Origin of the sequence: uncultured Candidatus Kuenenia sp., assembly GCF_900696675.1 — a bacterium.
In the GTDB taxonomy this organism is placed as follows: domain Bacteria; phylum Planctomycetota; class Brocadiia; order Brocadiales; family Brocadiaceae; genus Kuenenia; species Kuenenia stuttgartiensis_A.
In genome coordinates this window covers 1-49,821 of sequence record NZ_CAADGZ010000014.1, presented here as the reverse complement: position 1 = coordinate 49,821, position 49,821 = coordinate 1, and the positions used below count along the sequence as shown (strand labels likewise).

General features: G+C 42.7%; 46 protein-coding genes and 1 pseudogene. 22 read left to right on the top strand and 25 right to left on the bottom strand.

Annotated features, from left to right (window positions below):
- Positions 1-528: 528 nt before the first annotated feature.
- The 10 genes and pseudogenes from QZT26_RS04195 (at position 529) to rseP (ending at position 9,629) form a co-directional block, all read left to right on the top strand.
- Positions 529-2,268, top strand: coding sequence for an ATP-binding protein (locus tag QZT26_RS04195; protein ID WP_169703894.1), 1,740 nt, complete (start codon positions 529-531; stop codon positions 2,266-2,268).
- 327 nt (positions 2,269-2,595) lie between these two features.
- Positions 2,596-2,868 (top strand): annotated as a pseudogene (locus QZT26_RS04190) (BrnT family toxin).
- Positions 2,855-3,082: a hypothetical protein gene (locus QZT26_RS04185; protein ID WP_099324618.1), complete on the top strand. Its 228-nt coding sequence runs from the start codon at positions 2,855-2,857 to the stop codon at positions 3,080-3,082. The pseudogene QZT26_RS04190 and the gene QZT26_RS04185 overlap by 14 nt, the downstream one beginning before the upstream one ends.
- Before the next feature lie 201 nt (positions 3,083-3,283).
- The gene (locus tag QZT26_RS04180) at positions 3,284-3,640 is read left to right on the top strand and encodes a shikimate kinase (protein WP_157820428.1); all 357 of its coding nucleotides are present in this window, start codon (positions 3,284-3,286) and stop codon (positions 3,638-3,640) included.
- 11 nt (positions 3,641-3,651) lie between these two features.
- Positions 3,652-3,837 (top strand): hypothetical protein, encoded by a 186-nt coding sequence (locus tag QZT26_RS04175; RefSeq protein WP_099324620.1) that lies wholly within the window; start codon positions 3,652-3,654, stop codon positions 3,835-3,837.
- Positions 3,838-4,063: 226 nt separating this feature from the next.
- Positions 4,064-4,366, top strand: a complete 303-nt coding sequence (locus tag QZT26_RS04170; protein WP_099326999.1) for a nucleotidyltransferase domain-containing protein — start codon at positions 4,064-4,066, stop codon at positions 4,364-4,366.
- A complete protein-coding gene (locus QZT26_RS04165) occupies positions 4,356-4,694 on the top strand; it encodes a HepT-like ribonuclease domain-containing protein (RefSeq protein WP_164994529.1) in 339 nt (112 codons plus the stop codon). The genes QZT26_RS04170 and QZT26_RS04165 overlap by 11 nt, the downstream gene beginning before the upstream one ends.
- Positions 4,695-5,635: 941 nt before the next feature.
- Entirely contained in the window at positions 5,636-6,685 is a 1,050-nt protein-coding gene (gene ispG, locus QZT26_RS04160) for a flavodoxin-dependent (E)-4-hydroxy-3-methylbut-2-enyl-diphosphate synthase (RefSeq protein ID WP_164994528.1), read from the top strand.
- A 2-nt stretch (positions 6,686-6,687) separates the two neighbouring features.
- Positions 6,688-7,830, top strand: a complete 1,143-nt coding sequence (locus tag QZT26_RS04155; protein ID WP_099324623.1) for a 1-deoxy-D-xylulose-5-phosphate reductoisomerase — start codon at positions 6,688-6,690, stop codon at positions 7,828-7,830.
- Entirely contained in the window at positions 7,818-9,629 is a 1,812-nt protein-coding gene (rseP, locus tag QZT26_RS04150) for an RIP metalloprotease RseP (RefSeq protein ID WP_295100863.1), read from the top strand. The genes QZT26_RS04155 and rseP overlap by 13 nt, the downstream gene beginning before the upstream one ends.
- Before the next feature lie 407 nt (positions 9,630-10,036).
- Here the strand turns inward: rseP and QZT26_RS04145 are convergent, their stop codons facing one another.
- From QZT26_RS04145 to hutU, 20 genes are all read right to left on the bottom strand, one after another.
- Positions 10,037-11,083, bottom strand: a complete 1,047-nt coding sequence (locus QZT26_RS04145) for a 2-hydroxyacyl-CoA dehydratase family protein (RefSeq protein ID WP_099327000.1) — start codon at positions 11,081-11,083, stop codon at positions 10,037-10,039.
- A 136-nt stretch (positions 11,084-11,219) separates the two neighbouring features.
- On the bottom strand, positions 11,220-13,082 hold the full coding sequence (gene ftsH, locus QZT26_RS04140; protein WP_099324625.1) for an ATP-dependent zinc metalloprotease FtsH: 1,863 nt from the start codon (positions 13,080-13,082) through the stop codon (positions 11,220-11,222).
- Positions 13,083-14,013: 931 nt separating this feature from the next.
- Positions 14,014-14,736 carry an ABC transporter ATP-binding protein gene (locus QZT26_RS04135; RefSeq protein WP_099324626.1) on the bottom strand — a complete coding sequence of 241 codons (723 nt, stop codon included), beginning with the start codon at positions 14,734-14,736 and terminating at the stop codon, positions 14,014-14,016.
- A gap of 118 nt (positions 14,737-14,854) precedes the next feature.
- Complete coding sequence (locus QZT26_RS04130) at positions 14,855-16,060, bottom strand: efflux RND transporter periplasmic adaptor subunit (RefSeq protein WP_099324627.1); 1,206 nt, start codon at positions 16,058-16,060, stop codon at positions 14,855-14,857.
- 228 nt (positions 16,061-16,288) lie between these two features.
- Positions 16,289-18,349 carry an ATP-dependent DNA helicase RecG gene (recG, locus tag QZT26_RS04125; RefSeq protein WP_295100856.1) on the bottom strand — a complete coding sequence of 687 codons (2,061 nt, stop codon included), beginning with the start codon at positions 18,347-18,349 and terminating at the stop codon, positions 16,289-16,291.
- Between the two features lie 2 nt (positions 18,350-18,351).
- Entirely contained in the window at positions 18,352-18,678 is a 327-nt protein-coding gene (locus QZT26_RS04120; RefSeq protein WP_099324629.1) for a 4a-hydroxytetrahydrobiopterin dehydratase, read from the bottom strand.
- Positions 18,679-18,718: 40 nt separating this feature from the next.
- Positions 18,719-18,922, bottom strand: a complete 204-nt coding sequence (locus tag QZT26_RS04115) for a hypothetical protein (RefSeq protein ID WP_099324630.1) — start codon at positions 18,920-18,922, stop codon at positions 18,719-18,721.
- Positions 18,919-19,269, bottom strand: a complete 351-nt coding sequence (locus tag QZT26_RS04110) for a DUF86 domain-containing protein (protein WP_099324631.1) — start codon at positions 19,267-19,269, stop codon at positions 18,919-18,921. The genes QZT26_RS04115 and QZT26_RS04110 overlap by 4 nt, the downstream gene beginning before the upstream one ends.
- Complete coding sequence (locus tag QZT26_RS04105; RefSeq protein ID WP_099324632.1) at positions 19,259-19,564, bottom strand: nucleotidyltransferase family protein; 306 nt, start codon at positions 19,562-19,564, stop codon at positions 19,259-19,261. The genes QZT26_RS04110 and QZT26_RS04105 overlap by 11 nt, the downstream gene beginning before the upstream one ends.
- Before the next feature lie 213 nt (positions 19,565-19,777).
- Positions 19,778-20,080: a hypothetical protein gene (locus QZT26_RS04100; protein WP_099324633.1), complete on the bottom strand. Its 303-nt coding sequence runs from the start codon at positions 20,078-20,080 to the stop codon at positions 19,778-19,780.
- 73 nt (positions 20,081-20,153) lie between these two features.
- Entirely contained in the window at positions 20,154-21,767 is a 1,614-nt protein-coding gene (locus QZT26_RS04095; RefSeq protein ID WP_295100848.1) for an AAA family ATPase, read from the bottom strand.
- 247 nt (positions 21,768-22,014) lie between these two features.
- On the bottom strand, positions 22,015-22,386 hold the full coding sequence (locus QZT26_RS04090; RefSeq protein WP_295100846.1) for a DUF86 domain-containing protein: 372 nt from the start codon (positions 22,384-22,386) through the stop codon (positions 22,015-22,017).
- Positions 22,379-22,669: a nucleotidyltransferase domain-containing protein gene (locus tag QZT26_RS04085; RefSeq protein ID WP_099324636.1), complete on the bottom strand. Its 291-nt coding sequence runs from the start codon at positions 22,667-22,669 to the stop codon at positions 22,379-22,381. Before QZT26_RS04085 ends, QZT26_RS04090 begins: the two co-directional genes overlap by 8 nt.
- A gap of 102 nt (positions 22,670-22,771) precedes the next feature.
- Positions 22,772-23,395, bottom strand: a complete 624-nt coding sequence (locus QZT26_RS04080; RefSeq protein ID WP_099324637.1) for a hypothetical protein — start codon at positions 23,393-23,395, stop codon at positions 22,772-22,774.
- Positions 23,395-23,742 (bottom strand): STAS-like domain-containing protein, encoded by a 348-nt coding sequence (locus QZT26_RS04075; protein ID WP_099324638.1) that lies wholly within the window; start codon positions 23,740-23,742, stop codon positions 23,395-23,397. The genes QZT26_RS04080 and QZT26_RS04075 overlap by 1 nt, the downstream gene beginning before the upstream one ends.
- Positions 23,743-23,883: 141 nt before the next feature.
- Complete coding sequence (locus tag QZT26_RS04070; protein ID WP_197705369.1) at positions 23,884-24,645, bottom strand: ATP-binding protein; 762 nt, start codon at positions 24,643-24,645, stop codon at positions 23,884-23,886.
- Complete coding sequence (locus tag QZT26_RS04065) at positions 24,642-24,806, bottom strand: hypothetical protein (RefSeq protein WP_157820430.1); 165 nt, start codon at positions 24,804-24,806, stop codon at positions 24,642-24,644. Before QZT26_RS04065 ends, QZT26_RS04070 begins: the two co-directional genes overlap by 4 nt.
- 666 nt (positions 24,807-25,472) lie before the next feature.
- A complete protein-coding gene (locus QZT26_RS04060) occupies positions 25,473-26,030 on the bottom strand; it encodes a hypothetical protein (RefSeq protein ID WP_295100839.1) in 558 nt (185 codons plus the stop codon).
- A gap of 215 nt (positions 26,031-26,245) precedes the next feature.
- Positions 26,246-26,416 carry a hypothetical protein gene (locus QZT26_RS04055; protein WP_295100836.1) on the bottom strand — a complete coding sequence of 57 codons (171 nt, stop codon included), beginning with the start codon at positions 26,414-26,416 and terminating at the stop codon, positions 26,246-26,248.
- 71 nt (positions 26,417-26,487) lie between these two features.
- A complete protein-coding gene (hutU, locus tag QZT26_RS04050; RefSeq protein WP_295100833.1) occupies positions 26,488-28,173 on the bottom strand; it encodes a urocanate hydratase in 1,686 nt (561 codons plus the stop codon).
- A gap of 407 nt (positions 28,174-28,580) precedes the next feature.
- Here hutU and QZT26_RS04045 point away from each other — a divergent pair, with 407 nt between their 5' ends.
- The 5 genes from QZT26_RS04045 (at position 28,581) to QZT26_RS04025 (ending at position 34,526) form a co-directional block, all read left to right on the top strand.
- Positions 28,581-29,390 carry a DNA glycosylase gene (locus tag QZT26_RS04045; RefSeq protein WP_295100831.1) on the top strand — a complete coding sequence of 270 codons (810 nt, stop codon included), beginning with the start codon at positions 28,581-28,583 and terminating at the stop codon, positions 29,388-29,390.
- Between the two features lie 128 nt (positions 29,391-29,518).
- Positions 29,519-29,719, top strand: coding sequence for a DUF542 domain-containing protein (locus QZT26_RS04040; protein WP_099324643.1), 201 nt, complete (start codon positions 29,519-29,521; stop codon positions 29,717-29,719).
- Positions 29,720-30,111: 392 nt separating this feature from the next.
- Positions 30,112-31,644, top strand: coding sequence for a YifB family Mg chelatase-like AAA ATPase (locus QZT26_RS04035; protein ID WP_099324644.1), 1,533 nt, complete (start codon positions 30,112-30,114; stop codon positions 31,642-31,644).
- A complete protein-coding gene (locus QZT26_RS04030; RefSeq protein WP_099324645.1) occupies positions 31,641-33,131 on the top strand; it encodes a radical SAM protein in 1,491 nt (496 codons plus the stop codon). The genes QZT26_RS04035 and QZT26_RS04030 overlap by 4 nt, the downstream gene beginning before the upstream one ends.
- Before the next feature lie 12 nt (positions 33,132-33,143).
- On the top strand, positions 33,144-34,526 hold the full coding sequence (locus QZT26_RS04025) for a sugar transferase (protein ID WP_099324646.1): 1,383 nt from the start codon (positions 33,144-33,146) through the stop codon (positions 34,524-34,526).
- 103 nt (positions 34,527-34,629) lie between these two features.
- On the opposite strand, the gene QZT26_RS04020 is transcribed toward QZT26_RS04025, so the two are convergent.
- Positions 34,630-35,127, bottom strand: coding sequence for a PH domain-containing protein (locus QZT26_RS04020; protein ID WP_099324647.1), 498 nt, complete (start codon positions 35,125-35,127; stop codon positions 34,630-34,632).
- 333 nt (positions 35,128-35,460) lie between these two features.
- Between QZT26_RS04020 and gmd the strand changes: the two genes are divergently transcribed.
- Positions 35,461-36,591: a GDP-mannose 4,6-dehydratase gene (gmd, locus tag QZT26_RS04015; protein WP_295100824.1), complete on the top strand. Its 1,131-nt coding sequence runs from the start codon at positions 35,461-35,463 to the stop codon at positions 36,589-36,591.
- Between the two features lie 333 nt (positions 36,592-36,924).
- Here gmd and QZT26_RS04010 read toward each other — a convergent pair whose 3' ends face one another.
- Both QZT26_RS04010 and QZT26_RS04005 read right to left on the bottom strand, forming a co-directional pair.
- Positions 36,925-39,576, bottom strand: a complete 2,652-nt coding sequence (locus QZT26_RS04010) for a U32 family peptidase (protein ID WP_295100823.1) — start codon at positions 39,574-39,576, stop codon at positions 36,925-36,927.
- A 137-nt stretch (positions 39,577-39,713) separates the two neighbouring features.
- Complete coding sequence (locus QZT26_RS04005) at positions 39,714-40,070, bottom strand: HNH endonuclease (RefSeq protein WP_099324651.1); 357 nt, start codon at positions 40,068-40,070, stop codon at positions 39,714-39,716.
- 302 nt (positions 40,071-40,372) lie between these two features.
- Between QZT26_RS04005 and rfbA the strand changes: the two genes are divergently transcribed.
- From rfbA to QZT26_RS03990, 3 genes are all read left to right on the top strand, one after another.
- The gene (gene rfbA / locus QZT26_RS04000; RefSeq protein WP_099324653.1) at positions 40,373-41,263 is read left to right on the top strand and encodes a glucose-1-phosphate thymidylyltransferase RfbA; all 891 of its coding nucleotides are present in this window, start codon (positions 40,373-40,375) and stop codon (positions 41,261-41,263) included.
- Positions 41,253-41,816 carry a dTDP-4-dehydrorhamnose 3,5-epimerase gene (rfbC, locus tag QZT26_RS03995; protein WP_099324654.1) on the top strand — a complete coding sequence of 188 codons (564 nt, stop codon included), beginning with the start codon at positions 41,253-41,255 and terminating at the stop codon, positions 41,814-41,816. The genes rfbA and rfbC overlap by 11 nt, the downstream gene beginning before the upstream one ends.
- Positions 41,817-42,031: 215 nt before the next feature.
- Positions 42,032-42,988, top strand: coding sequence for a calcium/sodium antiporter (locus QZT26_RS03990; RefSeq protein ID WP_099324655.1), 957 nt, complete (start codon positions 42,032-42,034; stop codon positions 42,986-42,988).
- 98 nt (positions 42,989-43,086) lie between these two features.
- Here QZT26_RS03990 and waaF read toward each other — a convergent pair whose 3' ends face one another.
- Positions 43,087-44,160, bottom strand: a complete 1,074-nt coding sequence (waaF, locus tag QZT26_RS03985; protein WP_295100816.1) for a lipopolysaccharide heptosyltransferase II — start codon at positions 44,158-44,160, stop codon at positions 43,087-43,089.
- A gap of 479 nt (positions 44,161-44,639) precedes the next feature.
- Here waaF and QZT26_RS03980 point away from each other — a divergent pair, with 479 nt between their 5' ends.
- Complete coding sequence (locus QZT26_RS03980) at positions 44,640-46,766, top strand: ATP-binding protein (protein ID WP_157820433.1); 2,127 nt, start codon at positions 44,640-44,642, stop codon at positions 46,764-46,766.
- 178 nt (positions 46,767-46,944) lie between these two features.
- Positions 46,945-48,357, top strand: coding sequence for a sigma-54 dependent transcriptional regulator (locus QZT26_RS03975; RefSeq protein ID WP_295100813.1), 1,413 nt, complete (start codon positions 46,945-46,947; stop codon positions 48,355-48,357).
- 61 nt (positions 48,358-48,418) lie between these two features.
- Here QZT26_RS03975 and QZT26_RS03970 read toward each other — a convergent pair whose 3' ends face one another.
- The gene (locus tag QZT26_RS03970; protein WP_157820434.1) at positions 48,419-49,045 is read right to left on the bottom strand and encodes a hypothetical protein; all 627 of its coding nucleotides are present in this window, start codon (positions 49,043-49,045) and stop codon (positions 48,419-48,421) included.
- Positions 49,046-49,520: 475 nt separating this feature from the next.
- On the opposite strand from QZT26_RS03970, the gene QZT26_RS03965 reads away from it, so the two are divergent.
- Positions 49,521-49,688 (top strand): hypothetical protein, encoded by a 168-nt coding sequence (locus QZT26_RS03965; protein ID WP_157820435.1) that lies wholly within the window; start codon positions 49,521-49,523, stop codon positions 49,686-49,688.
- Positions 49,689-49,821: the final 133 nt, after the last annotated feature.

Sequence of the window (49,821 nt, the reverse complement as noted above, 5' to 3'; positions counted from 1 at the left end):
CCTCGCTTCCCTTATTCTACGCCCTAAGTTTAACATCTACTCACTATACTTTCAACCCTTCATGCAGATACTTTCAACCTCCTTTACCACGTATTTCAAGGCTTACAGCGTTTTCGTTCAGACACTATTTACCTTATTGAATTTTATTGCGCTACAAACAGACCGCCCCTAACAGGGCTACATGGTATTTTTTCTATCCCGGGAATTTTTCAAAAGACTAAAGTGTTACTATAGTAACACTTTAGTCTTTTGATACTGTAAATTATCATTTGTAGTGCGACGAACCTCGTCGCACTACATGAATTTAGTTGGCTTAGATATTCAAATGAGGAACGAACAGCAACGGGAGCATTCCCGCTTTATTGCAAAAAGCAATTATTAGGGGGGGTAATAGTAACATAGAGACAGGATTTCAAACTTGTCTCTACCGTTGAAAATGAAGGTATTAACCCTGTCAGGGTTAATACTCTGCCGGTTTATAACCATTTTATTTTTTGTCGTACCAACATTTCATAAAGGATGGCAAAAATGGGAAAAAAGCCTCCCGAAAATAAAACAGACGCCGAACTCCGCAGAAAAGCATTAGAAAAGCTCAACCCCTATACAATACCAGTCGAGAACCTTTCGGAAGCGGAAGTCCGTAAACTTGCCCATGAATTACAGATTCATCAGATCGAGCTTGAAATGCAGGCGGAAGAACTTCGCAAATCCCAAACCCTGCTTGAAGAATCCAGGCAAAAGTATTTAAACCTTTACGACCTTGCCCCTGTAGGATATTTTACCCTTGATGAAAAAGGCTTCATCCATGAGGTAAACTTTGCAGGTGCTTTTATGTTGGGGGCGGAGCGGCATTCGCTGATAAACAAACCCCTGTCTAAATACATCGTAAGAGAGGATGCCGATCTCTTTTACCTGCATCGTAAAAGGGTGTCTGAAACGGGAAACAAAGAAACCTGTGAACTGAGGATGCTTAAAGGAGATCAACCGTTTCATGCGCAGCTTGAAAGCCGTGCTATTCCGGATTCCAAAAATAACATTAACCAGTATCTTATCATCATAACCGACATTTCAGCACGTATAGAGGCACAGATAAAACTGAAGGAAATAAATGAGACGCTTGAGTATCAAATAAAAGTACGTACAAAAGAACTCCTGCAGTCAAAGAAATTAGAATCAATGGGCATTATGACAACAGGCGTCGCGCACGGGTTTAACAATATCCTTGCAATCATAGACGGAAAGATACAGATGTTGATGCGGGAAAATAAAGGCAGAGAGAAGTTACTGGAAGAGTTGCGTTTGATACGCAGCTCTGTCAAGGATGGCGCTGAAATTGTTCGCCGTATGAATAAATTTACCAAAGTAAAGGAAGATCGTGACTGGTTTGTAGCAATTGACTTATGTGAAGAGATAAAAAGCACGATTGATTCTACACATCCGGGATGGAAGGAGTGTGCAGAGAGAGAAGGAATCGCCTATACCATAAATTTGGATGGTGTTAAACACGTTTCATGCATAATGGGCAATCCTTTGGAATTGCGGGAAGTATTGATTAATATCATCAAGAATGCCTTTGACGCCATGCCGGGGGGAGGAACGCTTTCATTTTCTACAAGGGAAGAAAACGGAAGCGTTGTTTTGGAGATTTCAGATACAGGCATTGGCATGGACGAAGAAACGCAGACAAAAATCTTTGACCCCTTTTTTACCACCAAGGAACGTGGCACTGGATTGGGAATGAGTATTGTTTATGGGACTGTCAAACGGCATGGTGGCAAAATAGCGGCGCAAAGTCAAAAGGAAAGAGGCAGTACCCTTATCCTAAGCTTTCCCGCAGCGAAGGAGTCGCCGGGTATTACAAAGAGTGATCATGAACCTGGCAAAGTGACGCCAGAGAAAAGGGGACTGAGAAACGGCATCCTTATCGTAGATGATGAAGCAACTATTGGAAAAGTATTGAGCAGCTTCCTTACGGGAGAAGGCTATAACGTTGTTTTTATCGATAATGGCGCCGGGGCGTTGGATCTTCTAAAAAAGGATGAATTTGATCTCGTGCTGTGCGACCTGGGCATGCCTGATATATCAGGGTGGGATATTATGAATGTAATAGCTGATATGGCTAAGAAACCAAAGATCGGCATAATAACAGGATTCCTGAACGCTTCGGATGACTTTCCGGGCAATAAGATAAAAGCGGATTTTGTTATCAACAAGCCATTCGAATTAGATAATCTGCTACACTCAATTAATGATTCATTAAGAGATTGATATTGCAATCCCTGCATAAATGATATCGTCGGGTAAGAAACGCGCCCTGAATATACGTTTAGAAATTTCAAGGTTTGTATCATAACATGCCAGACAATGCCCGAAAGCCCACTTTCCTCTCGTTCACAAGTGCCGGCTTCGAATCAAACCCTGACAGGGTTTTGAACCCTGTCAGGGTTGTGCTTGCTCGAATAGGAAAAAAGAATGGATGCGCCAATGCTATGGATTTTGGTTTGACAACGAATATGGCAAACCATAAAATGCCGACATTAATAGAGCAAAGAGAAAAATAAATTTTAGACCAAAAAATAAATGATAAAATAGCACATGGAATTCGATTGGGACCCCGGCAAATCAGATGCTAACTTCAAAAAGCATGGCATAACTTTTCATGTGGCAGCAACAGTATTTGGTGATCCATTGGCAATTACTTTTAGCGATCCCGACAATTCAATATGAGAGCACAGATTCTTAACTTTTGGCTATTCCAGAGAGAGTCAATTGCTGGTTGTCGTTCATACGGAACGGCATGGAAAAATAAGAATAATAAGCGTAAGGAGTGCAACAAGACACGAAAGGAAAATATATGAAGAGGGTTAAACCTGAAGAAATGCGTAAGGAGTACAAACGGAAAGATTTGGGCAAGGGAATAAGGGGCAAATATTTCGATGAATACAAAAAAGGGACCAATCTTATTCTTCTAAGCCCTGATGTGGCAGAAGTATTTCCCGATGACGCTTCGGTCAATGAATCCCTGCGTAGTTTGATGAAAATAGCACGTCAATCGACAGGTCTTACAAAGCGCTCCACCTGACCGCTATTCCGCTGCGTTCCTACACTGCGATTATTGGAATTTTTCAAAAAACTAAAGTGTTACTATGTTTTGGATTTGTTTTGAATTTTATGCTTTGTTAATTCGGATTTGTTTCGTATTTCGTATTTCGTATTTCGTATTTTTTATTTCTTGATCTCAGACGTTTGTACAACGGAAAATCCACAATGGGGGGAAATACCAGTGCGAGTTTTTTTAACAGGCGTGGGTTGTGTAGGCAAGACGACGACCGGCAGGGCGTTGGCAGATCTTCTGTGTGTAAAGTTTTTTGATGTAGATGATGAAATCGAGACCTTCTTTGAGATAAGTATCGAGCGACTACAGGCAAGATTCCTTACTGTCCACTCCTTTCGAAATGAGGCTGCAAAGGCACTGATTCATCTGCTGAATCGTCCGGACAGCCGCAACAGCGTAATCGCCCTGCCACCGAGTGGACTGATGGGAGGGTATCTGCGGGCTGTTAAGAAGTCCGATGGCTTATCATTGTACTACACGACACGCCGGAGAATATCCTGGAGAGAATCAGGTTCTACGACATAGACTCGAAACCGATGGAGAAACACGTAACCACTGAAGAGAAACGCCTGTACCAGAAAGAGATCAAAAAGTACATCACATTTTTCCGCAAGAGTTACGAACGTGCTCATTTGCAGATTGATATATCGGGTCTTAGTGTTAAGCAAGCAGCCGCCAGGATAAAAGAGGCCTTGGAAATGTTCGACAATAAGGTACGGTGAAAAGCCATTGTTGGATTTCGCTGACCAATCCAACGTAACTGCCCCTACTGGATGAAAGGCGTTAGTACCTTATCGGTAATTTTTTCGCATTTTTTGGCAAAATATTTAACAGTCCCTTCTGCCGTCGGCAATCGGCAAATTGCAGATTGAGGACTGAGGACTGTTTTCGCGCTTGTTTGGTTCTGGCTATACCAACTTAGGCGTTAAGAAACATTGGATAATAATTATGATTAATCTTCTACAACTAAAACCTAAAATTGAAAGCATTTGTCGGGTATTGCCCATAAAACGACTGGATCTTTTCGGCTCTGTTTTGACTCAAAACTTTGCACCAGGCAGCGACGTAGACGTTTTGGTGCTTTTTGATTCGGATGAAAACATTGATCTTTTTGATAAATACTTTGAATTAAAAGAACAACTGGAAAAAATATTTAAACGGAAAGTAGATCTTGTTGTAGACAAACCATTTAGAAATCCTATTTTCAGGAAATCAGTTGACAAGACAAGGATTGCCATATATGAACGATGAAATACTTAAAAATCTCATCGACGTCCTCCATGCAGCAGAAGAGATACAGAGATTTACCCATGAAATGGATTTCAAGGCATATAAAAACAGTCCCGTTACACAAAGAGCGGTTGAGAGAGATTTTGAGATTATTGGGGAAGCCCTTAATAGAATCCGGAAAATTGATGCGGAGTTTATCGAAAGAATTTCTGAACATTACCGTATTATTGGTTTCAGAAACATATTAATACATGGTTATGACATAGTAGATGAAATGATTGTTTGGAAGGCTGTTAAGAACCATTTACCAATTTTGATCAAAGAAGTACGTGAAATAGTAAATGCCTAAGCTGACAACGCCAGAACCAAACAAGCACGAAAACAGTCCTCAGTCCTCAGTCCTCAATCGGCAATTTGCAATTTGCCGACAGTAGACTGTCGACGGGAGCATTCCCGATTTTTTGTAAAAATGTCATTAGCAGGGGGGGGAAGAATAGTAACTCAAGCTTCCAGCTTGAGGGTAAAATACCACAAGCAGGATGCTTGTGTTACAATGTACAATTAGTTAACCAAAAATCGGGAATGCTCCTGTTCAAACTATATCCCCCGGCGGGGGTGCAGGGGGTGGACCGGATTTCTCCCTCGATTCAACTACCCCTTTATTATGAAAACAAATTTAAACCTCTTTCCCACGCTCCGCAGACAATTCCACCCCCTTAATCCCCCGCCAGCGGGGGACAGGCTTGCCACATCCCTTGCAGCTTTCATGCACTTGTGGTGTTGATCCGGGTGCATTCCCGGTTTTTTGTGACTTCTGCCATGTTTTTAATGAAACGTACAGTAGTATTAACCCCTGGCAGCGTTGTTTTGCCCCAATCACACAAACGGTTACAAAAAATCGGGAATGCTCCTCTGCCGACTGCAGAAGAGAGCATTAAATATTTTGCCAAAAAATGCGAAAAAATTACTGATAAGGCACTAACATTCCCCTCCGCCCGACCCGTGCCAACAATGTCACCTGGCTTTTCAGCATCCCTCTTATCATGTTTCTTATGAAAAAAGACCTCTTGAAGTATAATTTAATATTTGACAAAATCGGCATATACCTACTATAATTTCTTCTTTGTTTTATATTAAGTCACGTATTTACTGAAACTTACAAAATTGACACGTACCTTCATTGTCCCCGGTTTTTCAAATATCCTGCATTCCTAAAAATTTCGTGAACTTTTTCTGTAACGTTGAGACCATATCATTGTTCATTTTTATTTTCTTAGATTCACTATATTTATGATTAAAAGACGCAATACGCGAACGGTCAATGTTGGCGGAGTATTGATGGGGGGGAACAGCCCGATTTCCGTGCAAACAATGACGAAGACCCACACGGAGGATATTGACGCGACAGTTAAACAGATTAAAGCGCTGGAAGCTGCCGGTTGCAATATCGTACGTGTTGCCGTTCCCACAATTGTTACCGCAAAATGTCTTGGCGCTATTAAACGGCAGATAAACATACCCCTTGTTGCAGATATACACTTTGGACATCATCTTGCCCTTGAAGCCATTTCACAGGGAGTTGACAAGATACGGATCAACCCCGGCAATATGAAAGACCGGAAAAAACTGGAAGAAATAATAAAAGCCGCAAAGGAGAAGGGTATCCCTATCCGTATAGGCGTTAATTCCGGTTCAATACGGGACGTAGGGATACATGAGGAGCTGACGGCTTTAATGGTCAAAACCGTTTTGCAGTATTGCGAGCATTTTGAATCGATTGGTTTCAGGGATATTGTATTGTCATTAAAGGCGTCTGACGTGCCTTCAACCCTGGAAGCATACCGTTCAATTGCAACACAATGCGATTATCCATTACATCTGGGCGTTACCGCGGCAGGCCCTCCAAGTCTGGCAACCATTAAATCCGCAATCGGTATCGGCGGATTACTTTCAGAAGGCATTGGCGATACGTTACGGGTTTCCTATACCGGCGCATCGGAACTTGAAGTAGAGGCAGGCTTTGACATCCTCGAAGCGCTCGGGCTTTACAAGCGGCGGCGTGCGGATCTTATTTCCTGTCCAACGTGCGGCAGGTGCGAAATCGACCTTGTTAAAATTGTTGAACAGGTAAGACACCGTCTGCCAAACGACAAAAAACATCTTCAGATAGCCATTATGGGGTGTATAGTAAATGGGCCTGGAGAGGCAAGGGAGGTCGATATCGGTATTGCCGGAGGCAAGGGATTTGGGTTTCTTTTCAAAAAGGGAGAAAAGGTAAGGAAAATACCGGAAGATCGGATGGTGGATGAGCTTTTGGAAGAAATTTCCCTTATGAAATAATAATGAAAAACGTTGCTATCCTTGGCTCTACAGGTTCTATCGGAAAAAATGCATTACACGTTGTGCGTAACTTAAAAGACTCCTTCAGGGTAACCGGGCTTTCCAGTCATTCGCAGTGGGAATTCCTTGCCCGGCAGGCGGAAGAATTTAATCCATCGCACATAGCGCTGAGCGACCTCCAATTAGCCGGAAAACTGAAACAACACCTTTCGGGCAAGCAGATAGAAGTAATCAGCGGAAATAATTGCCTCAAAGAGATTGTTTTAAAGAGCGAGGCGGATATTGTGGTTTCAGCGGTAGTTGGCGCAATCGGATTATCCGCCGCTATAGCAACTGTACAAGCGGGGAAAATCCTTGCCCTTGCCAACAAAGAAGCCCTTGTTATGGCAGGGAATATTGTCATTCCGTTGGCAAAAAAGAATCAGATACTGCCGGTGGATAGTGAACACAGCGCAATATTTCAAGCCCTCCAGTCCGGCAGGCAGAACGAAATCAGGCGTATTATCATTACCGCTTCGGGAGGCCCTTTTTATGATTTTCCCGCCGATACACTTGCAGATGTAACACCTGCTCAGGCGCTTAAACATCCGACATGGCGCATGGGGCAGAAAATCACCATCGATTCTGCGACGTTAATGAACAAGGCCCTTGAAATTATTGAGGCAAAGTGGCTGTTTAATCTGGAGGCTGACCAAATTGATGTGGTAGTACATCCGCAATCGATCATTCATTCTATGGTGGAATTTTGTGATGGCTCAGTCATTGCCCAAATGGGCATGCCGGATATGAAGGTCCCGATTCAATACGCCTTAACGTTCCCTGAAAGGGCGTGTCTTAATGCTGAACCGCTGGACTTGCCGCGCATAGAAAATCTTACCTTTAAAAAGCCGGATAGGGAAAAATTTCCCGCTTTAAAGCTCGGCTATCTTGCGGTCAGAGAGGGCGGCACTATTGGCGCTACGCTAAACGCCGCAAACGAAGTCGCCGTGCAGGCCTTTCTTGAAAAGAAAATTCGTTTCACCGAAATAGCCTCCTTTGTGGAAAAGGTTATAAATCATCACCATTTTATTAAAGACCCTTGCCTGGAAGAGATTCTGGCGGCAGATGCATGGGCAAGACAGGAGATTAAAAAATGCCTTACTTAAATGTTTCAACAAACGTAATTCTCGTTATTGCAGGCATCGGACTGCTTATTTTTATCCATGAGCTGGGCCATTTTCTCATGGCAAAAAAAATTGGCGCCCGTGTCCTGGCCTTTTCACTGGGATTTGGCCCTGCCATATTGAAAAAACAATGGGGTGAAACCGAGTATCGGTTGTCCCTTTTTCCGCTTGGCGGATACGTAAAACTGGCAGGAGAAAACCCTGACGAGGAGAAAACCGGCGCTTCCTATGAATTTTCCTCCAAAAGTATAGGGCAACGTGCATCGGTATTGGTCGCCGGCGTTGCGTTAAACGCTCTTTTGGCATTCGTTGCCTTTATTGTCGCATTTCAGATAGGGGTGCCTTTTATTACTTCCGAAGTAGGAGATGTTATCCCAGGCCAGCCCGCCTGGCAGGCAGGGATACAGAAAGGCGATAAAATTACAGAAATCGGGGGCATTGATGACCCTGATTTTGAAGACATTTTTACTGTCGTCGCGTTGAGCAACACCACTACCGGCATACCCATCAAGGTGAAGAGAGGCAACGATATTTTCCGTACAGAGGTAATACCGATGTATGACCAGGAGCATGGCCTTCAACGCATCGGAATAATGCCCGCGACCAGCCTGGAGATTGATAAAATATTTGCCTTTGAAAATAATGAGTCGCCTGCAAGGGACGCCGGAATACAGGTAAAAGACCTTGTCGTGGCAGTAAACGGCAAAAGGATAACCTCTGAATCGGAATTTCGTGAAGTAGAATCACAGAGCGCAGGCAAAGAAATAACCCTTACTCTGTTGCGAAACGGCGAAGAAATAAAGGTAAAAGTAACTCCATCTAAAATATCACGGTGGATGCTTGGTTTGTCCGGCGCTTCTTCCATTATAGACGGCGTGAAATATAAAAGTATTGCCAGTAAAGCAGGATTGATGAAGGGTGATGAAATAATTGAGGTTAATTCCAATCCCATTATTGGCTTTACCGGTTTTAAGAACACATTCATGGCGTACGAAGATAAAACATGCATCCTGACCGTAAAGAGAAACAACAAGATTATATTAGTTTCTGTGCCGTTAGAAGATGCTGGCGCAAAAGAAGAATTTTTAAAAAGTATTACTCCCTTTTACGGACTGACAATCGATTCCGTTGTCCCGGGATTTCCTGCGGAAAAGATAGGATTGCAACCCGGCGATAAAATTATTTCCCTGAATGAAAAAGAACTGCATCACTGGAACGAACTCCTTCTGGCGGTAGTATCGGGACAGGGAAAACCCATCACCATTGGGTGGATGCGGGGGACTGAAAAATTAACCTCTGCCATAGCACCGCAAAAAAATGGTGAAACAGCGGCAGGAAGCATTGGCGTGAAATTCAGAGAAAAAACAGAATTTAAAAAATATGGGCTTATTGGGTCATGCGTAGTAGGCTTTAAAAAGGCTGTTATCAATGTACAAAGACTGTATCTTACGTTAAGAGGGTTCTTTTCCCAAAGACTTTCAACCAAAAACGTCGGTGGATTCATCCTTATTGCCCAGGCATCATACGAATCCGCAAAAGTAGGCATGGGGAAATTGGTATATTTTTTAGGGATTTTAAGCCTTCAGCTTGCGCTTTTAAATATCTTACCGGTGCCAGTGCTGGATGGCGGACATTTATTATTCTTGTTAATTGAAAAAATCAAGGGTTCTCCGGTCAGCCAGAAAACGCTATCAATTGCCCAGTATATTGGTTTCGCCATGATTATTTCACTGGTTATTTACGCCACACGCAATGATATTATGCGGCTGTTTACGTTGTAGGAAATACGTACGAAGTACGGTTTACGATTGTAACGGGAGCATTCCTGATTTTTTGTAACAGTTTAGATTTTTGGAAAAACAAAAATGCTCGTTCCCAAGCTCCGGCTTGGGAACGTAATTGCGTTGGAAGCTCTAGCTTCCATTTAGCCGGCAAGCGAAGCTTCGTGTATTATTCGATTCAAAAGAGGTTTCCAAATATCTTGGGTAACATACTGAAAAGCCTCCAAACTGACATCATGGGTTCATTCCCTTTTCCATTCGAAGCTGGAGCTTCTCAAACAAATCCGTTCCCAAGCCGGAGCTTGGGAACGAGCGGTTTTTTTCAATATATTACGCTGAATAGTTACTTACGATTTTAGCTTTGGGATTTGGGGTTTTAAATCGTAAATCGTACTTCGTACCACCAACTAAAGAATACTACAACTTTTTATCATTTCAATAAACGCCTCAATACGGGTTTTCATTGACCCATCCAATGGGCCTGGACGATCGCAATCGAGGGTAAGGATCGGCAGTCGTATATTTTTCCTAATAATCTTGTCCTGAATATGCCTATGGCAAAAACTTTGCACATAATGAATGATGCCATGGATTCTTCTTTGCCTCACCGCATCTTGAATATCCTCTAAACGCGAAAAAATATCGTATGGATAGGTATAGCGGCTGTACTGTTCCACAAGGGTATCTGACTGGTATGGCATACTGAACTGACGCTGAATTTCGTTAAATACTACCTGTACGCCAAGGGAGGAAAGAAAGTGGTACAAATCTTCACAAATGGGGGGTATTCCGACAACTCCGAGCCTTATTGCATGTTTGATTGGCTCCCGTCCGGATACCGATTTAAGAAATTTCCCTGCAAGTTCCCCAAATGTCTCAAAATCTCCCATGAAGTCGCTCGTCGATACTGTCCACAGGTGGTTTTCATCGCCTGTGACAACATTCTCCACCCATGTAAGCCGGTCAATTTCGTGTACTATGCTTCTCACCGAATCCAGACGCTTCTTTGTTTCTTCCGCTCTCCAGTAAGAAACTCCCAGGTTTGCGGCAAGCGACTCCATTTGATCACGCAGAAAGGATGTATCCGCTTTACTATGGGGATATGCGAAAGGAATGGTTTTTATGCCCTCCGACAAAAAAACCTCCATAAGCGCCTGATTATTACTGCAATCACCCTGAATCACGCTGATAATCTTTCGGATTGAGTATTTTTTCACAGCGGAATACATGCCCTTGATCCATGCGCATGTGTTTCTGGGCAAACCAGCCAGCTCCGCATCCTCTATCATTTTATTTGGCGCAATATCGCAAATGAATATATTGTTAAGATCGATAGGCACATATCCTGCGGCAAAGACGATCTCTATGGGGATGGTGGACGTAATCCCTATGATTTTGTCCGCTGGAAATTTCCCGGGATCGGGAAGATAAGGAAGTAAATTGTCGTTAGACATAAGATGCATGTTTTATAAAATGCTGCCGTTTTAGATTTACGATGTACGAGGCACGATTTTTAAATCGTACTTCGCACATCGTAAATCGTACATCATACTGGCGCATGCCTCTAAAGCGGGCAGCAGGGATGTATCATTATTCTTTTTCCGTTGGAGTCTTTTCTCCGGTAGGTTTATTGAGTTCTTCTAAGAATTTTTTCAGGTCATCACCTTCTATTACCTCTTCTTCGATGAGTTTTTTTGCCATTCTCTGCAAAATCATCTTTTTTTCAAGCAGTATTGTTTCGACCCGCTGGGACGATTCGTCCATTATTCTTTTGATTTCTAAATCTATTTCCCGCGCCGTTTCTTCGCTGTATTCTTTTTCAAAGGAGAGTCCGTAAAGCGATTGCCTGTCGCCTTGATCAAAAGCAACCTGTCCCATTTTTTCGCTCATGCCGTATTCCTTAATCATCATTCGGGCGATTTCTGTCGCTTTTTTCAGGTCGTTCTGGGCGCCGGTTGATATTTCATTAAAAATAATCTTTTCCGCAGATCTGCCTCCCAGCAATATTGCTATTCTGTCGAGAAGTTCTGACCTTGTCATCAAATAGCGGTCTTCCGTAGGTTTCTGCAAGGTATAACCAAGGGCGCCGATACCCCTTGGGATCATCGATATTTTCCGGACAGGGTCAGCATTTGGAATCATGCACGCTACAAGGGCATGGCCGGATTCATGGTAAGCGACGATTTCCTTCTCTTTCAGGTTCATAAGACGCTTCTTCTTTTCTAACCCTGCCATAAGCCTATCAATTGCCTCTTCAAATTCAGGCATGCCTGCGGCTTTCTTGTTTCTTCTTGCGGCAAGCAATGCGGCTTCATTGATAAGGTTTGCAAGGTCTGCGCCGACAAATCCCGGCGTCATTGCGGCAACAGCATGTAAGTCCACTTCTTTTTCCATCTTTACGTCTGCGGAATGTACCTTGAGTATTGCTTCGCGTCCGTGCAAATCCGGCCTGTCAACTACCACTTGCCGGTCGAATCTGCCTGGCCTTAAAAGGGCTGAATCCAATATTTCAGGACGATTTGTAGCCCCCATGATAATTACGCCTTTATTGGAATCAAAACCATCCATTTCCACCAGCAACTGATTTAATGTTTGCTCACGTTCGTCATGCCCCCCCATGGGGTTTTGCCCCCTGGCCTTGCCAAGGGCGTCAAGTTCGTCAATAAAAATAATGCATGGCGCTTTTTGGTCTGCCTGATTAAACAAATCTCTCACCCTTGCGGCGCCCACGCCAACAAACATTTCTACGAATTCAGAGCCGCTCATGTTGAAAAAAGGGACACCAGCTTCCCCTGCCACGGCTTTTGCCAACAGGGTCTTTCCTGTTCCCGGAGCACCGACAAGCAGTACTCCTTTTGGTATCTTGCCGCCTATGGCACGAAATTTTTCAGGGGTTTTCAGGAATTCTATAATTTCCTGCAATTCCTCTTTTGCCTCATCTATGCCTGCTACATCGTCAAATGTAACATTTAAGTCTTCCTGGACGTAAAGGCGTCCCCTGCTCTTGCCGAAAGTCATGATGCTGCTGGCAGGCCCGAATCTTTTAAATACAAAGCGCCAGATCAAAAACAGTATTAATAAGGGGACTATCCATGAAAAGAAAAATGTTTTCAACCAGGGGCTTTCGTACTGTCCTTCGTATTTCACCCCCATTTTTTCTAATTCGCTTACCAGTTCAGGGTCATCTATCCGCGCCGTAATAAAGATTGCGTATTTGTTAGTGCCGCGTTCATATTCCTTTAATTTGCCTTGAATAGCCGCATGGGATATATGACATTCCAGTATCATATCTTCGCGCAATAATTTCTTAAATTCGCTGTACGAGATATTCCTTACCCCGGGGTTCATTAAATACATTTGGATAAGTATGAGAAACCCAAAAGCCATAATAATGTGCCAAATAGAAAACTTTTTCGGCCTTTTAAACTTCATTTTTTTTAAGTCTTTGAACATTTACACTCCTATGGTTGATTATTCAAAAGAACATGCTATAAACAGATAAAGAATTTATGGTCAGACGACATCTTTGTTACGTCTCTCCGTTCAGCCGGTTTGAAATGTATGCGGAATACAACTTGGTAGAGACGCACGGCCGTGTGTCTAATTCTACCAGAAAGCGCTGTATCACTCAAAAAAACTTTATGATATTTGTAAAATGGTAATTGTCTGTCACTGTGAGTGCAGAAGGAATCCGCATTGAAGAACGGACATAATCGGAGCATTTGCAAGAGAGGAGCAGCAATTAGTACTTTATCAGTAATTTCTTTGCATTTTTTGGCAAAATATTTAATGGTGAAAACGAAATGCTATATTTCAATCCTCCCACCTCCAAAGGGTGACAACCATTCCCTGCACCCCCAGCGGGGAGACATTCTCCCACTTTGGAGGGGATAAGGGGGGGAGAGTTTTGAAATTTGTTTCGTATTTCGTATCATATTTTCGTAAGGTGCATTCCCGATTTTTTGTAAAAAAGCTTATTATTTATGCAGGATGGACTACTCGGCGCTGACCTATCAATAAACTACACCGGAAAAAATGAATATCGAAGGATAAGAAAACTTCGTAATTCGAAATTCCTTGTTCTGCGGTTCGATATTCTCTTTTCATCCTACTAAAATGACTGGTTACAAAAAATCTGGAATACACCCTTTGCTATAAACGGTTGCTGGTCTTTCCTCACTTGAAATATCTAAGCCCACTAAATTCATGTAGTGTGACGAGATTCGTCGCACCAAAAAAAGTTGTGAGATCAAGGAATAGGGTCTACCCAAAACAATGCGACGAATCTCGTCGCACTACAAATGATTATTTCCGGTTTCAAAATACTAAAGTGTTACAATTTTTATGTATTATAAGGGCTTATACACCATACTCAAACCCTTAGTTACATAGAGGTCATGGACGAAACGGACAAGACAGGGTGCGTCTCTGAATCTCTCAATACCTTGCCGTCTTTCAGCATTATCATTCTGCGTGTGTATCCTGCGATATCTTCTTCATGTGTTACGAGTACAATGGTAAGATTCATTTCACTGTTCAGTTTGCAAAGGACGTTCATTACCTCTTTGCTGGTAGCGCTATCAAGATTGCCGGTAGGCTCATCCGCGAGAAGCAGGGAAGGGCTGTTGATAATTGCCCTTGCAATCGCGACACGTTGCTGCTGGCCGCCGGAAAGCTGGCTGGGATAATTTTTATGGAGTCCTTCAAGGCCCAGTATCCGGATTGTTTCGTAGATTTTATGTTCGGAGCTTTTCGTTAGTTTTTTCGCGTAAATAAGCGGGAGTTCTATATTTTCCAAGACAGTTGTTCTTCCAAGAAGGTTGAAACTCTGAAATACAAAACCGAGTTTTTTGTTCCGGATCTCCGCCAGTTCATTCTTTGAAAAACGTGAAACATCTACCCCTTCAAAAAAGTATCTCCCTTTCGTAGGGAGGTCCAGACATCCGAGTATATTCATTAATGTGGATTTTCCAGAACCAGAAGCCCCCATAATGGAAACAAACTCTCCCTTTTTAATGGAGAGAGAAACATTGTTTAAAGCCGTAAAGGCAATCTCCCCCATTTCGTATATTTTATAAATGGAATCTAATTGTATTATATCCTGCATATATCATAAGCTGGCATAGCCAGCGCCAAACAATAATGAAATAAAAAATACGAAACAAATTTCGGGTTTCACCATTAAATATTTTGCCAAAAAATGTAAAAAAATTACCGATAAGGCACTAGCGCCGGCCTCCCCCCATTCTGGTCCAGGGAATCTGTTGGGAACTTTTCGCGGCGGATTTATCGGTTATCTCCGCAACGACAACTTCATCCCCTTCTTTTACTTCTCCCCCAACAATCTCCGTAAAATCGTAATCGCTTATTCCGGTTTTTATCATCACCATTACCGGTTTTCCGTGTTTCAGTATCCAGAGAGGGGAATATTTCTCTCCATCATATTCGCCTCCTTCCGGTTTACCGGTTTTATCTCTTATGGTTTTTGATGGAGTGAAACGTAACGCGGTATTTGGGATGCTTAATACGTTTTTTGCTTCTGCCACTAAAATGGAAGTATTTGCAGTCATTCCCGGCTTGAGTTTTAGGGAAGAGTTGTCTATGCTGACAATGGTATCGTAGGTTACGACGTTTTGAAAAATAACCGGCGACATACGAATTTCTGTTACCTTGCCATCAAAAACGTCTTCAGGGAAGGCGTCAACATTAAATCTTGCACTTTGCCCCACTTCAACCATGCCGATATCCGCCTCATCAACGTTTGTATTCACCTGCATACTGACAAGGTCTTTGGCTATTGTAAATAATGTGGGCGTCTGAAAACTGGAGGCCACCGTCTGGCCAACGTCCACTTCCCTTGAAATCACTATGCCGTCAAGAGGAGAAACAATTACCGTGTACCCCAGATCGGTTTTTGCTATTGCAAGGGACGCCTCTGCCTGCATTATTTCAGCTTTCGCAAGTTCAGCGTCTGCAAGGCTTGTCTCGTAAACGGTTCGGGACTCATCAAATTCATCAATGGAAATGACCTGTGTTGAGAATAATTTTTTCGCGCGATGATATTTCCTCTTGCTGTTTCTTAAGACAGCATTCGATCTTTTTAGTTTTGCAAGCGCTGTTGCAAGGGCTGCTTCCGCCTTCCGTACCTGATGCTCGAAGGGCGTTGGGTCTATCTGCGCCACGATCTGACCCGTTTTCACCTCGGAATTAAAATCTGCGTACAGCTTTGAAATAAGGCCTGAGACCTGACTGCCGATGATCACTGTTCTTACAGGATTTATTGTGCCTGTGGCAACCACATATTTCTGAATATCGCCCTTAACAATTTTAGCCGTCTCAAACCTGACGGTTTCTTCTTTTTTAAGCAGGTAAATTACGGTTACTATGATTACCAATACGCATGGTATGCCAATATAAATGTACTTTTTCATATCTGCTAGAAGATAATAAATATTGATACGTATGGCAATTATAATTTTACCCTGCGTTCCCGAAGGGAATGGATTTGACAGTCTGAGGCCGGAGGCCGGAGGCCGGAAGTCATAGGTCAGAGGTCAGAGGTCAGAGGTCAGCGAGAACAATCCTCAGTCCTCAGTCCTCAGTCCTCAGTCCTCAGTCCTCAATCTGCCGACTGACAACTGTAGACTGTAGACAAGGTACTAAAGTAAATAATCTAACCGGTCTTTAAACATTTCCACGACCTTCGTCTTTATTTTTTGATGTTCTTCCGCAGAAAGAGAAGGGTCACGGCAAACAATTTCAAACGCATCTTTCCGGGCTTTTTGTAGTAGGGAGAAATCATGAAAGATATTGCTTATCTTTAATTCCGGCAAACCATGCTGCCGCGTGCCAAAAAACTCTCCGGGGCCTCTCAGCCTGAAATCCATTTCCGCTATTTTAAACCCGTCAGACGTATTTACCATTGTTCTAAGCCGGTCACGCGACATGGCTGTTTTTGGCGTACCAAAAAGCAGGCAATATGATTGTTTACCGCCTCTTCCTATTCTTCCGCGCAATTGATGCAATTGCGCCAGGCCGAACCGTTCCGCATGTTCAATAACCATTATAGTGGCATTAGGGACGTCAATGCCCACCTCAATAATTATCGTGGAAACTAAAATATCATACCGCCTTTCTTTGAAATCGGCCATTGCCTGCTCTTTTTCCGCAGATTTCATCTTGCCGTGAAGTAGTCCTACTTTGCATTCGGGAAATATTTCGTTCCGCAGCCTCTCTGCTTCAGTGATGGCTGATTTTAAATCCAGTTTTTCCGAGTGTTCCACAAGTGGATAGACGACAAATACCTGCTTTCCTTTTGATATTTCACCCCGGATGAAATCGTAAGCGGCTTTTTCTTTATTTTTTGAAACCCAAAATGTCTTTACCGGAATACGGCCCGGAGGCATTTCGTCCAGCATTGAAATATCCATATCGCCAAACAGCGTAAGCGACAACGTACGGGGGATTGGCGTCGCCGTCATAATAAGCACATCAGGGCTTGCTCCCTTTTTCCGCAGTTTAAGGCGCTGCAAAACGCCAAATTTGTGCTGCTCGTCGATCACCACCAGTCCCAGTTTTTTAAACGAGACGGATTCTTCTATGATTGCATGCGTCCCGACAATTAAATCTATCCCGCCATCGCTCACCTGGGCAATGACATTTTTTTTATGTGTTGCATTGCCGCTGCCGGTTAATAAACAGACCCTGACCTGCGATCCTGATAAGAATTTTTGCAGCGTGCGAAAATGCTGTTGTGCCAGTAGTTCCGTGGGTGCCATAAAGGTCGCCTGATATCCGTTTGCTACCGCAATTAAGGCTGCATATAAAGCAACCACCGTTTTACCGGAACCAACATCCCCCTGAAGCAATCTGTTCATGGGCTTGTCACTTTTCATATCTTCCCTGATTTCATAAATTACCCTTTCCTGCGCTTTCGTGAGGGTAAAGGGGATAATATTCCGAATGTGGGCGTCCACATTCGCCCCTGCTTTAAAGGGGATTCTAGTCTCTCCTTTAATACGGTAACGCCTGAGTGCCATTGCCATCTCAAGGCAAAACAGTTCCTCATAAACCAGCCGGTTTTTGGCGCGGTTTAAAAGCTCCATTGAAGGAGGGGAATGAATATGTCTTATAGCGTCCGCTACGGGAAGAAAATTGTATTTTTTTATGAGGGGCAGAGGCAAGGCGTCCTCAAGCAAATCCACATATTCCTGTATTGCAGCGTGGATAATTTTTCGTAATTGGGACTGGCTTATGTGTTCGGTAAGAGGGTAAACGGGAATAATACCCCATCCACTCCCGCCTGCCTGCCTATCGCTAATAATCTCATATTCCGGACTGAGCAATTGGAGATATTTATACGAATTGACCTTTCCGTGCAAAAACAGGCGATCTCCGATGCGAAATTTATTTACCAGAAACGGTTGATTAAACCATGTGGCGGCTATTACGCCTGTTTCATCGCTCACGAAAACTTCCAGAATGGTCTTCCCCATTCGGGCAACCCTGTTTTGTATGCCGTTAATAGTGCCTTGAATGGTAATGCTGTCGCCTGTCTTCGCTTCAGCAATCTTCTGTATTTTAGAAAAATCATTGTAGTCGCGGGGGAAGTAATAGAGTAAATCATGGACCGTTTGTATGCCTAATCGTCCGATAATTTTGCTTCGTTTAGGCCCTATGCCGTTAAGATATTGGACTGGTTGGAGTAATGAGTGACTCAAGGTTATCCTATGGCATCTATCTTTGCGGCAAGGATAAAATCGCTTTCAGTAAGTCCCTGTATCTTATGTGTATAAACCTTGATTTCCACCTTCCCCCACGTCAGGCATATTTGGGGATGATGCCCCTGTTCTTCAGCAATTTCCCCCACTTTGTTTGTAAAGGTAAGCGCAGTTTTGAAATCAGGAAATTTAAACGTCTTGTATAAATGATGCTCTTCAATAACGTCCCACCCACGCAGGTGTTTCTGCAATTCCTTAAGTGCGCTGCCCTTTAAAGGCAGCACCCCTACCTGACAGGGTACACACTTTTTTGATGCGAGTTCTGACATTTTAATATCCTCCTAAAAAAAGTAAAAAAAACGTAACTTCTCAGTAAGTTGAGGTTTTTATAATAATTTCTACCTTGAAAAGTCCCGGATCGTCAAATCCTTGTGCTCGTAGTGTAGCAACAACATATCCTGCTGGCCTGCGGCCTTCCTGTAAGACAAGTTCCCGTGTATCACGTATGTATTCACAATACTGAAGCAGTTCTTCGTACGGAGAATTGATGATGAGTTTATTAATATTTTTCATGGATTGTTTTTAAGGAAAGGTATTTCTTCAAGTTTGATTATGAGAGACGGAAGGTCTTTAGTAACCGTCTGCCAGACAATATCCAGATTTATATCAAAATAGGCGTGAATCAGCCGGTTTCTCATGTTAATTATGCTTTTCCATGGGATATGAGAAAACCTCTCACGACAATCCTTTGAAACATTAGCGGCAGCCTCTCCTATAATCTCAACATCCTTAACCAGGGAAAGCACCAGCATACGGTTTTTGTCGAGTGACTTTCTGGCCTGCCCTTGAGCAAAAGAAACGGCCTCTTTCGCGGCATCGAGTATATGATGCATCCGTACAATATCTTCTTTACTGCACATATTGCACCTCTGCCGACTCGACTACCTCCTTGCGGAAATAGCGGCTTAAATCTTCCGGTGTCCGCAAGTCCACGTTGCGCCCGATGATTTCGCTTAATTCGATCTCCATGCCAGATAAGGTTATGAGACCCGGAATATGCTCCGGCTCAAACTCAACGAGAAGGTCTATATCGCTTTCTGGTCCAAAATCGCCATGCAGGCAGGAACCGAACAAAGACAGCTTGCGTATATGATGCCGCTTACAGAATTCGGCGATCTTGTCTTTTGGCAGTACTATATGGTTTTTTCTTTCCATCAGCTATTTCTCCCTTCCCATGCGATTATTGTGACCTGATATCTATAGTAAACGTCATAAACAAGTTTACATAAAAACGTGTCATTGCGAGCGGAGCGAAGCAATCTTTCCCAGAGATTGCTTCGGGCTATCGCCCGCGCAATGACAACTTACTTTTAGCATCCACTATATGTTTATTCTTGCGGTAGAAATTCAGAGTATTTGGTTCTAAACTCATTCTACCTGATAATCTTCAAACTCTCTATCCATAGGATTTAGCGCTCTACCTCCAAATCCCTCCCTGTGCAAACGGATATCCTTAATTATCTCTGCCGCCGAGCGCTCATCATTCCAAATGCCGTAGAGACCGCTCCCTTTGGTTTCGCGCTTCTTGTGACGCACTTTCACAGAAAGCACACCTTCCTTTAACGAGTGAATGATCTTCACAACCTTTGGAAGCACCTCGCCAGGCATTTCCCGAACTTCCCTAAGAATAATCTTTTCATATTCAGCCCTTGTCCCCATAATTTCCTCCATTATCCTCTTTTTGAAAAACTCATAGCGCCAAGTTTTTTGTTGAAACTCATCTTACCTGATAATCTTCAGACTCTCAATGCCTTGTATGTACTACAAAGGCGTCATAGGTATTTCCTAAGCGGATTTTCTTCTTGTCACCATCGTGAAAATCTGTAAAAACGGCAATGTGAAGTTTGTTGCAGCCGAAAAGAGTAATAAAGCTGCCTATCTTGTCTATTCCTCCGGCCGGAGCAATGACCCATTTTGAATCCAAGCCTTCTTTGCATTGTGATTTGAGTTCCTGAGAGAACCACTTGAGGTATAGCAGGTCGGACGGTCCCTCGACAAGCAACGTGTGCTTCCCGATGAATAGAGTCTGAGTGATCTCATAACCAAGGGCTGCTTGTAATGGGAACAGAGTGTCGGAATCCGTGCTTAGAACTTTGTCGCCTATCTTAGTTCCTAATGGTTGCTTATTCTTTACGACATCTTCAACCGTCCTGACACCCATGATGTTGTCGGGATCCACCATAAAAGGGGAATGGGTACTGTAGATAACTTGAAAGTGCGGTTTTAGCTTTTCGTTTATGTATCTGAGCAAATCTCCCTGTGCTTTGGCGTGCAAGCTGAGACCGGGTTCGTCCAGAAGTAGAAAGAGATTCGTACCATAGGTCTTCCGTACTTGTGAGAACCACGCCAAGAAAGAAAAAAACCAAACGAAGCCTGTGCTGCGGTCTTCGAAGCTTACAGATACTTGATGTCGGGTGTTCTCTATACGAGTCATAAAGACATATCCACTATTGAACGGCGGCGGATCCTCTGCCAGTGCATTTTCGAAGCGGAAGCTGACCCTTAAGTATTCATTCTGACTCCAATATTCAAATATCTCTCGGGTCAGCTTATTGGAAACACCCTCAAGCTTTGCTATTAAATGTTCAAGTTTACCTAACTCTTGAATTTCTTTTGGTGTAGTGCCGGCTAAATCAAGCAAGGCAAGGAAAATCTTCTCTGAGAATAAAAGTTTCTTAGAACTTATGTTCTGGCTTAGCGCATTGAAGGAAACTCGCCCAGCCATTTTCTGGTAGTCAGCGAAATAGAGAAAAGTTGGAAGCCGTGTAGCCAATGCATTATTGACCACTTGGCTTAGTTCCCCATTTGGGATATTCTTCTTAATCTTAGCAAGAACCTCTGCCTGTTCTGCTGAGGGTGTCTTGATGTTCTCAAGTTGTGTGATTATATCTGCAACAGAGAGAACCTTGGTCCCTTCTGTAATCTCTCCCTTCTCGGAACGAAGTTGCTTGAGATAATACTTTACAACTTTCGCTTCGTCAACCTCAGTATTCCAACAGAGTTTGTTTCCATAGCCTTTGGTTACTGTGACCAGCTTACTCCTGATCGGGTTCACCCAGAATGTATCCTGCAAGACCTTTTCGTCTCTTTGGTCGAGTTCCCATACAGTCGTGAGTACATTAGCTGGTTTCTCATCCTTGATTACCTCGTAATCTGTTAAACCCTTCCTTGGATACTCCTCAAGGTCATCGAAGTCAGCTTGATCGTGTTCCACTGGCTTAAGTTTGTAGAGAGCCTGCAAGACTGCACTCTTTCCAGACTCATTTTTCCCGACTAGACAAGTAATAGGCGCTAGTGAAAATTCTTCTGAATCGTCAATGCACTTGTAATTATGAATTCTTACGGTTTTGAGTCTCATCTACACCTCCTATTTGTTCTAATTACTCAGAGAAACTGGACTTTATTTCCTTCATCTCTTGCAATTCCAGCCCTTCTATCTTCCTTTTGTACTCTTCCATCACAATTAAAAGATATGTGTTGTGTCCGTTGCGCTTGACCCAGCCGCACTTTTATCAAAGAAACGCCACACCCGCTTCTTTAAAATGTTTGTTGATCTTTACACTGGCCTTGGGGGCTTCTTTATTAAGACATATTCTATAGTGCCATTACCGTAAATCTTCTATCATCCTTTTAATAGTAATGGATAATGGTGACACTTCATGTGCACATATCCAAAATACCTCTTCCGCATCAATATCAAAATAGTGATGTGCGATAATATCCCGGAAACCCATGGCGCCTTTCCAGTCGGTTTCAGAGTATTTCGAAAGAAGGCTGCCGCCTGTTATTTTGTCTATATTTTTCAAGGCTTCTCCGATGGAGATGAACAGCATGCAGATACCATCCAGCTTTTCCATACCGGCCGGCGAATCGGTAAAATCGTCTGCGCTATGAATTTGTTCCGAACGACTTTTGCTTTTTCCAAGGGCTTCATCAATCTGATGGAGTATTGACAGAACAAGGTCCTTATCAAACATAGACGCCCTCTTTCTCTATGCGTTCTTTAAGAAAAGGGTTCATCTTTTCCCGCATCCTGACAATATCAACCTGTTTCCGCACCCGGCTTTCAATCTCTTCCTTTATGTGCACCATTGCAAACGGGTTGGGAGTCTTTGTTTTTATACAGACGTCAACATCACTGTCCTCCCTCGCTTCATCCCGAGCAATCGAACCGAAGATTCCGATTTCAAGTATGCCGTATTTATCCGCAAAGTTCTGTTTGAAGTCGCGCAAAATGGCTAGTATATCATCTCTTCCCATTATCTGCCTCCTACTGCATTTATTGCCAATATCTTCTTTCCATAACTACACCTCAATGACCTTGAGACCTTCAAACCGCAAAGGGAATAAAGGCTAGGATCATTACCGTTTCATCAACTTTCCCTGGCTTTGAGCAGTTTTGATGACAGGATGATTAGCCGTAAAGATTTGTATCCCCGGCACTGTGACAAAGTCGCCATCATCGGTAATGACCTTTAGCACACCTGCCTTTGAAATAGCTTCAAGGATAAACAGATCGTAGCCGTCGAGAGGCTGACTCGAAAGCCTTGAGAGAGCAGCATTAGTAACCTGTTCATCTATTTGAAGGTCAAGCGTTTGAGCCATTGTGTTAACCTGGCTCCAGGCGGTTTGAACTTCTGCTACGACATTGGCCCGTTCTGTTGAATGGTTATGGCGGTATTCTTTACTACCCAAGGCCCCATTAGAGCGGCTGTAAATCTCCCGCTCCGTCCTTTCGATCAGGTGTGCTAATTCTGCCAGAGAAAGTCCGCATCTGTGGAGTTGGCTTTTCGCTGAAATGGTCTTGCTGATGTATGATGGATAGTCGTTTGTTTGATAAGGTTTGGGACGCGTATCCGCCAGATCTGCCCTGGAATAAGTAACCCAGTACCATACATTGGTATCCACAAGAAAGATATCGTCTTGCCCCGGTGTGTCATTGCGAATATCGATTACTTCGGCATGGACTGTATAATTGATTGCCATTATAAAGCCTCGGACTGTTCAAGCAGGACTTCGTCAACGGCCTTACGAACGTTAGGGTTGGAATAATACTCTTTAGAGTTCTCAATAACTCTTTTGAGAACCGCTAAACCTGTAGGGACAATGTTTGTAATTTTGAGGAGGCGGTTAAGGTCGTCAGGTTTAATATCTTTGAGTAGCCGACCAATGGCGGCATTAAAGAACGGTGATGCAAATATTTTCACATCCTTAAAATCAAGGGCAACGATATTGCCGCCTGATAATTCAGGGTGTATCAAGTTGAAAATTTTCTGACCGTCCTCCAGTGTAATGCAGTTTTCACCAACCAGATCAAATACGTTTATCTTCATTTTAAAACCTCCATTGATTAAAAAAGCGGCTCTTCAACAACTTCTGACGCCAAGTGGTAATATGATTCATCACAAATAAAAGTTATATTTATAAGAGTTCCTTCAAAAAATGTAGACCTGTTCAAGAACTCTTCCCGCTTGCTATCTATGTATAGCATAACCCTCATGGCTAAATACCTCAAGTTTTCCCTTATTGATTTTTACGAACTCTTTAAGCAGATCAAGCCCCAGACCTCTATTATTTGGCTTCGTGGTTGTCCCGCGCTGAAATGCCCATTTCAGGCAGCTTGCGGCGTTCAAGGAGTGCGCCCGCGGATCATGTTTGAAAAACATTCTTACATTTGACGGTATCCCAACGCCAAAATCCACAACTGAAAGTTTAAGTTCATGTTTATTCGGGTAATGTTGACCGCAGCTAAAGATACCAATGGGCGACTGGCCATGCTCAAAGGCATTGGCGTAAATCTCCCAGACCCTGCCAACAATGGCATCCTTCAGCATTTCACTCACAGGAACCCATCCTCGCCCCAGCCAATTCGTTTTCAAGTAGTCAACCAGAACAACTTTATCTTGGCAAAAATCCTCACGATACGGGATTGAATTACCAGACCATGGAGCGCCGCCAAATCCTAATGTTGAAAAAAACCCATTCTGTTCCAAGTTTACTTTTATTTTTGGGTGAATCGTATCCAAATCAAATCGAACAATCCCGCCTCTGGCTTGAATTAACCGAGTAAGCCCACCCAGAAAGGCAACGGCATTATGGCGTAAAAACCTACAACGGTTAAATTCAAATGTCACATCCAGATTGTCGTTATTTACCTGATTCCAGAGGTTAAACAAGACATCAAAATCTGCGGTAGTGTAGTCATTGATTGTAGGTATAGAGAGCGTTATCTTCACAACTCCCCTCTAAAGGCCTTTGCCAGTAAGGCTGGAGTAAAGACTGCCAGTTCTGCCTCTGTCTCGGATTGCAATTGTTTAAGTTCTTCCGATTTCCTTTGAAGACCGTTGAGATATTCAACAATACTGCGCTGTTCTGCTTTATCATTAGGGAATCTCATAGAAAGCGGACCAACTCCGTTTTGGTTTTTGTATAGCCCTGTTTCCTGGAAAAACATGATTAATGTAACACTTTAGTTTTTTGGAAAAACAGGGACGAAGCATTTGCCCGTTTGGGCAAGAATGCATTTATGGCAATTTACAGCAAATGCTTCGCCCCTACACTGATTAATAGATACATGCATCCATCGCTTTTCAGACGCAGTGTTTTCACAAATTCTGGTTTTGAGTGTCCAGACACATAGACTTTGAAAAAATAGCCACCCCCTGTAAACGCAATGGTATGGTGCTCCTCTTGTATCCCCTTATTTCCAGCAAGTCAATATTATTTTCCAGTCTCTACAGGTATCATCACACTTATTTCTTTCAGTGTTACAAGCCTGGAAGTATCGGGTATTTCAATTTCAAGAGTGGTAAGCCCTGCTTGTCAAGATGAAGAATTACACCCTCCTTCAAATCTATTGAGTCACCAAGCGTACCATCTCTAAGCTCTATCAGAACAATATCAGCTTCCTTTGAATATTTTATCTTCAGATGTACCACCTCCTTTATAATAACGTTCTCTATAAGGGAAATCCACTGTGAGCAATATTGGTATAGATGATAGGAAATTGCTTTTCCCCATTAGGCGGTCAGATTAGCAAAAACATGGAAATTTGCAAAATTTTTTATTTTATCGGCTTTATTGAATATTTATCTTTCACTTTTTCCCACATCGTCTCGGCAGCCTGCACCGAAGGTTTGCCCGCTTCTAAATGAACGAGTTTGCCGTCACGATCGTAGACCAGGACAACCGTCTTTTTCTTAGGCACTTTCAGGGCTCGGCGGATCTCGCCGCCGTTGTCGATCAGTAGAAGCGGCTCCTTGCCGAACTGGTAATCCTTCTTCATTCCCTTAATGGCCGCGCCCTTAAATAAGCTAGGTTGCATGTCTTCCAGGAAAGCCAATTTGGCTTTGGAACCCGCTTTGGCTTTTAAGAGATACTTATTCCACTTTTTCTGGGCGGATTTATTCTTCAAAATAGGCGCCGTCACCACCAGCACTATGCCATCTTTGGAAATGCTCTCCTTCGTAAACGTATTTCCATTCGGGTCATTCAGAGAAAAGTCGGGAAGTGTTTGAGCGAAGGACGACGAGCCTGGGACTCCGGGTGTGTGTATTTTCTCTGTACAGGACACACCCGTCAACACAATGGTTAAAGCAATAAACAGAAGCCAGTTTTTCATAAGTTCATCTTTTTCAAAGCACCCGGCGGCCCTGAATGATCCGAACGAGGACCACAACCACGGCGATTACCCACAACATACGCTCATCCTTTCCTTCCTCTTATCTGATCCCGCTTACACTTCACTTGATCATGATTCAGGTTAATAGATATGTGAATGTGCGCCACAGAGATTTCGCGATTACGCAGCTTATAATGTTGTTGTGTTGGCGTAGGCTACAAAGATTGAGCAGCCACGCCGCCATTCAGATAGTACGATACATTCTGACTCCTGACTCCTGACTCCTGACTCCTGACTCCTGACTTCTGTTTTTCTACCTTCGTTGCAGCTCCGTATTTCAAAATGGATGCTTTGTTGACAATGGCGTGCGAGTTTAACAAGGACAAACGGGGTTTGTCCGTGCCACCCTTATAAAAAAACTAACATTTTGCGGGCATTTTGAGTATAGCAAAAGAAACTACTCCGGTATTTTTATGCCCTTTTCCTTTGCAACAATAATTGCATCTTCGTATCCGGCGTCGGCATGCCGGGCGATTCCTATGCCTGGGTCTGCGGTTAAAACCCTTTCAAGTCTCTTGTCTTTCTCTGCGGTTCCGTCAGCAACGATTACCATTCCCGCATGGAGAGAGTTTCCTATCCCCACGCCGCCGCCATGTTGAAAACTTACCCAGCTTGCGCCATTCACTGCGTTCAGGGCAAAATTCAACAACGGCCAATCGGCAATGGCATCGCTGCCGTCTTTCATGTTTTCCGTTTCCCTGTAAGGAGAAGCAACAGAACCGCAGTCAAGATGGTCTCTTCCGATAACCACAGGCGCTTTCACCACACCCCTTCTTACCATATCATTAATAATGAGTCCCATCTTTGCGCGTTCGCCATATCCCATCCAGCAAATCCTTGCGGGAAGCCCTGCTTGTGGTACCTTTTGCCTTGCAAGGTTTATCCATCGAACGAGAGCCGTATCATCAGGAAAATTTTCAATAATCGCCTGGTCTATCTTATCGATGTCCGCCGTATCCCCCGATAACGCAGCCCAGCGAAACGGGCCTTTCCCCTGGCAAAACAACGGCCTGATAAATGCGGAGACAAAGCCGGGATACCAGTAGTTCCCGTGTGAATCACGCATGGAAACACCGGCAAACTCCGCCTGTGAACGCAGATTGTTGCCGTAGTCAAAGCATATTGCCCCGTTTCTCTGCATCTGTAAAATCGCCTTTACGTGTTCGATAATGGCGTCAAAGACCTTTTCCTTATAGACCCGTTTATTTTTCTCCCGCACGTTATCCAATTCTTTTAAATCGCCCACCGGCACGTAGGACATTAAATCATGCGCCGGGGTTTGATCCGTTACGATATCCGGGGTTATTCCGCGTTTTACCAGTTCCGGATGAATAACAGCGGCATTCCCAACCAGTCCCACTGAAAGGGGTATTTGCCGGGATTTTGCATCAGATATCCACGACAATGCCTCATCAAGGCTCTCTGTGATTTTGTCACAATATCCCTCTCTTACCCTTTTTTCTATACGGTCCTTTCGCACTTCCACACAAAGGACTACCCCGTCATTCATTGTTACCGCAAGGGGCTGTGCGCCGCTCATGCCACCCATACCCGCGGTAAGCACGAATTTCCCCTTTAAAGAATCGGTATTCAGTACTTTTTTCGCCAATGCCGCGAAGGTTTCGTAGGTACCCTGCAAAATTCCCTGAGCGCCAATATAAATCCAGCTTCCTGCCGTCATCTGTCCATACATAGTAAGGCCGAGGGCGTCGTAATTATCAAATATATCCTGGTTTGCCCATCCGGGGACAAGGTTGGCGTTTGCGAGGATGACCCTTGGCGCCCATTCATGCGTTTTTGCCACGTACACCGGCTTCCCCGACTGTACACAGAGCGTTTCGTCTTTTTTTAATGTTTTTAATGCGGCAACAATCCTTTGATATTCCTTCCAGTTCCTTACGGCGCGTCCATTCCCGCCATATACAATAAGTTCTTCCGGCTGAACGGCGATATCAGGGTCAAGATTATTCATCAACATGCGCAACGCCGCCTCGCTATCCCAGTTGTCGCAGTTGAGGGTAGTTCCTGTGGGCGCCTTAATCGGGCCTTCCGGTCTGAATTCATAAAACATCGGTCGGGTCATAAGTATCAATTCCTTAAAAATCTTTAGAGGTAATTTATTTTCACAAATGTGTCCTGTTTTAGGGGATATTACCTAAAAAAGGGGACAAGGGGGTTGTAATTTTGCATGTATTTCGAGTAAGCTGAACTGTTGGAAAAAGAGTTTATATTTATTTGAAGAAAAAAGCAATTTTAAAAATGATGCACACAACTCCTAAACTGGCATGGTTATAATCAAACAAACACGAAACGTGAAATACGAAAGGGGAACCTCGGATTAAAAGAAATCTCCAGTCTCCAATTACTAATGACTAATGACCAAATAAGGTACTGATTGCGTTCTTAAGCCGGAGCTTTTGAACGAGTTTTTTCAATTTTTCAAAAAACTAAATTGTTACAATGAATTTGTAATGTGGGATTCATAATACCTTGCCAAAACTAGCGGTAAAAGATTTTAATCTCAGCCACACACTCTTATGCGGCCAATTGTTCCGGGTGAAAAAAATAGACGATTGGTTCTACGTTGCAGCAAAAAACCGAATATTCAAAATCCGGCAGTTATCAGAGCATGTGGAATATTATGGCGTCGGCAAAAAATTCTTAACGAATTTTTTTGCGCTTGATGAACCGTATGGCGATATACTATCGCAAATAAATAAGGATTCACACATGAACAGTGCGATAGGGAAGTTTTACGGATTGCGTATCGTGCGGCAGGATTCCTGGGAGTGTTTGATATCGTTTATGTGTTCTTCCGCCGCAAACATTCCAAAGATACAGTTAAACCTTGAAAATCTCTCAGAGTATTTTGGCGAGAAAGTGCGGCTGCATGATTTCGAATGGCACACCTTTCCCCGTCCGGGTAAACTGGACGATTACCAGCAGATTTTAATGGCAAAGACAGGATTCCGTGCAGTACATATTAAAAAGGCAAACGATACCATCAACGATGCTTTTTTAACTGCATTAAACAAACTCCCCTATCCGGAGGCTAAAAAAGCCCTGCTGCAGATTCCAGGCGTCGGAAACAAGATTGCAGACTGCGTTCTCTTGTTTTCCCTTGGGTTTTCAGAGGCGTTTCCTATTGATACATGGATAAAAAAAATCCTCCAGCGGCTTTATTTTAAAGATGAAACCGTATCAAATAATGAATTGCACACGTTTGGGGTGCATTATTTTGGGAAATACGCAGGATACGCCCAGCAATTCCTCTATATGCTTGCAAGAGAAAATAAATAACCCGCGTTTTTGTTAACAAACGATGGATGAAGTGCTGCCAAAAATGCGTGGATTTTAAAAAATATTTGCGTTAAGATGAGAGTTTAATTGTTTATTTGATTATTTAAATAAGAGGGAGAATATGTAAAATGGGTGAAAATAAAGTAATTACCAAGGATATGATTATTAATGATGTGATACAAAAATATTCTAAGACAATTGGTATTTTTAAGGATTTTGGCGTAGATTCCTGCTGCGGCGGTGGGTTCAGCATCGAAAAAACAGCGGCAATGAGCGGGGGAGATATGGAAAAACTGCTTGAGAAACTGAATAAGGCGATCGACGAATAACAACGGCAGACAGGTGGCGAGGCTGCATAAGCACTAAGTTAAAATGACTGATTAATTTAAACGAGCAAGGCAAGATGTCCGTGTTTTTCGAGGGCATCCCCGACCTCCGAATGAATAACGAAAGTCGAACAAGGAATTCCGAATCATGAAGTAGGAGTGTATGCAATACGCCACCACACCATGCTGCAAAACATCGCTATTATTGGAGTTTTTCAAAAGACTAAAGTGTTACAAAGTGACATTATCAATGGCTTTAGCCCTCAGGTAAAGTTAACCCAATACGTTCCACTGCCCAGGAAATAAAGGTTAATCAACATGGTCATATGTTAATTTAAATCTCGGGTTTAATAGTGTAATTTAAACCTGACTTTATCCCGCTGCGACCCGATTATATGCTGGCAAATGTAAAAAGCGTTTCTGTTTATGGTATTGAAGGATATCTGGTGGAAGTAGAGATATGTATCGTAAAGGGAGAGATGCCTTCTACGATTATTGTGGGGCTGCCGGATACTGCGGTAAAGGAGAGCCGGGACAGAGTAAAGGCTGCGCTGAATAACAGCGGTTACCGGTTCCCCAGTAATGTCATAATAAACCTTGCGCCTGCGGACAGAAAAAAGGAAGGGCCTGTTTTTGAACTGCCGATTGCGGTAGGGATCCTTGCCGCTACAGGCCAGTTAGAAATATCTGATCTGCACGAATATGCCATTGTGGGTGAATTATCATTAGATGGAAAGGTGCGCCCGGTAAAAGGCTGCCTGCCGATGGCATTGAAATGTCGTGAACTGGGAATAAGGAAGCTAATCCTCCCTTCCGTGAATGCGCCTGAGGCAGCGGTAGTGGAAGGGATCGACATTCTGCCGGTTGAAACGTTTGAGCAAACGGCAGGAATCCTTTCAAAGGCAATCGTCCCTGAAAAATTCCGGATCGATCCCGACAAGATGTTCGGGAATCATACGGGATATGATGTTGATTTTGCAGAGATAAAGGGCCAGGAGCATGCAAAGCGGGCGTTAACCGTCGCGGTGGCGGGCAATCATAATGTACTGCTGGTTGGGCCGCCGGGGGCGGGGAAAACAATGCTTGTGCAGCGTATCCCTACGATCATGCCGCAGCTTACCCTTGAAGAGGCTCTCGAAACCACAAAAATATACAGCGTGCTGGGGCTTCTGGATGCAAAGAAATATTTAATTGCAACAAGGCCGTTCAGGGCGCCCCACCATACCATCAGCACTGCAGGATTGATTGGCGGCGGGTCTGCCCCAAGGGCGGGAGAAATCAGCCTTTCACATAACGGGGTATTATTCATGGACGAACTTCCCGAGTTCGACAGAAAAACGCTGGAAGTGCTTCGCCAGCCGCTGGAGACGGGCGATGTTACAATATCGCGGGCTATGAATTCGGTGACGTACCCTGCCAGTTTTATGCTGGTGTGCGCAATGAACCCTTGCCCGTGCGGATACTATACCGACAGGAAAAAGGAATGCCGCTGCACTTCATATCAGATACAAAAATACTCTTCCAAGGTATCAGGGCCTCTGATGGACAGGATTGATATCCATCTGGAGATACCGGCGGTAAGTTACAGGGAGCTTTTATCGGACGCAGAAGGACATTCCTCTGAATCGTTAAGAGAAAAGACAGTTCGTGCGAGAGAGATACAGAGAGAACGCTTTCATGGACAAAAAATAAAGGTAAATGCACATATGACTTCAAAACAGCTAAAAAAATATTGCGTGCTGGACAAGCAGGCAGAATCGTTGCTGCATCAGGCAATGGTAGCGCTGGGCATCTCCGCCCGCGGACACAGCAAAATACTAAAGGTTGCCCGCACCATTGCTGATCTGGACGGGAGCGATGCAATAAAAGAGGAACATATTTCTGAAGCGACACAGTACAGAAGCCTGGACAGAGGGCTGCAGAAATGAATATCCTTTTGATAGATCCACCGTTTTACCGGTTCTTCCAATATTACAACCGGTATTTCCCCCTGGGTTTGAGCTATCTGGCGTCCATACTGAAAAAAGCAGGGCACAATGTGACGATTTATGACGCTGACTGCAATAAAGACTCCAAAGGAATGGACTATACCAGATTGCCGGAGATGTATGCCGCTTATTTAAAAGAGCTGAGAAATCCGGAAAATCACATCATAAAAGAACTATCGGAAACACTGAAAACCTGCCGGCCGGACATTGTAGGAATTACCGTAATGACCCCAAAAGCGGCATCTGCTTTTACCGTAGCGTCATTGGTGAAAAAATACGATAAAAAATGCCACGTGGTTTTTGGGGGCCCTCACGCAACATTAAAACCTGAGGAAGTATTAACGATCTCCGGAGATGTTGACTTTGTTATCAGCGGGGAAGGCGAAGGCGCTTTTCCGGAACTGGTACACTTGCTGGAGAAAAAAGAAGGGGGATTTGAGAAAATAGCAGGCCTCTCCTATTACAGGGACGGCAGGAAAGCAAGCAGCGGTTCGGGAAAATTTATTGATAATCTGGACACGCTGCCCTTCCCCGACAGGGAATCTTTGTTGGGGGCAGATACCTACACATCTGAGGACATGGGGCTGATAATGGGGAGCAGGGGCTGTCCGTTTAACTGCTCTTATTGCGCCACACAAATCTGGACAAGGAAAGTAAGGTATCGTTCAATACCAAATATCATTGAAGAAATAAAATACGTTAACGAAAGATATGGCACACACCAGTTTACCTTCAAAGACGACTCTTTTACCGTTAGCAAAAAAAGGGTTGCGGAGTTTTGTGATGCATTGTTAAAAGTAGGGCTGAAGGTAAAATGGGACTGCAACACAAGGGCTGACCTGGTAGACCTTCCCCTACTTAAAACGATGAAAAAAGCAGGCTGCAACAGTATTAAGGTAGGCGTTGAGTCCGGCAGTGAAAGAATCCTGAAGATTATGGACAAAGGAGTGTCATTGGAGCAGGTAAAGGAATCCGCAAAACTTTTCCGGAAGGCGGGGATACACTGGACGGCATATTTCATGATGGGTGTGCCTACGGAGACAAAGGAAGATGTAAAAGAGACCGTAAAGCTGCTGTATGAAATCAAACCAAGCTTTGCATCGGTGGGGGTGTATGAACCGTTTCCCGGCACAAAATTGTTCGATATCGGCGTTGAAAGGGGGCTGGTGAAAAGGGATATGGCGTATGAAGAATATTTTCTGCGGATACCCAGCGACTATTATCTAAAGGATGTGAAAAAAAGAAGCGATACGATGGATGAGGAAGAATTCACTGCCCTTGAAAGGGAAGTAAAAGAAACGTTTCATGATTATAACAAAAATATCACCCGCATATATGAAAGGGCAAAGGCAAGAAGCTCGGTCTATGTGCGCAATCCTAAGATTTTTTTGAGCGATATTGAAAAATTTCTCGGGTGGATGAGATAAAGAGATAGAACAATGAAAATTCATTATCCGGTTTCCCGAAGAAAAATAGTACTGGTGTTGGGAGATATCTGCATCGTAAACCTTGCAATATTGTTATCTGCAATCGTTCGTCTGGGCGTTGAGGGCGGGCTAAGTTACGTAAGAGGAAATCCCTTGTCGTTTGCGGTTTACGGCATTGTTCTTATAACAATATTCTCCTTTGCGGATCTATACGATACCCGTAAGGACTATAAATCTATCGGCACTGCCCTCTCTATCATTTTCGCAACTGCAGTAGCCTTTGTTATAACGACGTTTATATTTTACATAAATGGATCATTGAAGATAGGAAGGGGCGTTTTCTTCATCAATGGAGCGCTCATTATTGTCTTTATTACGGGCTGGAGAATGCTCTACAGTTATATAATAGAGCAGCCGCTTTTTAACAGGAGGGCGCTTATTATAGGCGCCGGTTGGGCAGGAAGAACCATTTTAGGGGAGATTCGCAAGGCAAAAAAAGCGGGAATAAAAGTGACGGGGTTTATTGACGATGATCCGGAAAAGTTAAACACGCAAATATGCGGAGCGCCCGTCCTGGGAGACCGGTCTGTTATAAACAAGGCCATCCGGCAGCAGAATATCGACACTGTTATCTCTGCCATAACTCATGAAAAACATGCGGATCTGATTAAAACGTTGATCCATTGCTCATGGAACGGCGTGGACGTAATCGATATGCCTACAATATACGAACAACTAACCGGCAAGATACCGTTTAAACATATTAATGACATGTGGATGCTGCATGTAGTTATAAGCAAGCCAAAATTATACGGCAAATTTATTAAACCTGTTTTAGAGACCATTATTTCCCTACTATTATTCATCATATTAATGCCTGTAATGGCGATAACTGCCGTTTTGATTAAAATTACGTCGAGGGGAGGTATTTTTTATACGCAGGAACGGATGGGAAAAGACGCCGGGAGGTTTACCATTATTAAATTCCGGACGATGGTAGCCGATGCAGAATCACAGACAGGGGCTGTTTATGCAGCGGACAATGATCACAGGATTACGAAGGTGGGAAGGCTTCTGAGAAAATGGAGGCTGGACGAGGTTCCGCAATTATTGAATGTGATTAAGGGCGATATGAGTCTGGTTGGCCCGCGTCCGGAGAGGGAAATATTCATAAAAGAATTTGAAAAGAATATACCGTTTTATTCCCAGCGGCTTGCCGTGAAACCAGGATTAAGCGGATGGGCACAGGTGAAATATCCCTATGCATCTACCATTGAACAAACAGAAGAAAAACTACAATACGATTTGTACTACATAAAAAATATGTCCTTCCTGCTGGACACTGTCGTATTATTAAAAACGGTGAGGGTGATGCTGTTTGGGAAGGGTAAATAAAAAAAACAGGAAATACTAAAGGGGAACCACAGATTTCACATATTGCACAGATTAAGAAAAACCAGAATATTGTAACACTTTAGTTTTTAATGGTAACCTTACCTTACGAAAGGATGTTTTTCATCAAAGAGCGCCTTTCGTTATAGGAAACCCTTTCCCGGGTAATAAGTTCCCGTATTTGGTGGGGGTTTTTAATGCCTTTAAGCGTATACGTAATGGTATTTGTGAAAATTTTGAGAGTGCCGACCCGGAGGCGTTTTTGAATAGCACCCTGGTGTATGAGTATTTTGTTAATGTCGTTATAGTCTATTTTCTTAAGACGGGTCGAAAAAGGCCCTTCTATAAGGAATAACCCGTTTTGGGCAATATAATATTTTGAAATGCAAATGGTGAGCACTCCATAACAAAAAAGAATACTGCCAAATGATAACAGACAAAGTCCAAAGGGAGAGTGGATTCCGTGCCACCGGAGGCTTAAAAAAAAAGAAAGCACGGAGATAAAAAACAGCAGCCAATACTGTTCTATACGTGGTTTTAGTATTGTTTGCGGCGTATTTTTTGCAAAAACAGGCAGTGAATTCGGAGCGTTTAGTTCATCCATTTTTTTTAAATGAGAGTATCTGTTCCGGAATTAACGGCAAAAAACAGCATGTCATTAAAAATATTTATACGGGTTCTCTTTACCAATGAGTCACATTTTATGTATAGGAATTTCAATATTTTTAGTTAAGCAATGAATAAAAATAAATGTCGTTGGATTTTTTTCTTTTAAAAACCCAACCTGATTTAATAGTACGTAGCTAATTCATTGCGGTCGCATAAGAGGAGTAAATTATAAGTAAGGGCTTCTTGCAAGTCAAGGCAATACAAATGGCATTATCTCAACCTTAACCGTAATCTTAAATTTTTACTATTTAAAATATCTGAGAATATTATGAAAAAAGCTTTAATAACCGGAATTACCGGACAAGACGGCTCCTATCTTGCAGAATTTCTCCTTTCCATGGGCTATGAAACTCACGGCCTTATTCGCAGATCCAGTACCTTTAACACCGGCAGGATTGATCACCTCTACCGGGACCCCCATGACCCCGATGCACGGCTTTTTTTGCATTACGGAGACCTTTCCGATTCGGGACAAATAACAAACCTCATCTATAATATTCAGCCTGATGAAGTATATCACCTGGCAGCGCAAAGCCATGTACGCGTTAGCTTTGATATGCCTGAATCCACTGGGGATATTAGTGGCCTGGGCACAACAAGGTTGTTAGAGGCAGTAAGGAGAAGCGGCATTAAAACCAAAGTGTATCAGGCAAGTAGTAGCGAGATGTTCGGAGATGCCCTTCCTCCTCAAAATGAGGAAACACATTTCAGGCCAAGAAGCCCCTATGCTGCAGCCAAAGTCTATGCCTACTGGATGACAGTTAACTATCGGGAGGGGTACAATATGTTTGCCTGTAATGGAATCCTCTTTAATCACGAATCACCCAGAAGAGGCGAGACTTTTGTAACAAGAAAGATAACGAGGGCGGTGGCAAACATCGTTGCCGGAAAGCAAAAGAAATTGTATTTGGGTAATTTGGCGGCCAGAAGGGACTGGGGTTTTGCCCCGGAATATGTAGTGTGCCAATGGTTAATACTTCAACAGGAAAGACCGGATGATTATGCGATAGGAACCGGCGAAAGCCATTCGGTAAGAGAATTTGTCGAAATTGCCTTCAAACTTGTTGGGGTTGATTTGGAATGGAAGGGAAAAGGCGCCGAAGAAAAAGGCGTCGTTCGCTCCTTAACCTCCGCCTTATCCTCAACCTCCGCACTTAAAACCGGCGACGTCCTTGTTGAAATCGATCCCAGATACTTCAGGCCTACAGAAGTAGACTTTTTATGTGCCGACATAACGAAGGCACAAAAAAAATTAAACTGGGCGCCGAGGGTTACATTTCACGAGCTTGTCCAAATTATGGTTGACTCTGATATGGAATTGGCCGGTTTAAAATCATCGGGCGACGGCGTCAGGATTCTGAGACAGAAGGGGATTGGCTGGATAGAGGAAATACCATAGGACTGAAGGGCAGAAAGCATATAGCCATGGGTGAAACCCAATAAGCGCTATAGAAATTCCTAAGCTGGTATAGCCAGAACCAAACAAGCGAGAAATTAAAAATACGAAACCCGAAGTACGAAACAAATTTGAAGAACAATGCATAAAATTCAAAACAAATCCAAAACATACAACAAGTATGAAGCACGAAACGCGAGATACAAAAGAAGCGCTTGTTTAGAATTTCAAATCATTTTGTCATTAGAATTTGTTTCGGATTTCGTGTTTCTTATTTCGTATTTCACCTTTAAATATTTTGCCAAGAAGTCGGGGGCCGGCCTGGCAACCTGAACTCTACAGTAGCCCCCTTTCAAAATTCCCCATCACGGAATTATTGACCTTACTCATGGTTTGAATTTTTGAAAATATATCCTGCACCATTTCAGGTGTATAATCCTTATAACATAAGTCAACCCTGAAGTCCCTTTGACCGCCATCAATCAGTTTTGGAATGTACTGAATAAGGGAAAATGGCTTTTGTCCAATCACTACTGTCCTGCAATCCTCATTTATGGCTGTAAAGCGGTCGCCATATTCATTTTCCAGTGTCATTTGACTGAAACCGCACCAATTCTTTCCAGGACACTCCCTTTTCATGTTTGCCCAAATGCAGGTCTCTGAGGTAAAGAGCGGGGTATCCTGATAAATAATCAACTCAGCATGGGGAGAAAACAGCTTTTCCAGATTCTCTTTGTCATCTTCCGGAGAGAGCGTATATCTGCAGAATCCCAACTCGCGCAGTTTAATCGCAGAAAGCGGATTCAGACAATAGAAAGGGTAATCGGCATACAATTGTACCTCTGCGTCTTCAAATAACTCAATTGCACCGGGGTTGGAGATATGGAATTGCCGAAACCTCTGTGAGAGCAACTCCTGTACGGCCTTCTTACAATACCCGTAGGTCATGCATCCTATCCCTGTATCCCTCATGATGGCGGGTAATGAGAAAACGATCTTGTCTCTTCCATTTGATGGAGAGATATTTTCATTATTTTCTCCGCAAGTGTATAACAACGCACTTAATCCCCTTTTGTTAAAGGATGTTTGATTATGGCTTTGCAGTGCCAGGAGATCCCCAATCGTTTCCTCGGTAAGGACTATATATATCTTGTGAACCGTTTCCAGTGGGATGTGGTTTAAATAGTCCGGTTTATCTACCTTCAGAGATAGCCTTATTCCTCCGGCAGAAACATCCCTATGTACTGGATGAGTAAATTCAATCCACTCCCCCTTAACCCACTTCTTTATGCTTTCACACCTGCGATCCCTGTCCTTGTGCCATTCTTCATAAAATATCCGGAAATACTCCCTTCGGATTTCATTTAACACGCTGAGCGGAACAAATAATTCATCGGAAATTTCTGTATGAATATCTTTCAGCTCAAAGGACGTCTCGCCCAGGCGGGAAAAGCACTCTTTTACCTGTTCTCTTTCTGTTGTCCTGTGAATGCTCTTTTCCAGTTTCACCGAAAAATTCATGGGAAACGAGAAATACCTTGCCGTGCCCTTTATGTCTATGCCGTCAGGCATTATTTTGATTTCCAAATCCACGGGCATCCTGGAAGCCTCTGATTTTTTCGGTACTTTTGGCGTAAAATATTCTTTGATCTTTTGCGAAGAGAGCAAGTACAACCTTGCCCCTACCCCAGGTTGATATTGCCGTTCTGTGTCGATCATGGCAATATCACCTGCCTTTATACCAAACACCCTCTTCCCATTGACCCTGATATTCCTTACGGGTAACAAGGCGGGTTCCTTTGCGCCATTCTCAAAAAACTGTAATAAATCCCTTACACCGATTTCAGCATCTGCCCGAACGGTAATGCAGCCCTTTCCCTGTTTTGTTACCTCACCCGCATAAGCGCCTATATTTGCAGGATAGAATGGATTGATCGCGTCTGAGGCCTTGACTTGTTTATTATTGGAGAATCGTTCTATATCCTGTACGAATTTTGGGGATTTTACAACTGCCCCGCCTTGCGAAGGATGAGACAAGAAAGGGGCATTTTCCGGGCGTGGCGCATATTTGTTATTGCTGTTTTTTTTACCTTGTTGATACGTTTCTTCAAACAGGTATGAGTAAGTTGTTTCCCGGCTAAATACGGTATTCATGAGATGAATGGCGTTGTCCATATCTTCAAGCGTGCCATCAATTGCCTGGCGATAGACATGTGTCGCTGCGGCAACGTATTCAGCCGATTTCATACGGCCTTCAATCTTAAAGGAGTGAATCCCTGCCGCCATTAACCTGTTTACATGGGTTAAAGTACGGAGGTCTTTCATAGAAAACAGATATCCGCCTTCACCCTGCGGTGATTTATAATACATCCTGCATGGCTGTGCGCAGCGGCCCCGGTTCCCGCTACGTCCGCCCATTACACTGCTAAAGAAACATAACCCTGAATAGGAATAACACAATGCCCCGTGGACAAATACCTCAATCTCCATGTTGGAATTTAGTGCAATATTTTTAATCTCATCCACCGACAACTCTCTGGACAAGACGACTCGTTTAAACCCCATCCTTTCCATCTGTTTTACCCCGGCAAGATTATGAATAGTCATTTGCGTACTGGCGTGAAGGGTAAATTGAGGGAATTGAGATTGTATCAGGAAAAGAAGCCCCAAATCCTGAATAATCAAAGCATCTGGCCGTAATTCATCAAGTGCGATGAGATATTCCACGACCTTTTCCAATTCGTCGGTTTTAATCAGGGTATTAATGGCGACGTAGACCCTGACGGACATTTTGCGGGCATAGGCAATGGCCTTGCGGACGTCGTCGATGGAAAAATTACACGCACTTGCACGTGCGCTGAAATCTTTTAAGCCAACATAAATAGCGTCAGCGCCATTTTCAACGGCAGCAAAAAAACATTCCATATCGCCGGCGGGAGAGAGCAATTCCGGTTTTTTTTGTTGGGAGTAAACGTTTGGCATCTCCATACGACAATATACGTAATAAAGTAGGTTTTCGAAAATTCTCAATAAACAGAAAGCCTTGCAACGTTGTAAAGTTCAGGCATGAAGGTACATTGGAGACTCTGTATCAGTCGACAAATTTCAAATTGCAGATTGAGGACTCAGGATTGCAGACTGTCTTCTTGTTTGTTTTCTGGCTGTACCATATCCCCTTGCGGTGAGGCATTCTGTTGTTTCAATTTATTCAATACAATTTCAGCCGGTGTTAAGTACTTTTTCTTATTGTTACATTCCTTACAACACGGGACGATATTCCCCTTTGTGCTTCTACCACCCCTTGAAAGCGGTACTACATGGTCCATAGTAAGCTTATCGGGGGAGAATGTTTTCTGGCAATAATGACATATTCCCCGCGATATTTTGTTTAACCACCATTGCGTTTTTCGCATCTCCTGCGCCTTCAATTTTTCCCTGGCTATATGTTTTGGATCTTTCTCGATATGAATCCAGTCAGACATGTTCAATCTCTTTTTTTAAAGGTATTATGTTCATGCGATAATAAATTATTGTTCTTATTATTATAGGTTTTTTTGGCTTACAAGGAAAGAGGGAACAAAAAACACATTGATCATCAAATTAAATGACCTGCCCGCAGATAAAAATGCTTGAAGAATCATTGAATCCCCTGTTACAATTCGGACACCACATTTGCCTGAAGGGCGACATCCTTCTTTTCGCTTTTTGAAAAATCTCAATAAAATAAACATATAGCGTAACCATGCGCCCATTAGATTCATTATTTACCAAAGATTAAAATACCATGAAAGGCATAATCCTCGCCGGAGGCTCCGGCACACGGCTTTATCCCATTACAAGGGTGGTAAGCAAACAGCTTTTACCCGTTTTCGATAAACCGTTGATTTATTATCCCTTGTCGGCATTATTGCTGGCGGGAATAAGGGAAATACTCATCATCTCTACCCCAAGAGATCTGCCGCAATTTAAAGAATTGCTCGGCGACGGTTCATCATTAAACATTTCGATTTGTTATGCAGAGCAACCCGCCCCGGAAGGTTTGGCGCAAGCCTTCATTATCGGGAAACCCTTTATCGGCAAGGACTCTGTCGCCCTTATCCTGGGGGACAACATTTTCTATGGTCACGGGCTTCGTGAAATATTTAAAAACGCCACCCAAATCAAAAAAGGGGGATTAATCTTCGGGTATCACGTTCATGACCCTGAACGATACGGCGTTGTAGAATTCGACCAGAACGGAAAAGTCATCAGTATCGAAGAAAAACCCAAAAAACCTAAATCAAAATACGCTATCCCCGGCATATACTTCTACGACAACGATGTAATCAAGATTGCTGAAAATCTTAAACCTTCCGCCAGGGGAGAACTGGAGATCACGGATGTGAATGTAACCTATTTAAAAAGAGGCGATCTTTGTGTAGAACTTTTAGGGAGGGGGTTCGCATGGCTTGACACCGGAACGCATGAATCACTCCAGCAGGCGTCCAGCTATGTCCAGGCAATACAGGAACGACAGGGAATAAAAATCGCCTGTATCGAAGAACTCGCATACCGGTTGGGATACATTGACCGGGCGCAATTAAAAGCGCTTGCCCTTGATATGTTAAAAAATGATTATGGACGTTATATCATGGCAGTCATTGAAGAAGAGGAGATAAAAGAATATGCCCTGTGAATTTGCAAAGACCGCCTTGCCGGAGGTTGTGCTCATCAAGCCGCAGGTTTTCAGAGACGATAGAGGGTTTTTCCTGGAAACCTTTCACAAAAATAAATACGCGGAAGTGGGAATTTCTGGCAATTTTGTACAGGATAATCACTCTTACTCTAAAAAAAATACGCTAAGAGGCCTGCACTACCAACTCTTGCATCCGCAGGGAAAACTTGTCTATGTTATCTCCGGAGAAATTTTTGACGTCGCGGTGGACATCCGGAGGGGATCTCCCTCTTTTGGAAAATGGACAGGCGTCCATTTATCCGCTGAAAACAAATACCAATTGTATATCCCCGAAGGATTCGCACATGGTTTTCTGGTCCTGAGCGAAACGGCAGACGTATTATACAAGTGTACGGAAATTTACACGCCCGACGATGATTATGGTATCCTCTGGTCGGACCCAGCGATAAACATAACGTGGCAATCCTCTTCGCCAATCCTCTCAAAAAAAGACCAGGAATACCAAACATTAAAGAACATACCGGAAACGCTTTTGCCGTTATACAAAAAATAAGATGCCATCGGAGGCTTCAGCTTTCTCGATAAAAAAAGATTGAAACCACAGATTGCATAAATTTCACAGAGTATTTTTATGGTACACGGCAATAGGAGGAATTTAACGGTGAAATGTTTCCATGATGATACAACAACCATATTTTAATGCTATTAACCCTATAAAACTTACGCTCTCGTTCATAAGTAGCGTTTTTTAAAGAGGTGGATTAACCTATGATTCTCTTACAATCTCTCTTATTTTGTGCCGGCATTGCCGCTCTTTATTTTGGCGCCGAATGGCTTGTCAAAGGGGCGTCGCGATTCGCGTATTTTCTTAATATTAAACCTATTATCATCGGTCTTACCATTATTGCCTTTGGCACATCTGCTCCTGAACTCGTTACAGGAATTATTTCCGGGATAAGAAATTTAAATGACATCGCAATAGGGAACGTCATTGGAAGCAATATCGCCAACGTTGGACTGGTACTTGGGGTAACCGCAATAATCCTTCCACTGAAAGTGGAAATGAACCTCCTCCGCAGGGAAATCCCAATTATTATAGGCATTTCAGGCCTTTTGTATCTGATGTGCAGAAACGGCATTCTTAGCCGTTGGGAAGGCGGCCTGCTGGTGGTGGGGATTGTAGTCTATACCTGCTATATTTCCCGGAGTGCCAAAAAAGAATCAAAGGTAATCGAGGAGGAATTTGCAGATTTTATTAGCAAAAAAAACACACTTTCTCTCGATATTTTGTTCATGTTTATCGGCCTTACAACGCTTATCGGGGGCGCACACCTGCTGGTGAATTCTGCAATTTATCTGGCGCGCAACTTTGGCATAAGCGAACTCGTTGTTGGTCTTTCCGTTGTTGCGGTAGGTACTTCTCTTCCGGAATTGGCAATATCAACCGTTGCTGCTTTTCGGAAAGAATCGGATATCTGCGTAGGCAACGTGCTGGGAAGCAATATTTATAATATTCTCGCGGTGCTTGGAATCACCGCTATTATACACCCGCTGCAGATTAATACCTCTTCTTTGCAATTTGATATGCCGGTTATGATCGTCTTCAGCCTTCTGCTTATTCCCATGATTATGAGAAAGTTTATACTTACCAGGTGGGAAGGTGTTTTTTTACTGGTTGGATATATTTTTTATATGATAGCTATTTACAAAAAATGTATCTTTTAAATCCCTAAGCTGGCAAACATTCGGGAGTACTCAATCTGCCATTTGCCGACTACCGACAGAAGAAAGGTACTACTGTTCACCTGTAATTGTCATTTCTTCTAAAGGTAGTGGCGAAGCACTTCCAGGCTTACCCCTGCAACCCTTTCCGGTTTTATTTGGGTCATGCATCTGTGGTCTTTCGGACAAACCTTTAATTGACATGCAAGGCAATCCACCTCCGCACGTATCACCTCTCCTGTTTCTTCAGGAGAATATGTGTATCTCGGGTCATTTGGCCCCATTAGCGTAATAACGGGTTTTTTAAAAGCCACTGCTATGTGCCTTGGTCCGGAATCAACGGAGATTAACAAATCACATCTTTGAATAATTGATTTTAAAATTTCCAGGTCAAGTGCTCTGTCTGCTAAATTTATTATCTTTGATTTTGCTTTCTCTTTGATATCTTCGCCTAATTTCACCTCATGAGGGGCGCACACAACAGCAATATTGCTTCTAATTTTTGACTGGATAATATCAGCAGTTCGGGCAAATCCTTCTACCGTCCAACATTTTGAAGACCCATAGGCTGCGCCTGGATTTAAGAGAATAAGTGGTCTTCCATTGTTAAAGCCATATTCATCAAACATTTCCGCAGTACATTTCTGCCCCCGTTCGGTTACAAACAACTCCAGCTTCTTTGAGCGTACAGCGCATCCGATTTCAGAACATAACCGTAAGTAATACTCTGCCATATATGTCGGCAAAAACCTTCCATTTTCCCTTAACCGGTTGACCCCGTCGGTTAACAGGAAGCCGCGGGCATCTCTTTTATAACCAATACGGCGCTTTACACCCGCCAGCCGGAATAGTAACGCAGAACTGAATGAATTGGGGAATAAAAACCCCAGGTCATACCGGTTCCTTCGTATTTGCATAATGAGAGAAATATATCCCACGTATTTTCCCCGAGAGTTATGCGCATCAATCTCCACTATTTCATCGAACCATGGCGCGTTATCGATTAATTTCCTGACGTAGGGTTTTAAGAGAATGCTTATTTTGGCGCGGGGAAAGTTTTCACGAATACACCTAAACGCGGGAGTGGCCATAACCACGTCGCCAACCCAGTTTGGGGATCTGATAATTATTTTATTTACCGCATCAGCGATAGTTTCATTTCTCTTTCGTATCATAATTTCTGCTCACTACCCAAAAAATATTGAAAAGCACGCGTTGTTTTTTCTGTTGACATGTCCCTTTAATGCGATATTAATATGTGCAGGGTATTTCCTGCCAATTTACCAATAACAAATATGTTTAAACAAGAAACCGGCCGCTCCGGGGAATGTACGTATTCTTAAATTAGGCTGGGTTTTTAAAAGACAAAGACCCAACGGCATTAATTTTTACCCACCCCCTTAATCCCAAGAAGGGAATTTAATGCAGAGACGCACGGCCGTGCGTCTCTGCTAATCAATGCCTTACGGTTATGCATTTTGAAAAACGCGCATTAAAAACAATAAGTTTATGGATAGTAGTACGGAGAAAGATTTGTAAAAAGCAGTTTTTACAGGGCAATATATATAACATGCACAATCCGTAGCTGCCCTTTTTTAAAGAATTATACCTTTTTTGTCACACTTTTATAGGGATAAAATCTCCAAACACGCCTATGCCTCTTTATGAAATTATTTCCATTATTGGTTTCATCGTGGGAACGATTCTTCACATCGTTTTATCCGTACTCATTGGGCAGCGAAGACACAAGAAGAGAAGTGAATTTATTTTTCAGTTTCTTGTTATTAGTGTCGCAATGTGGCATTTAGGGAATACCGTTTATCTCTTTAGTTCTATTTTGTTCGACAAAAATCTCTTCCCGGTAAATTTCATTGCTGACGCAATTTCGTATGCCGGCATTGGGCTTATGCCCAGCTTATTGCTTCATACCGCCATTTCATTTTTATATGAAAACGGTTTTACGATAAGAAGGTCCTTGCAGAAGCTTATTTTAATTGCAATATATTTTCCCGTTCTCCCCTTTTCATTCGTTATAAAAAAATTCATCCGCCTGGAAGAATCTTATTTGGTCGCCCATAGCCAGCTTGTAAAGCCGTTTATCGTCTGGCTGATAGTAGCATTGCTTATTTCTGCGTACATCTCCAAATGGCTGGCAAAAAATGCAGAAGAAAAAGAGGAACAAAAATTCCTTATGGCTATTTTCTGGGTATTGATAACCATAGCGGTTTTCATTGGATTTACCGTAATCCTCGAAGGCAGGAAAATAGCTTATATCGGCGACTATCTGGTGCTTGTCTCCATGTTATCTTCCATTTTTCCCAGCATCGTCTTTTCCTATTACGTTTATCGCTATAATTATATGGAATTTGTTTTAAGAAGGAGTATTTTTTACTCTTTCCTCACCTTTGTCATCATCTGTCTCTACTATTTCGGAATAAAGCAATTTAGCAAGTTTATGGAAATAAAGTATGCAATACATTCCAAAACACTGGAGGCGGTCTTTGTAATAAACCTTGTTTTCTGGTTTCCAACAATTAAAGAAAAGTCTCAAAAACTTTTCAGGAAGATACTCTTTTTTCGAAGCTCGGATACGGAGTATCTTTTAAACGAATTAAATCATGTCATAAGCACAGACCCTCTTGTCAACATCACGGCACTCCTTGAAAATGTTGTCTTTTCTATTAAAAAAGCGACCTCGATTAAAACAATAAACCTCGTTCTCATTAAAAAGAACAGGATTCAAATCATCGGAGACAAAAAAAATGACGTTATTGCACTTGCAAATTTGCATAATATTATACAATTTTATTCATCGGGAGAGCTTGTGGAATTAAACCGATATGAAGTAAAGGACGCTGCCGTCATTAGTGAAATGCGGTTATTGGAGGCTATTTTTATCTTTCCTGTCTTTGTAAAAAGAAGGCTGAAAGGGATATTGTGTATGGGCAGGGCAAAACGCGGTATGCCGATCGCCTCTGATAATTTAGATCAATTAATGATTATTGCAAACGAGATTGGTTCCGCGCTTGAAAAATCAAAGATCATCGAAGAAAAACTTTTTCTTGAGAGAAAAATGCTAGAAAACGAAAAATTATCCAGTCTCGGACGCCTCTCTACAAGCGTTGCCCATGAAGTAAAAAATCCCCTTAGTTCCATAAAGGCTATCGTCCAGGCAATGTGCGAAGATTTAGAAAAGGAGCATCCTTTACAAAAAGACCTTGATATCATTGTCGGTGAAATCGACCGGCTGAACAAAGTGGTAAACCAATTGCTTCTCTATGCAAAGCCCAGTGGGAACATGCAGGAACATGTGAAAATAAAAGAGGTTATTGATTCAACACTGGTAGTGCTAAACCATGAGGCGAGGCAAAACAATATTGCGATATTATGTAATATTTCTGAAGCACTTCCACTTATATATGCTGATAAAGCCGCATTAAAGGAGGTATTTTTCAATCTTATCCATAATGCCATTCAGGCAACCCCTCCCAATGGAAAAATCTCCATCGATGCAGACCTCATTCCAACAAAGCATTTTATTCAGATAAAAGTCACGGATACCGGGCACGGCATACCGCAGGATTCTCTGCAAAAGATATTTGATCCATTTTTTACTACGAAACAGACGGGAACCGGCTTAGGGCTTTCCGTTGTTAAAAAGAAATTAGAGGACATGCACGCCACCATTCATGTTGAAAGCAATGGGGACGGAACAACCTTTGTTATAGACGTCCCATTCGAGCAAATGCAACCCCAAGCTGGCATAGGCGAAGACAAATAAACAAGAAAGGCGAAATACGAAACAAGAACCACAGATTACACAGCACTTCGTCATAAGCTCAGTCGAACGATTGCATAGATTTAAAAAAAATCGTCACAAGCCTGCAATTAACCGATTTCACTATTAAATATTTTGAGAAAAAGTGCCGGGAAATTACTGATAAGGTACTACTATTATTATGACAACAAAGGAAACCATGCACACAAATTCTATCTTAATCGTCGATGATGAAAAAGCTGCACGCTACGGCATGAAAAAGATTTTACAAAGGGACCACGGTTCCATCTTTGAAGCAACAAACGGCATAGATGCTTTACAAAAAATACATACGTTGCAGCCAGCCCTTATATTTTTAGATATAAATATGCCTCAGCTCGACGGACTAAAAACGCTTGAAAAGATACGTGAAATGAAACATCCCCCGCTTGTGGTTATCGTTACGGCGCACGGTTCGGAAAAGATTGCCGTGGAGGCCATGAAAAAGGGCGCATACGATTACATAGCAAAGCCTTACGAAATGGAAGAACTACGCATTATCACCAGGAACGCGCTGGAGAAAATAGCTCTTCAGGAAGAAAATACCCGCTTGCGCATGGAGATTGGAATGCTTGAGGGATATGGAGAGCTTCTCGGCCAAAGCAAGATCATGCAGGAGGTTTTTGACCGGATAGAAAAAGTAGTTACCGCTGATGTTACGGTACTGCTTCAGGGAGAGAGCGGCAGTGGTAAAGAACTTGCGGCGCATGAGATTCACCGGAGGAGCAAAAGGAAAAACGGTCCGTTTATTGTGATGAATTGCGCTGCCGTGCCGGAAACGCTTATTGAAAGCGAGCTTTTCGGGCATGAAAGGGGATCCTTTACCGGCGCAACAGAAAGGCGCATGGGTAAATTTGAGATGGCAAATAATGGCACTATTCTGCTGGATGAAATAGGGGATATGAGCCTCAGCACACAATCAAAACTCCTGCGGGTACTGCAGGAACAAAAATTTGAACGTCTGGGCGGCACGGAAACACTGGCGGTTGATGTAAGAATCATCAGCGCCACCCACCGCGACCTGGAAGAGGAAATAGAAGAAGGCCGGTTCAGAGAAGATTTATACTATAGAATAAATGTCGTAAATATAAAAATTCCGCCGTTAAGAAAGAGAAAAGAAGACATACCATTGCTGGTAAACCGGTTCATACAACATTTCAGTAAAAAACATTATAAAAATGTTGTTTCTATTTCAAATGACGCCATGAAAAAACTTAGTGCATACAATTGGCCGGGAAACATTCGTCAGTTAAAGAACACCATAGAAAGCGCCATAGTTCTTACAAACAACGATGTTCTTGATATTTCAGACCTCTCTGAAGACATAATACGGGAGGAAAAAAACCCGGATTCAACAAAAAATGTACATTACCATCTCTCATTTCGTGAAGCGAAAAAGATCCTTATTGAAAATTTCGAGAAGGATTTTATCAGTAAGAAACTTGAGGAATGCGGTGGCAATATCAGCCATACGGCAGAGGCATTAGACATGCACCGTCAAAATCTGCAGCAAAAAATAAAAGATTTACAGCTAAATAAAGATATCAAAGAATGAAATGAGTGTATGGGTCGAAAGACAAACAGTAATATCATCATGATGAATCGGCCGGACAAAATCATTTCCGGTTTTTGTCAAAGTAGGGAAATGCCGTTAAAAGCAACGATTCTATTTCATCGGACATTGTATTAAACTCGTACAAATTTGGTTCTTTGGCGCCGGCGCCGAGGAATCCGGCACTGCCAATAGTGTCTCGTAAACCTGAAAATCTTTCTATAATCTCCTTGTGCAGTGAAGTAGCATGCCTTTCGTCATAAGCCAGGACATTTCCTGCCAGCAAGGCAGTATAATACTCTTCTGCTAATCGAAGCCGTACTTTTGCACGAACAAAAATTTTCAGTAGTTCTTTTTTGTTGTAATAAAACTTTTCCTTTATTGCAAAAAAAACGAGCGTTGCCATTTGATTGCACAAATTGCGGAAATCCTGCTCTCGTAATGTAACAGCAAACAGGGGTTTAAAGTCTATATTAAACAGAGTATTAATGTCATTTATACGATCAGTAATATTTTCAATCTCGTTTTGAACCATTAGCCAATTATCTTGTTTCCCGTGAAAAATGATCGCCTTAAAAGTCGTAATCAAAGGGTCTTCTTCCCTTTTGTAACCATAACTATAAGCCGTTTTCCCGGTTGATAAAACAATACCGGCAAAAAAACACAAATAAATAATAACTATTTTTATCATACATTCCCCTATCTTCATAAAGCTGCAAAAGTATCCTGCCTGGTAATTGTGGATGCCTATTTACCACTACAGCGACATTTTATCCTTGCCCTACCTGTTAATTTTGTCAGGGTTGTTTCATTCATAAATTCAGGAAAAAACTATTAGCATGAATATAACATGATTACGCGACAATAATAAAACAAGAACTGTTTGCATTCTGCAACAAACGTATGTTATATTCCGTGAATTATCAGGATGTATACGACCGTACCGCAGCAGTGATTTATTTATATTTTTTAACAAAATATCTAATGGTGAACTCCGAAATGCTAAATACTAAACAAATTCCAAAATACAAAATCCCTATGAAAAAAACCGGGTTTTGAACATTTGAAAATTAAAAATTAGAATTTGTTTCGTATTTCGTGCTTCGGATTTTTTATCTCGTGCTTGTTTGGCACTGGCTATGCCAGCTTAAGGGGGAGAAATAAAGGTGGATATTTTAAAACAAGTCGCTGAATTAAAAGAATTTTTAGGAAAGGTCTATTGCTTTATCGAAGAAAATGAAGATTCATTCAAAGATGGCGTAGAGGCGGAAGAAATGAAAAATGGGCTTTGGAACTGGATGCAGGCATTGGCACAATTCTTACCCGAACATTAATTTTTTGGTAACACTTTAGTTCTTTGAAAAATTAACAAGCGATATTATAAGTTAAGCCGGAAGTGGTTTTTGTTAAAAGAGCTTTTTTGGCGTATGCCAGAAGGTTTTCCACGGGGTTGTCTCCTTGCAATTC

Excerpts from the sequence above, each read along its gene's own strand:
- QZT26_RS04100 (WP_099324633.1), bottom strand. The coding sequence starts at position 20,080 with ATGGAGGAAATTATGGGGACAAGGGCTGAATATGAAAAGATTATTCTT.
- gmd (WP_295100824.1), top strand. The coding sequence starts at position 35,461 with ATGAAAAAAGCTTTAATAACCGGAATTACCGGACAAGACGGCTCCTAT.
- QZT26_RS03975 (WP_295100813.1), top strand. The coding sequence starts at position 46,945 with ATGACAACAAAGGAAACCATGCACACAAATTCTATCTTAATCGTCGAT.
- QZT26_RS04135 (WP_099324626.1), bottom strand. The coding sequence starts at position 14,736 with ATGCAGGATATAATACAATTAGATTCCATTTATAAAATATACGAAATG.
- QZT26_RS04115 (WP_099324630.1), bottom strand. The coding sequence starts at position 18,922 with ATGAAAAATATTAATAAACTCATCATCAATTCTCCGTACGAAGAACTG.
- QZT26_RS04165 (WP_164994529.1), top strand. The coding sequence starts at position 4,356 with ATGAACGATGAAATACTTAAAAATCTCATCGACGTCCTCCATGCAGCA.
- QZT26_RS04085 (WP_099324636.1), bottom strand. The coding sequence starts at position 22,669 with ATGGGAAGAGATGATATACTAGCCATTTTGCGCGACTTCAAACAGAAC.
- QZT26_RS04145 (WP_099327000.1), bottom strand. The coding sequence starts at position 11,083 with ATGTCTAACGACAATTTACTTCCTTATCTTCCCGATCCCGGGAAATTT.
- QZT26_RS04040 (WP_099324643.1), top strand. The coding sequence starts at position 29,519 with ATGGGTGAAAATAAAGTAATTACCAAGGATATGATTATTAATGATGTG.
- rseP (WP_295100863.1), top strand. The coding sequence starts at position 7,818 with ATGCCTTACTTAAATGTTTCAACAAACGTAATTCTCGTTATTGCAGGC.
- QZT26_RS04170 (WP_099326999.1), top strand. The coding sequence starts at position 4,064 with ATGATTAATCTTCTACAACTAAAACCTAAAATTGAAAGCATTTGTCGG.
- hutU (WP_295100833.1), bottom strand. The coding sequence starts at position 28,173 with ATGACCCGACCGATGTTTTATGAATTCAGACCGGAAGGCCCGATTAAG.
- QZT26_RS04155 (WP_099324623.1), top strand. The coding sequence starts at position 6,688 with ATGAAAAACGTTGCTATCCTTGGCTCTACAGGTTCTATCGGAAAAAAT.
- rfbC (WP_099324654.1), top strand. The coding sequence starts at position 41,253 with ATGCCCTGTGAATTTGCAAAGACCGCCTTGCCGGAGGTTGTGCTCATC.
- QZT26_RS03990 (WP_099324655.1), top strand. The coding sequence starts at position 42,032 with ATGATTCTCTTACAATCTCTCTTATTTTGTGCCGGCATTGCCGCTCTT.
- QZT26_RS03970 (WP_157820434.1), bottom strand. The coding sequence starts at position 49,045 with ATGATAAAAATAGTTATTATTTATTTGTGTTTTTTTGCCGGTATTGTT.
- QZT26_RS04090 (WP_295100846.1), bottom strand. The coding sequence starts at position 22,386 with ATGTTTGATAAGGACCTTGTTCTGTCAATACTCCATCAGATTGATGAA.
- QZT26_RS04005 (WP_099324651.1), bottom strand. The coding sequence starts at position 40,070 with ATGTCTGACTGGATTCATATCGAGAAAGATCCAAAACATATAGCCAGG.
- QZT26_RS04065 (WP_157820430.1), bottom strand. The coding sequence starts at position 24,806 with ATGAGATTCCCTAATGATAAAGCAGAACAGCGCAGTATTGTTGAATAT.
- ispG (WP_164994528.1), top strand. The coding sequence starts at position 5,636 with ATGATTAAAAGACGCAATACGCGAACGGTCAATGTTGGCGGAGTATTG.
- QZT26_RS04010 (WP_295100823.1), bottom strand. The coding sequence starts at position 39,576 with ATGGAGATGCCAAACGTTTACTCCCAACAAAAAAAACCGGAATTGCTC.
- QZT26_RS04035 (WP_099324644.1), top strand. The coding sequence starts at position 30,112 with ATGCTGGCAAATGTAAAAAGCGTTTCTGTTTATGGTATTGAAGGATAT.
- QZT26_RS03980 (WP_157820433.1), top strand. The coding sequence starts at position 44,640 with ATGCCTCTTTATGAAATTATTTCCATTATTGGTTTCATCGTGGGAACG.
- QZT26_RS04060 (WP_295100839.1), bottom strand. The coding sequence starts at position 26,030 with ATGAAAAACTGGCTTCTGTTTATTGCTTTAACCATTGTGTTGACGGGT.
- QZT26_RS04025 (WP_099324646.1), top strand. The coding sequence starts at position 33,144 with ATGAAAATTCATTATCCGGTTTCCCGAAGAAAAATAGTACTGGTGTTG.
- QZT26_RS04120 (WP_099324629.1), bottom strand. The coding sequence starts at position 18,678 with ATGTCAGAACTCGCATCAAAAAAGTGTGTACCCTGTCAGGTAGGGGTG.
- QZT26_RS04130 (WP_099324627.1), bottom strand. The coding sequence starts at position 16,060 with ATGAAAAAGTACATTTATATTGGCATACCATGCGTATTGGTAATCATA.
- QZT26_RS04110 (WP_099324631.1), bottom strand. The coding sequence starts at position 19,269 with ATGTGCAGTAAAGAAGATATTGTACGGATGCATCATATACTCGATGCC.
- QZT26_RS04020 (WP_099324647.1), bottom strand. The coding sequence starts at position 35,127 with ATGGATGAACTAAACGCTCCGAATTCACTGCCTGTTTTTGCAAAAAAT.
- QZT26_RS04080 (WP_099324637.1), bottom strand. The coding sequence starts at position 23,395 with ATGGCAATCAATTATACAGTCCATGCCGAAGTAATCGATATTCGCAAT.
- QZT26_RS04075 (WP_099324638.1), bottom strand. The coding sequence starts at position 23,742 with ATGAAGATAAACGTATTTGATCTGGTTGGTGAAAACTGCATTACACTG.
- QZT26_RS04195 (WP_169703894.1), top strand. The coding sequence starts at position 529 with ATGGGAAAAAAGCCTCCCGAAAATAAAACAGACGCCGAACTCCGCAGA.
- QZT26_RS04030 (WP_099324645.1), top strand. The coding sequence starts at position 31,641 with ATGAATATCCTTTTGATAGATCCACCGTTTTACCGGTTCTTCCAATAT.
- rfbA (WP_099324653.1), top strand. The coding sequence starts at position 40,373 with ATGAAAGGCATAATCCTCGCCGGAGGCTCCGGCACACGGCTTTATCCC.
- QZT26_RS04105 (WP_099324632.1), bottom strand. The coding sequence starts at position 19,564 with ATGGAAAGAAAAAACCATATAGTACTGCCAAAAGACAAGATCGCCGAA.
- QZT26_RS04175 (WP_099324620.1), top strand. The coding sequence starts at position 3,652 with ATGGAGAAACACGTAACCACTGAAGAGAAACGCCTGTACCAGAAAGAG.
- waaF (WP_295100816.1), bottom strand. The coding sequence starts at position 44,160 with ATGATACGAAAGAGAAATGAAACTATCGCTGATGCGGTAAATAAAATA.
- QZT26_RS04185 (WP_099324618.1), top strand. The coding sequence starts at position 2,855 with ATGAAGAGGGTTAAACCTGAAGAAATGCGTAAGGAGTACAAACGGAAA.
- QZT26_RS04095 (WP_295100848.1), bottom strand. The coding sequence starts at position 21,767 with ATGAGACTCAAAACCGTAAGAATTCATAATTACAAGTGCATTGACGAT.
- ftsH (WP_099324625.1), bottom strand. The coding sequence starts at position 13,082 with ATGTTCAAAGACTTAAAAAAAATGAAGTTTAAAAGGCCGAAAAAGTTT.